Source organism: Limosilactobacillus frumenti DSM 13145 (genome assembly GCF_001436045.1).
Taxonomy (GTDB): Bacteria; Bacillota; Bacilli; order Lactobacillales; family Lactobacillaceae; genus Limosilactobacillus; species Limosilactobacillus frumenti.
Genome location: NZ_AZER01000024.1, coordinates 1 through 57,671 on the forward strand (window position 1 = coordinate 1; position 57,671 = coordinate 57,671).

Below are 57,671 nucleotides of genomic sequence, written 5' to 3' on the forward strand. Positions count from 1 at the left end.
GTTAGCATAGCGGTTAATTCAGAATGTGTAATTAGCCACAACAGCTCGTGGCATGTCGATGCTACATAAATACTACAATTGATACATCGATGAACTGTTACAACTTTTATAAACTATTTTATTCACTCAATAAAGTCAGCCTCCCCGCTGGCTTTTTTATTTTGCACCCTTCATAATAAATGCAAACAAAATCAAAGGAGCCTTCTAACATGAACGTCCTTATCATTGGCCACTTTCCTGACACAACTAAGCAATTGATCCATTCTGTCTTCTCAAACGACTGGCAGCTCCACATTGTTACGCCCGATCAAGCTCAACCATACTTAGCTACTGCCGAAGCGATCATCCCCGAACACGTCCCAGTCGACCAAACGGTTTTTGACCGAGCACCACAGCTTAAGATTATCCAAACTGGTGCCGGCTATGATAATGTTGACCTCGCTGCGGCAGTCGACCACCATGTCACTGTCTGCAACGCTGCTGGAGTGAATGCCAATGCTGTTGCTGAGCATGCCTTAGCCTTAATTCTTAGTTGGTACAAAAATATCCCGTACCTTGATCACTACATGAAGCACCCAACGACTACCGACAAGCTTGCCTATACCGGTGGGGAACTCCATGGTAAGACATTGGGGGTTATTGGCCTTGGTCACGTTGGTCAACAGTTGGCAACATTCGGCCAGGCTCTGGGGATGCACGTCATTGCTTTCAATCGCCATCCCCGGCAACTAGCAGGAGTACAAAACGTTGACTTATCAACCTTATATGCCAATAGTGACATCATCAGCTTACATATTGCTGCTACTCCAGCGACCTATCATATGATCAACGCTCAAACACTTGCTCAAATGAAATCTTCTGCTTTACTTGTTAATACCGCCCGGGGTGCATTGATTGACGAACCGGCGCTTGTTAGTGCGTTGCAATCACATACGATTGCTGGAGCATGCTTGGACGTTTTTGAACATGAACCGCTCGCATTAGATAGTCCGTTGCGTAAACTGCCTAACGTTATTTTGACACCACATACTGCGGGACTACCGGATGGGGTTAAGTTTCATGAGCAACGGTACGTTTTCTTTCGTGACAACTTAAAGCGGGTTGCTGATGGTGAAGAGCCATTGAATATTATTAATTAACCACCGTTTAATGACACCTGCTAGGCCAAATGATCATTGAAGACACTGGCGGCGCCAACGACCTGGAAGGATCAACTTTGGCTAGGTCAATGAAGAGGCACTTAACCAAGAACTGCCCAATTACTTTCATTTAGTGTAAATTGATATTTTGAAAATAATGACCTTCTAGAACTCGGTGCTTTAAATAAGTGTTAATTCTAGAGGGTGATTTTATGGGTGTTCATTTAATTTCCCAGGAAATAATTCTAAGAACATACTGTCGGGGTCATGACACATCTTTGGCGGGTTAATGTCGGCTCAATGACGTGGTTAATCTTAGCAAAGACGCGTATCCTTAATTCAAAGAGTAAATGAGGTGAGTCCAATGGTAAATAATAAGATCAAACAAATTCGGTTAGCAAAACACCTTTCCCAAGAGCAACTTGCCGAAAAGTCCAAGGTATCTGTACGAACAATTCAAAGACTAGAAGCTGGTGAAGATGCTAGTATTTCTACTCTTAATCTAGTTGCTGGTGCGTTAGGGGTAGAAGTAGGTGATTTATTTCCTAAAACTGATTCTGACCAGCAACAAGTAAAGATTCAGTCCGCAGATGAACAGCTACAGTATCAGCTTCACCAGCGGCGCGAAGAATATAGTACCTTCAATAAGCTTTACACTTCTTGCTTTGCTTTATTATAGTTATGCTGGTTTGGGGTTGTATTTTCCCACTAATTCAGGATAATGAGGTTTTGTCATCAATCGTGGGGATGCTTTGGATTGGTGCATGGATGATAATGGGGCCTTTGAAAAAGGGATTAACTTTTAAATTTATTACTCCCAAACTGGATAAGAAATACCCATTGACAATTAATCGAATTGATAAAAACAAAAAATAAAAGAGTTCTATTTAACCAGCACTTGTAAAAAGTAAGTATCATGCTATAATATTAAAAAATTCCAGGAGGACATGATAATGGAACTCGGCTTAAAAGGAAAAACTGCTTTAATTACTGGCTCTACAAAAGGGATTGGTAAGGCCATCGCCATCGAAATGGCTAAAGAGGGGACCAATGTTATTATTAACGGTCGTAAACAAGCAGCCGTCGATGCCGTCGTTGAAGAAATTCAGGCCCAATACCCCGCTACTAATCCGCAAGGGGCGGCCTATGATATTGCTGACGCTGACCAGCGCCAACAGTTATTTGAACAAGTACCTCAAGTAGATATCTTAGTGAATAACATGGGAATCTTTAAGCCTATGGAGTACTTTGATATCACTGAAGATGTTTGGCAACACTTTATTGATGTCAACTTCCACTCTGGCAATGCCCTTGCTAAGTTTTACCTACCTTATATGTTGGACCAGGATTTTGGCCGAATAATTTTTATCGCCAGCGAAGAAGCTATCATGCCATCTGGTGAAATGCCACAATACAGCCTGACGAAGACGATGAACTTATCGTTAGCTAAGAGCCTTTCCAAATTGACAAAGGGAACCCATGTGACTGTTAACACCATTATGCCTGGTTCGACCTTAACGGAAGGGGTTCAACAAATGTTGGTTGATATGTATAAAGACAGTGACCTTCCAGAGAGTGAATGGGAAAGTGACTTTATGAAACACCACCGGCCACTTTCACAAATTCAACGTCTGATTCGACCAGAAGAGGTTGGCCGCTTTACGACGTTTGTTGCCAGCCCATATTCTTCATCTTTCTCTGGCGAAGCATTACGGCTAGATGGTGGCCTGGTACCGACAATCTTTTAGTTAACTGCCGTCCATTTTAAATATAATTAGTTGCCTTGATTATTCTGTTATTCAGAATGGGCGAGGCCACTATTTGAATAATATTAGGGAGAAGACGATTGTGAAAACCATTATTGCAAAAAAAGTCTCCATGCTGGAGCTGTTCTATGATTTGATCTTTGTCTATGCTATTTCGAAGATTACGGCGATGATTCATCATCCCGTGGCGGGTGGGTTACCGATGGTGCCTTATCTAGAATTTATTATCGTGATCATCATCGTAATGCAGATATGGCTGTACCAAGCACTCTATATCAATCGGTTTGGGCGCAGTCGAACCATCGATACCATTGGACTCCTTATTAGCATGTTTGCAATGACTTACTTAGCCAACAATATCAATACGGATTGGTCAATTACCTTCCGGCCGTTTAATGAAGCGGTCCTCTTGATTGTTGCTAGTCTGCTGGGGCAATATTTGTTTGGCTCTGGCCAGCATCCCCTCCGCAATCCGGATTTATGCGCCTTTATGATTGCCTTAACGCTGGAATTTATCGCCGTCTTTGCTGGATTAATGGTTGGTTACAATTATGGTATTAATTTGTGTGTTCTTGGCGGACTGATTGGCTTCATCATGCCGCTAGCGGTTTACCATCAATTTCTTCCTGAACAGGTGAACTTTCCGCACTTAGTAGAGCGCCTCAGTTTAATTATTATCATTACTTTTGGTGAAACCCTTGTTAATGTGACCCGCTACTTTACGGGTCCATTGTGGAACCCTTTTTCAATTATCCTGTTCCTGTTTCTTGCGACTTTGTTTGGCACGTATGTTATTCAAAGTGATTTCCTAATTAACCATCATCAACGGAGCCGGGGCTTTGTATTAATGTATTCGCATGTCTTTATGATCATTGCGTTGTTATCATTAACGGCGGGTCTTGACTACTTGCCGATTTCATCCGTTTCCCGCCTATTTCTCTGGAGTTTTTTGTCATTGAGTTTAATTGTTTATGACGGTTGTTTGTTGGCCAATCAGGTTTATCACCACTCAGGGAAGTTAAGTAAAAGCAGTTACTTGTGGTTGGGGACGATTTTGATTCTTGGAATCATCATTGCATTTGTTTTGCGGGACAACAACCTGGGACTTATTAGCGGCTTAACGGTGGTTAGTGCAGGACAATGTGGATATCTGTTAAAGAAGGCCATTGTTCATTAGGGTCATTAACCATATGAAAAAGAGACGTAACGGTGACGAAAGTGTCATTCGTTGCGTCTCTTTTATAATTTCAAAGCAGTTTTGTCAATATCGATGACGATTAATCCACTGGACGACTTCTGAGTAGATATCCCATTTTCGTCGGGGCTCGTCAAAAATATTGTGCATCAGAGAAGAGTAGACGTGAAGTTCTTTATCATTAGAAGCAATCATTGCGTAAGCCTCTAATGAATCATGATAATCAATCAAACCGTCTTTTTGACCTTGTAAAAACAATAGTGGATCCTTAAAGTCAGTTAAGTGTTCCCGAAGGAAGTAAGCTCCCTTAATTTCATTCTGCAAAATTCCAACTGTCAAGTGATGCAGATTAGCAGGGTCATTTTGAATTCTATGAACTACTCGTGCGTCACTGTTAAGTCCGGTACTTAACACGTTAGGTAATTGTTTCTTAGGGTCGCCTGTTAATCCCTTACTCCAAGAATTTGGTGCTTTAACAATGGAAACTGGATCAGCTACCACGAATCCATCAACTGTTTGTGGATACTTTATGCCGTATAAGAGGACTGTTTCGCCACCCATGCTATGACCAATGACAAATAAGGGGAGGTTTGGATAAGCCGTTTTGGTCCTCTTAACTATTACATGTAAATTTTCATACAGGTCAGCTAAAGAATCCATATATCCCCGGGGTCCCTCTGACTTTCCATGACCAGGCTGATCGTAGCGAAAAACGTTGCAATCATGCTTAACAAGAAAACTAGCGAAGGGGTCATAACTTTTAGCATATGATGATAAGCCATGAACGATGATTACATTTGCTTGTGGAGTTTCAGCTAAGTTCGTGATTGTGTGCAAATGAATACCTGGAGTGGCTGATTCAACCATCCTTTCAGTTTGGTTGCCATAAAAACTCATTGTTAGATGCTTCCTTTTACATTAACGAATCGTTGCCCCAAGAACATTCTTGAAGTGTCCCATTGCCCACTTTGCTCCCAGTTCGGAGAAAGTAGCGACTGCCTTTTGGGGGATGACAATTTGATAATCACGATTATATGCACTAATTGCCGTGTGTAATACACAGATATCGGTACATACTCCACAGATCCAGACTTCGTTAATCCGCCGTTCCCGTAAATAATTGTCTAGATTAGTATTCTGGAAAGCGGAATAGCGGTTTTTATTAAATTTATAGACGTGGCGATCAGTCTGATTTTGTTGGAACCATTGGCCAACCTTGCCATACAATTCTTGTCCCTTAGTCCCAATAATGTTGTGGGGTGGGTATAGGCGATGTTCAGGATTGAAATGATCATCTTTCAAGTGACCATCAGTCGGCAGAATCACGTAATCCTTATTTTTAAGAAACTGGTTAGCTAAACTGATGATGGGTTGCTCTAACGCTTGGGCTGGTTTACCGACAGTTAGGGATCCCTTATCAGCGACAAAGTCATTTGTGTAGTCAATAATTAATAATGCTTTGGCCATTTTAATTCTCCTCAGCAAACTGGGCTTTGGTAATCAATTGTTCCTGGAGGTCAGCTAACTTAGCAGTTAAGTAAACTGGGTAGCGATCAGGGTTGACGAGCCGCTTACTTGCTTCTGGTAATTGAGCGAGCAATTGCCGGGAAGTTTGTTGAATCTTAAAGACATCCGTTTCCACTTTGGCTGGCTGGCCCGCTGTTAAGTAGGTCTTTAATAGTGGCTTAGCGGTAAAGTTGGCTAAGACTTGACTGGCATTAGTTGCGGTAGGGTTGGAGTTAACAACCTTGAGCGGTGCAGTGATGGATTCATCAGCCAGGGCAATGACATCGGCAATGGCCTTATTTGGCTGGTCATTACTGTAAATCCGGTAAACCTGCTTGTTGCCTGGAATAGTGACCTTTTCCCGACTATCACTGACCTTAATCGTCGGGATCCATTTACCATTAACTTCTTCTTCCGCTAATTTATAAACGCCGCTTAAGACCGGACTAGAAGAACTAGTAATCAAGCGCTCACCAATCCCAAAGTTATCAATTGGTGCTCCTTCGTCCAGCAGTGATTTCACAACGTGGGCGTCAAGCGCATTAGAAGCAGTGATTTTAGCCTTTGGGAAGCCCGCTTCATCAAGCATCTGGCGTGCTTTAATGGCAAGCTGAGAAATATCCCCGGAATCAATTCGAATCCCCACTGGTTCATGACCATTGGCCCGAGCCTGCTTAAAGACCCGAATAGCGTTTGGAACCCCTGATTTAAGGACATCATACGTATCAACCAGTAGGGAAATTTTATTTGGATAAACTTTTGCCCATGCTTGAAAGGCGCTGAGTTCGTCAGGGAAGCTTTCCACCCAGGCATGTGCCATTGTTCCCGCTGCGGGGATGTGGAATTGACTAGCTGCTTGCAAGTTTGAAGTACTGGTGCAACCACCAATCACGGCTGCCCGTGCACCATAAGTGGCCGCATCCGGTCCTTGCGCACGCCGGGCACCAAATTCCATAATTGGCCGTCCTTGCGCGGCATGGTTAATCTGCCATGACTTAGTGGCAATCAATGATTGGTGGTTAATAATGTTGAGGACGAAAGTTTCTAAGAGTTGGGCCTCAATTAATGGACCACTAATGGAGATAATTGGTTCTCGTGGGAATACTGGAGTACCTTCAGGGAGCGCTTGAATAGTGCAGCTGTTTTTAATTTTGCTGAGGTAGTCCAGAAAATCAGGACTGAACTCTTTTAATGATTTCAGGTATTCAATGTTTTCCTTAGAAAAATGCCAATTAGCAACTTGTTCAACTACTTGTTGGAGACCGGCCGCAATAACAAAGCTGCCGTTATCAGGAACCCGGCGGTAGAAAACGTCGAACCGGGCCTGACGATCATGGGGCAGGGTGGCGTAATAGCCATTTGCCATTGAGAATTCATAAAGGTCGGTTAACATTTGTAAATCCATATTATCCACACTTTCTTTTAAGTAAAAAAGTACTTTAATTATCGTAAAAATAAAAGTATCTTTGACTTTTATTTACGTCTAGTATAGATACTCTTTTTGAAAATGCAAGTTTATAAAATTAACAATTTAGCTTAAATAACTTTGGTGGCCGTCCTGAGTGTTGCAATGAGGCGGTGCCGACTTCCTTAAACAGGTGGTTATGGGTCTTCTTAAAATTGGAATTATCGATTTTATCGGGGGTGGTTCCTAAGAACGCTGCAAAGACTTCCCGGGCCTGACGCAGGGTAAAGGAATCACCGAGAATGTGGAGAATACCTGGTTGGTAATCGAGCTTATTTTTGATCCGGTTGATCGCGGTGTTGATAATTTGAACATGGTCAAACGCGAGGTCAGAAGGTGTCGTTAGGATGAATTGCTGCCGATCGTGACTGATTACATATTGGTGCTGATCAGCACTCAAGGTAAACCATTGGGCGTCAGTTGCCCCATAGCCCGGATGCAGCTTGGGCGTCGAAGGCAGGTAAGTCATGTAGGCTAATGATAAGGCCCGGCTACCAGCAACCCGGTTGGGATCAGTAAAAGTAGCCAATTGTTCAGTGGAACTCATCGGCACCTGGAGGCCAATCTTATCAGCAATCAAGCGAATGCACGCCGCATCAGCACTTTCATGACTACGCAACAGAGTTTCTGGCAATGCCCACTTGCCCTTTAATGGTTCATCGGCCCGTTTAATTAACAATAACTGTGGCCGGTGCAATTCTGTATTAAAACTCCAAATAACATTTGAGATGGTGACTAAGGGGCGGGCAACAATCTTACTATCCAATCTGGACTCCTCCTTTCCAGATAATTAACTTACTTCTATTTTAGCATTTACCTTTTGTGCTGTAATGATGCGATGTCATTTCTCAATCATATGTCGAACTGTGTAATTAGCGACCAACGCTTTATTACCACAATATCTTAAAAATTAATTACTAACCGGCCATAAAATAGTAGAATCTATTGTAAGAAGGTGATCTGATGGTTAATCAAGTTCTCGGTGCTCTTGACCAAGCGGCAGTTAAATACCAGGTAATTGATCATCCCCCGGTATATACAGCTGAAGAAGCAGACAAATACGTCCAGGGTTATGAATTTGCCCGGACCAAGAACCTCTTTCTGAAGAATAGCAATGGCTTTTATTTAGTCGTTATTGATGAAAATAAGCGTCTTGATATGAAGCAGTTACGGCAGATCGTCCATGGATCCCGGCTCAAGTTTGCTTCGGATGCTGATCTAACAAAGTACCTGGGTAGTTATGCTGGTGCCGTATCGCCGATGAACTTAATCAACGACCAGGATCATCAAGTTACCGTGATTTTTGATCAAGATGTTATTGACCATCATGATCAGATTGGGTGCCACCCGAATACGAACCGGCAAACCGTGATTTTACCTATTTTGGGTCTATTAAAATTGCTAAAACAGTGGGGCAACCCGGTTATTAAGGTTCAATTGTAATGGAGGAGTTAGTCATGGCTTACGATTTTAAGAAAGAACAAAAAGCACTTTATCGGCCGGGTAAGAGACCAGCTCGAATTGATGTTCCTCAAATGACTTATTTAGCCGTTCGTGGTAGTGGTGATCCGAACATGCCGGATAGTGAGTACCAGCATTCTATTCAGTTACTGTATTCATTGGCTTACACCATTAAAATGAGCAAAATGGGCGATTACCAACCAGCTAATTACTTTGACTTTGTGGTTCCACCGTTGGAAGGATTCTGGTGGCAGCCTGGAGTAAAAGGGGTTGACTATCAACATAAGGAGAAATTCCACTTTATTTCTTGCATTCGGATGCCCGACTTTGTCACCCCAGATGTTTTTCAATGGGCGGTTCATGAAGCAACCACTAAAAAACAACTCGATTTTTCACCGGTTGAATTATTACCAGTCAATGAAGGACAGTGTGTGCAGGTAATGCATTTTGGTCCATATGATGATGAACCGGCAACAATTGCCAAGATGTACCAGTTTGTCGAGCAACAAAGTCTTCAATTAGACTATTCTGCAACGCGGCATCACCATGAGATCTATTTGTCCGATCCACGACGTACGAAGCCAGCTAATCTGAAAACGGTTATTCGGATTCCTGTTAGGTCGGCGGATTGATTGCCAGGAAAGGAGTTCATTCATGAGTAAGTATAATCACCTGTGGGAAGCTATTGCCCAATCGCACCAAGAACACTTGGTTATTCCTTTTGCCAAAGTTACCAAGTTGGCGGGCGTTCCCTTAGACCATTCATTTCTCAATTACAAGCATGAACTGCTTGATTATGGGTACCAAGTTGATAAGATTTCACTGAAAAAGCAGGAGATCCTGATAAGTAAATGCCAGTAACATAATTTAGTAATGATGCTTAACAACTATTGAAAGCGTTGTATAATATTCGCATCATAGGTACTTGCAGGCGATTCCTAAAACAATATTTGCCGTTGACTGAAAGGATAATCATGAAAATATGTTTTATTCAGCATGAACCTTATGTTGCTCCTGGTTACTTCCTGGAATGGGCCCAGATGCACCATTACCAAACAGAGATAATTGATTGTCATCATCAGAAACCTACAGGAAACTTGGCGCAGACAGCAGATATGCTAGTAGTTTTAGGCGGACCACAAAATCCCCATACAACTATTGACCAGTGTTTCAGCTGAACGCGCGACTATTCGGGCGTTTATTAACCAGCAGCGCATGGTTGTGGGTGTTTGACTTGGTGCCCAGCTCATTGGTGAAGCTTTGGGAATTCCTTATGAACATAGTCCGCATAAAGAAGAAGGGGCGGTCCCCGTTTACTTAAATGCGGCTGGTAAATAAGACCCAATACTGCAAGGGTTCCAAGACGGAGCGCTTTTAGGAGAATGGCATAATGATATGCCAGGAGCTAATGATCATACCCCGGTTCTGGCAACAAGTGCCGGGTGTCCGCGGCAAATTGTTCGGTATGGTCAGCTAACTTATGGATTACAGTGTCACATGGAGATGTCCCCATCTGCATATCAACAATTAATCCAGCAGATGGGTGCTGATGTGCAGCATCATAACAGTACCAGTATGTGCAATCTGCTGACGAGATTGCTAATATTGATTGTGAGCCAATGCATCGAAATTGGACTAGCTTTTTGGACCGCCTGGTTGTCCGTTATCAACAGATGAAATAAACTAGTACGACCATTGTTCGTCATTTGGATGACCAATGGTCGTTTTTTATTAATCAGTATGACATTGGATGGAGAATGATAAAATGAACTTAAAGCATTAATTACGGGAGCGTAAATTATGGATGGCTTAAGTACTCAAGAAGTTCAACAGCGGATTAATGATGGCCAGGTCAATCATCACCAGACAAGCGGAGAGAAATCATTCCGCCAAATTGTTCATGACAATGTGATGACCTACTTTAACTTAATTTTCCTGATTGTGACGGTGCTGATTTTAATTGGTCACCATTATACGATTAGCGATTTTCTTTATTTGCCAGTGGTGATTGCGAACGCGGTAATTGGGATCTTTCAAGAGTGGCGTTCTCAGAAGACCCTGCGCAAACTAACGATTGTCAACGTGCTGCAAGTAACGGTGCGGCGTGATGGCCAAGATCATCATATTAAGGTGGACCAATTAGTCCGAGATGATTTACTTTATTTGCATGCTGGCGATCAGATTTCCGTTGATGGCCAATTGGTTGATGGTCACCTAACCACTGATGAGTCAATTCTGACCGGTGAAGCGGATGAAATTAGTAAAGGACAAGGTGATACTCTTTATTCGGGTTCATACGTTATCGCTGGGGATGGAATGCTCCGGGTTACCAAAGTTGGTGACGAAACGTATGCTGCCCAGTTGATTGCTAAGGCTAAACAAACTGACCGTAATGACCAGGGAGAAATGGTTCGTGCGATTGACCGGATCGTTAATTGGATTGGCATCTTGATTATTCCTTTAGGGATGGCAATGGTGTATCAATCAATGGTCACTAATCATCATTCGTTCTCGGTGGCTATCAGCGAAATGGTCGCGGCAGTTATTGGGATGATTCCCGAGGGCTTATACCTGCTGGTCACGGTTGCCTTAGCGACATCCGCTGTTCGCTTAGCCCACCATCGGGTCATGATTCATGATATGCATAGTATTGAGCAACTATCCCGTGTAGATACGTTGTGCATTGATAAAACCGGTACGATTACGGAACCAGACATGCAGGTCACCCAAGTGCTGCCCATGCACGCCATCCAAGAGACAGCCCTCAAAGAACTCATTGGGCAACAAGTTCACCAATTAGCGGCAGATAATGCGACCATGGCTGCTCTACAAAAGTATTTCCCGCAACCATCTACTATTCAACCGGCAGCGCGGATCATTCCATTTGAATCAGCAAATAAATATAGTGCGCTGGTTTATGACCATGCGGTTTATGCGATTGGTGCGCCGGAGAACCTGCTGAAAGATTCATTTGACCGATATGCTAAACAAATTCAACAAATTGCTGCCGGTGGGCAACGGGTATTAGCATTTGGTAAAACCGACCAGGCTATTGGAAGCAAGCTCCCTAAACCGATTGAGTTATTAGCATTAATTATTTTACAAAATCCGGTCCGAGCAAATGCCCCGGCAACTTTCGACTACTTTGCGCACCAAGATGTGGCGATTAAAGTGATTTCTGGTGATAACCCCGTTACCGTTAGTGCGGTTGCTAAGCAGGCTGATATCCAAGGCGCTGCTGATTACGTTGATGCCCGGCAATTAAAGACTGACCGGCAAATACAAGATGCTGCCCAGAAATACACGATTTTTGGTCGGGTCACCCCAGCTAAGAAGCAGCAACTGGTCCAGGCTTTACAGGCGCAACAGCACACTGTAGCGATGACTGGGGATGGGGTTAACGATATTTTGGCTTTGAAGACCGCTGATTGTTCAATTGCGATGGCGACCGGCGCTTCCGCCGCCATGAATGCCGCATCAATTGTGCTATTGGATTCCGACTTTTCAATGATGCCTCGGATTGTTGATGAGGGTCGGCAGACGGTCAATAATATTCAGCGTTCCGCCAGCCTCTTTTTGATTAAGAATATTTTCTCGTTCTTAATGGCCCTGATTACCATTTTTACTGCCATGTCCTATCCATTAAAGAGTGCCCAGATTTCGTTGATCTCCGCCTTTATGATTGGTATTCCTGGTTATCTGTTGACCTTTGAACCTGACCATACCCGGATCCATGATCACTTTACCCGGACCGTTATGTTGAATGCTTTGCCAGCTGCGTTAGTTGATGTTTTTGCAATTGGCCTCCTGATGACAGTGGGACAAGTGTTTGACATTGGCGATAGTGATATTTCGACGGTCTCCGCCTTGATTATGGCCTTTGTCGGTATCGCAATGTTAATTTACCTTTCCCAGCCGCTTACTTGGCTGCGGGGAATTATTATTGCGGTCTCTGCGGTTGGCTTCATCGTCGCTGTTACCATGATGGGCGACTTGTTTCGCTTTGCCCGGCCATCACTCTTAGTCCTGGCCTTAGGGATTGTTTTCCTGCTGGCGGCTGAAGCAGTGCTAATTAACTTCCGCTGGTTGTTTAACTGGTTCAATGGTTTATTTAGTCGTGGTCATGCTCGTTATCAAGCTGGTAAGCATGCTCGTCACCGTTAATTTAAAATGAATGAAGAAGCTGGAAATTAACCTTTTCAAGAGCCTGGTGGACTAACCTAGAACAATAAATGGTGATAGAATTACCAGAATTGTTTGTAGTTAGCCTCGAAGGCTCTGGTTAATTCCCGCGATTAGACTTGGTAAGTTCGATACTATTAGTAACATTGAAGAGGATGAGAAAAAGCAGGAATGTTTTTTTCATCCTCTTTTAATTTTCATTAAAGTTGAACGGTATCACCGGCTAAGAAGCTTTCGGCAAAGTGCTCGTTGTTACGCCGCAGGTATTTTTTACTAAATTCAAGAATCAACCCATGAAATTGCTGGGCTTCTTTAGCGGTAAAGTGGTGATCGAGGTGGCACACCCGTGCTAAATCTTGATAGCGGTGGAGGTCAGGAACGCCTAAGTGACTGAATAACCGCCGCGCATAGTTATCAGCAATCATTCGTGGCATATCAAAAACAAATGTTAAGAGAACATCAGCGGTTTCATTACCAATTCCGCGTAGAGCCAGCAGCTCAGTTCGGAGGTCATCCCCATAGTGGGCGGCCACTTGATCATAGTTAAATTCAAAGGGTGCCAGCCACTGGAGAATTGTTTGAATAGCTTTTGACTTATTACGATAGAAGCCTGCCGGCCGGATCAGTTCCTGAAGTTGCTGGTTATCGATTGCCATTAATTTTTGCGGGTCAAAATGCGTTAAGGGACGCAGATTGTCGAGGGCGTAGTCGACATTTGTCCAGTTAGTATTCTGAACTAGAATAGCGCCAATCAATATTTCGGTTTTGTTTTCACCAGGCCAATTCCCAACGGCCCCCATGTGGTTGAACATTTTCTGATAAAGTTCCCATACTGATAATTTCATCGCTAATCTCCTCATTCCAAGCTAATTTCAATATTAATGGATTAATCTGTGGTAAAATAATGCCATCTTAGGTACTTGCAGGCGATACCTAGCACAACATTGCCGTAGATAGAAAGGATATCTAATGAGAATCAATGTTTTGCAACACACGCCAAACGAAGGCCCCGGCGCAATTCAGAGTTGGTCACACGATCGTCACCATGAAATGTATATTTACCATCCTTATCAATTTGGTAATTTGCCAACCGCTGACGAGACAGATATGCTGATTATCCTGGGTGGACCAATGAGTCCTAACGATGACCTGCCGTGGATTAAACAAGAACGGGTCCTCATCCAGCAATTATTGGACCACCATAAGCCAATCTTTGGCGCTTGCTTTGGCGGTCAGCAGATTGCCAAGACTCTGGGCTACCAGATCGGTAAGGCCCCTCACAAGGAAGTCGGTTGGGCACCAGTTTATCGTCAAACTGATGCGATCCCGGGAATTCCGGAACAAGTAATCGCTCTGCATTGGCACGAAGAGATGTTTGCCATTCCAGATCAGGCCCAACTACTCTTTTCCAGTGACTTAGTGAAGAACCAAGGCTTCCTGCTGGGTGATAATGTGATTGGCTTACAATTTCACTTTGAGCCCTTAGCGGACAATGTTCGTGAGATGGCAGTCAATGACAATACTTATCCGCTCGACCATAATGACCTTCACCAAACTCCGGCAGAGATTATTGCGCATGGCGTTCCGGCTGAAAACAAGCAGGTAATGTACACACTGCTTGATTACATTGCTAATCATTAAGACGACCAAGGCGACAAGTGTAATAGCTTGTCGCCATTTTATTTAATTAATTTTTAAGCACCTGTCGATATTTGGCGGCTGCTTTGGCTAAGTCGGCATCACTAATGTTAAAAGTATCAAAGATAACGAATGGCTTCAGTACTTTCATTCCGGTATATTTTCCAGTCTGCATTAAAGGAGACAAGTACTCATCAATGGTGTGGCTTTGACGGCGCCCAGGTTGATAATCGGCTTCTTGACCACCAACAGTGACTGCTAGTTGTAATTCCTTACCGTGCAAGGCATCACCGTGGGGACCATACGCCCAGCCATATGCGAGTACTTGGTCTTCCCACTTTTTCAAGAGGGATGGACAGCTGTACCAGTATAAGGGGAACTGCCACACAACCCGGTCAGTATTTTTTAAGACGGCTTGTTCAGCTGAAACATCAATATCACCATGTGGATACAGGGCATATTCATCCCGCACGTCTACTCCGGGATGATCAATTAAAGCTTGATTAATCCGCGATTGCTGCATATCGGGATGGAATAAAAAGATTGTTGTTTTCATTGGTCATTCCTCCTAACATCTTTATTATAAAATAAAAGTCAATCACGCTAAATCAATTCGATGGGGAGGTAAGCCTAATGACATTTCTCAAAATCCGTCAGGCCATCATTGATGATCCTGCAAATCAGCAATTTACCCGAGAAGGGATTAATCCTTTATATTCAGCAATGGCTACTGCGCGGATCAACCTCATTGCTCAGGCGCCTAGTCGGCAAGCCCAAGCACAACAAATGGTTTGGGATGATCGTAGTGGCGACCGTCTTCGTAATTGGTTAGGCCTTACGAGGGATGAGTTCTATCATTCTGGCAAGGTGGCTATCATGCCTATGGATTTTTATTTCCCGGGAAAAGGTCGTCATGGTGATTTACCACCACGACCAGAATTTGCCCCTAAATGGCATCCTCAACTACTGAAACTCATGCCCCATTTGCAATTAACAGTTCTAATTGGGACATATGCTAGTCATGCTTACCTGCATTTGCCACGCTCGGTGAAAGAAACGACAATTGTTAAGAATTATCGACGGTATTTACCCCAATATTTTCCAATTATCCATCCTTCGGCACGAAATCAAATATGGTTAAAAAGGAATCCGTGGTTTGCACAACAGGTATTGCCTGACCTGCGGCAGCGGGTTCGCCAAATAATAGATGAATAATTCATGAGCAAATTACTTTTATTCTTACTAAAAGTGAGTAAACTGAAAGTATCAAATCGTTAAGGGGGAATTGAGGATGAAGACATTAACTGTAACGGATGCTGCATTAAACCGAATTAAGAAGTATCTGAGCCCTGATAAGCAAATTGTGCTGGACTTTGATGATGGCGTGGGGCCATTTTCAGCTATTGGCAATTGCAATTTGGAGGCTAATTATCGTTTAATCTTTGTGAATAAAGATGTTGACTTGCCAGACTTTGATGAGAAAGTTAGTTCTAACATTGGTGATATCTATATTAAGAGTGAACTGTATGCCAATATTCAATTTGAAGATCAGATGGAAATCCGCTTTGACCCTCGACACTTCACTATGCCATTAGTTAGTCCGACTAAGACACTGACTGATAATATTGAAGTAGTGGATATTAGCGAACCAGTAAAAACTGAATACAGTGGAACACATGATTGCTAATCACTAAATGGCTGGGGTATCTCAGCCATTTTTATTTTAGAATTGCAATATACCTGATCATTGCTGTAAGATCAACCATAATATAGGAAGGACAATTACATGGATAATCATTTTTTAACTCACTTACAGCACGAAAAGGACCTTTCAACTACTGCTGTGCAGACTTTACAACGAGACTTAACTAACTTTGGTGATCGGCAGTCAGAAATTATTCCACTATTAAAACGATTCAGCCAGTTGCCTGGTAACGATGTTCAGTATAGTGTTCACCATACGCCAACCAAACCATCGCCACTTGCCGGAAAGCACATTGCCTTTCTCGGCAGTTCGGTTACTGCTGGCTTTGGGGGCTTAGGGGAATCGTTTGTCGATTATTTAGCTAAGCAGGATAGCATTATTCCCTTTAAGGAGACCTTATCTGGCACTACGTTAGTCGACCGTGGGGTGTTTACCCCGCATGATTCATATGTATCGCGTTTGCAAAATATTCCGGCAAATGCTCCATTAGATGCCTTCGTCTTACAACTATCAACAAATGATGCGAAAGGCACTGCTGGACCATTAGGCACCATTAGCATTAGTCATCATTATGATCCTTATACGATTACAGGAGCTATTGAAACAATTTTAGCGACGGTCCGGCAACGTTGGGACGTTCCTATTTTGGTATATACAAACCCGCGTTACCATAATGAATTATATCGGCAAATGGTTGAACGGCTTTTAACTCTTCAAGACAAATGGTCATTCGCAACGGTGGACTTATATCACTCGCCGTCATTTGACTTGACGGCTGATCAATTTGCTTTATACATGGCCGATTTTATTCATCCGACACGGGCTGGCTACCAACAAAAATGGTTACCAGTGTTTGAAAAAGCATTAGAGACGGCTTGTTGCTAGGATATTCATAAAAAGAGGTAGATTGCGATGGAGTGGCTTGATAAAACCTTTGATGAATTGACAACCCGCGAGCTGTTTGACATTTATTATTTACGAACGCAAGTCTTTAATGGTGAACAGCATAGTACGTATCCTGATCCGGATCAGCAGGACTTAACCGCCCACCATGTTTTGGCAATGGATGGTCAGCAATTAGTAGCCTATGCCCGTTATTTTCCAGTGGATGATGAGAATGCGGCTTTTGGTCGGGTTGTAGTGGACGTGCGAAAGCGACGAGTTGGTGTAGGAACACAGCTAATAAACCACGTTGTCACTGCTATCCAGCATACGTATCCGGATAAGCAAATTAAGATTCACGCTCAGCAATACGTTGAAAAATGGTATGCCAAATTAGGCTTTAAACCTGTTGGCCAGCCATTTATGGAAGCGGAACGACGGCACATACAAATGGTCTATGGGGGCGAACAGTAAATAATGCAAGTGGCTTTACTATTTTTATTTGGACTATTAATTGGAACGGTGATCATTGCCCTTGGTGGAGGCGGTGGTGCCTTCTACCTCGGTGTTCTAACCGCAGTCTTCCAGCTTGATCCTGCGCAAGCCGCTGCAACATCGTTAGTAACGGCCATCCCGTCAATCCTGATTGGGGTGATTGGCTACTGGCGAGGGCATAAAATTGATTTTCATTTGGGTAACCAAATGTTAATTGCGGCTTTACCGGCTGTTATTATTGGGGCACTGATTTCGCCATATATTCCGAAGCCCTTGTATAAATGGATCATTGGTATTATTTTAACCTGGTTGGGCTGCCGGATTTTTATTAAACATAGCAAGAAGCAGACTCATGATGGTAAGTGGGCGGCCCGTCTATACGGTATTTTAGCGGGATTAATGGTTGGGGTTGCTGGTCTTAGTGGTGGCGGTCCCATTCTGGCGGGCTTATTAATTCTAGGCGAAGACCTTTTCCGGGCCACTGCCACATCTGCTTATGTTCTGTCTGGGATGTGCCTATTAGGGGCTATTTTACATACGACTAGTGGTCAGGTTAACTGGCCGGTTGGGATTCCCTTAATGCTAGGAGCGATCATTGGGGCAATTTTGGCGCCACGATTAATGGATTTGCTGTCCAAGAAGCCCCAGTCTGGTAAATATATCCAAACTTTTATTGCCATTCTCTTGATTGTGATGGGGGTTAAAACAGTCTTATGATGGATGAAAATAAGTTCCGTCAACAGGCCCCGTGGGCAATTCCCAGCAATGCTCAATTTAGTGAAGACCACCGTGTTGGCTATCGGCAAATTAGTTTTCACTGGGAAGACGCTGGTTGGCAGTATAATGCACGGTGGCACCAACAATTGCCGACCGCCACTCTGATCACATATCCGAGTTGGCAGTTATCTCGTGTCTTACCCGGTAAGGGCTTTGGACCTGCTGCTCATCAGCGGCGGGAGGAAGTGCTGGTTGGTGATCAATGGCTACCAATGCGGCAAATTCGCTACTGTGCTTTGAGATTGGCGAAGGGTGTAGCTACTAGTCAGGAGCTGATGTTGCTCAAGCGTGCCCATGTGCGGGCAAGTTTTTAGAGACAAGGAGTAGTTAGTGGAATGGTTAAGTTAGATGAACAAATGATGCATGATATTCTGGAAGTTGTTGACCAAATTCCTGCTGGCTGTGTGGCAACTTATGGTCAGATTGCTCGATTAATTGGTCGGCCTCGGAATGCCCGTTTGGTCGGCAAAGCACTGGGTCATTCTGGACGTTATGGCAAACATCCCTGCCATCGGGTGGTGACGGTTAATGGACGGTTAGTCCCCGGCTGGATTGACCAAGGTCCCATGCTGAAAGCTGAACACATTCCATTTAAAGATGATGCCCACGTTGCGATCAATCGCTGCCAGTGGCAAAAGGGTAACAAAACATTAATTAGTCGTCGTTGATTATTAAAGTCAGCGGCGGCTTTTAATTTACTTGTAAACCAGTGAAGTATTGAACAGTTAAGCGCTTTCATGTTACGATGAAGTTGTAGTAAGTGAATGGATTTATCAGAGAAGGTGTTTTTATGGCATTCAAAAATGTAATGATTGCAGGGACCGGCGTCCTGGGCAGCCAGATTGCTTACCAGACCGCATTAAATGGCTTCCATGTTATTGCATATAACGATAACGTTGACTCAGCTAAGAAGCGGTTAGCTGCTTTACAGCCAGCATATGAAGCTGATCTGGGCCTGAGCAAGGCTGATTTTGATCAGACGCTTGCTCAAATTGTAGTCACTGATGACCTTAAGACTGCTGTGCAAGATGTCGATTATGTAATTGAGGCCTTGCCAGAAAATATTAAGATCAAGGAAGAATTTTATAAGCAGCTGTCACAACTGGCGCTAGCCAAGACCATTTTCGCAAGTAATTCTTCGACAATGGTACCAAGTCAACTGGTTAAATTTGTTGACCGTCCACAGAAGTTTCTCCACATGCACTTTGCTAACCGGATTTGGAAATGCAATGTTGCGGAAATTATGGGGACTGATCAGACGGATCCAGCTGTTTTCGAAGAAGTAATTGATTTTGCCCACCAAATTAAGATGGTCCCAATTCCAATTCATAAAGAACAGCCGGGCTATGTTTTGAATTCGCTATTGATTCCGTTCTTAGTTTCTGCAATGCTCCTCTGGGTGAAGGGGGTTGCTGATCCAGAAACGGTGGATAAAGACTGGATGATTTCTACCGGTGCACCAGTTGGACCATTTATGATGCTCGATGATGTGGGCTTGCGGACCACTTATCAGATTATGATGGGCCTTTACCAAACGCGGGGTAATGACTACTTCAAGACCATTGCTGACAAGTTGAAAGTCATGATCGATGCTGGTAAGAACGGTCGTGAATCTGGTCAAGGATTCTACTCCTATCCGCACCCAGCATTTGAAGATCCAGATTTCTTGAAGAAGTAGGGAGGCCCAATCATGACATTTAAAAATATTACCGTTGCTGGTGCCGGTGTTTTAGGTAGCCAGATTGCCTATCAAATTGCTTTGAAGGGCTTCAAAGTCACGGTTTATAACCACCATATCGACACAGCTGAAAAACGTCTTCATGCCCTCAAGGCAGATTATCAACACGATTTACATTTGACTGATGAGGAGTTTCAGGCCGGCCTAGATAACATTGTTAATATTACTACCGACCTCAAAGCGGCAGTTGCTGACGCCGATTATGTGATTGAAGCTTTACCTGAATCATTAGACCTGAAGGAAAAGTTCTACACTGAGTTGTCCGAAGTTGCCCCAGCTAAGACCGTCTTTGCAAGCAACTCATCATCCTTCATCCCTGGTCAATTAGTTAAATATGTTGACCGTCCTAATAAGTACTTACACATGCACTTTGCTAATAAGATCTGGCGCTTCAATGTTGCCGAAATAATGGGTACCAATCAGACTGATCCAGCTGTTTACCAAGAAGTGGTGGACTTTGCACGGGCGATTGGCATGGTGCCAATTGAACTCCATAAGGAACAACACGGTTATGTCTTAAATGCAGTGTTGATTCCACTGCTGGGTTCGGCAATGCAACTATGGGCAAATGGTGTTTCTGATCCGCAAACAATTGATAAGGATTGGATGATTTCCACCAGTTCACCAATGGGACCATTCATGATTATCGACATGGTTGGTCTGCGGACACCATATCAAATGGAAATTAATACTTACCAAACTACAAAGGACCCCATTCATCAAACAATTGCTGATAAACTAAAATCGATGATTGATGCTGGTCATACTGGTCAAGAATCAGGGCAAGGGTTCTACCACTATCCAAATCCTGAGTTTGAGGATCCAGAGTTTTTGAAGAAGTAAAGTATCGTAATGAGCGGTGCCATTCGACTATCGAATGGTACCGCTTTTATTTATTGCAAACTTGCTGTTGCTAACTAGTGAACAAAAGTGTTACAGTTTAGGGTATGAGATTAAGTGTATTGGGGTGAATACTATGACTGATCGTTATTCAGCAATCCGGGAAGCTTTTCATGAACCGGAAATTAATGCACAATTATTTAATTCGCAGTTTGGCTTGGAAGCGAAGAAGCACCGGGTCCTGACTAACGGCCGGGCAAGTCGTTACCCATACCCAGCTGCGTTACGATCCAGAAAGCACAATTTATATTTGAACTCCGGCTTTACTGACAATATGATCGATTTTGAAACTGAACCAGTGGTTGGTTCCAAAGCGGCAGTTCGTCAATTGAAGATGCTGGAACAGATTATGATTTCCCAGTTGCATGAGGATGAACGGCTGTGGCCATTGAGCTTGGCGCCAGCACCGGTCTATCAGCATGACTTGGATTACTTGATTACTGATAATAGTAAGACTTGGGATCAAGCTAACCACGATTACTTAGGGAAGAAGTATGGTATTACCCAGGAAATAATGGGAGATGTCCACGTTAACTACAGTTTGGACCCTCAATTAGTTCAAACTCTTTACCGTCGTTTTTACACTGACCAATATGACAATTTAGTGGACTTCCAAAACCACCTTTACTTTAAGCTCGCGCAATCCTTTGTCCTTTACCAATGGTTGTTTACATACCTTTATGGTGCTTCACCGGTGTCCGAAGATATGAAATTGCCAGAAAAGCTAGATCTGCCAGTTCGAAGTCTTCGTTCGAGTGACTATGGTGATGATAACTTACCAGATGAACAGATTGGCTATGATTCGCTAGAAAGCCACTTTGCCCAACTACAACAATATTTGGATGATGGGACTTACTACAGCTTGAAGGAATTCTTTGGCCCTGTTCGTTGCCGTCGTCATAACCAGGATAATAAAGATCTGCAGGGAATGTTGGATCACGGAATTAACTATTTGGAATTCCGTTCATTCGACTTGGATCCATTATCGAGAACCGGGGTTAGCGATGATACGATCAACTTCCTGGAACTGTTAATGCTTGATAGTATTATCTCTCCATTACCAGATAACTTGAGCGAACGTCTGCAAGCAGCACGGAAGCTTAATAACGAAGTTGCTCTGCAACAACCAAAGGAACAAACGCCAGAAATGCGAGCGGCAGCTGACAAGCTGATTGATAAGCTCCAAAAACTGGTTGATGAGTTTAATGCACCGAAGGAATACCGGATGGCATTGAAGTTTGTTCAACGGCGGGTTGATGATCCGTCATTGACCATCTCTGGGCAGCTAGCAGACCAGATCGAAAATGGCAACCTGTTGTCATTTGGGTTGAAACTTGCTAACGACCGTTTCACTGCTAACATGAACCTTACACACCCATTGCAAGCGGTCAGTGAAACCTACTCAGATTCCGTTCAACAGATTTTACGGGCAGCAATTGAGCTTGGTGTAAACGTTAAGTTGGCTGATACCAACGTTACTCTGTCAGTGGCTGACCACCAAGAATCATATGGGGCAGCTGGTGAGTTTACCTTCCCAGATGGTCCGCGGGCCTTCGTCCTCAACGCCTTCCCTGAAGCCAAAGCCTTCCAGGAAGATTCGGATGAAGCTGACGCAGAATAATTAATGAATTTAACAAAAGGCTGGGGCATTGTCACAGCCTTTTCGTCTATCTAAGAGGGTGTAATTATGCGTTCTATTGGGATAATTGGCCTTGGTCATGTTGGTCGCCAACTTGCTACGCAACTGGTAACTGGCAGGCAGGTTGATCGTCTGACATTGATTGATCAAGATGATGACCTGGCTTTAGCAATTCAAACTGACTTAACAGACCTAGCCGGCATTCAAAATACTTATCCAGAAATTATTATTCAGGACTGGGCTGCTCTGGCCAATAGCGAAATCGTTGTAACGGCATTTGGTAAAAGCAAGTTACAAACTCAGACTACCGACGCGGAACTGACTTTTAACCAACAAGCTGCTTGTCAGGTTGCTGACCAACTGAAAAGCCAGCAATTTGCGGGAATCTTAATTAATGTGGCTGACCCGAATGAAGCGGTAACTGCATACCTGCAAGAGAAAGCAGCTTTGCCACCAAAGCACGTGCTTGGTGTTGGTACTAGTCTGGAAACAATTCATATGCGCAGAGCGGTTGCCCATGCGGTCCAGCTTTCTCCGGCTAACGTGAGTGGCTTTGTATATGGTCAGCATAATGGCCAACAGGTTTTTGCCTGGTCAACAGTAAAGGTGAATGGCCAGTCGTTAGATCAGTCCTTGAATGGCCATCACGTTGATTTAAACCAGGCAAAAGTTCGGGCTGACATGAACAACTGGTACACATTACATGGGATGCATTATAATGCGGCTGGCATTGCGGGAGTGGTTGTTCAAATTATCCAAGCAATTTTGGAAAATCAGAATCTAGCTTTGCCATTGGCAATATATCAGCCCCAGTACAATACTTATGTCAGTTTCCCAACCTTAATTAATCGTCAGGGGCAGGGGAATCTATTGTTATTAAAGTTATACCCAGTAGAAGAAAATGCCGTGAAGGTTGCGGCAACGGCGGTTCAATCGCAACTCGCAAGTTTACGAAAATTAGAAGGTGAACATGATGATTAAACGGATGGCAGTGTTCTGCGGAGCACGGAAGGGAAACCAAGAAAAATATATTAAACAAGCAGATGCCTTGGGCAAATACATGGCGGACCATGATATTGAATTAGTTTATGGTGGGGGCCAGTTTGGTTTAATGGGCGCCCTGGCGGATGCTGTTCTCGATAACGGTGGTGAGGTCCACGGGGTTATTACGGAATCTTTGGCAGAACGTGGTGTTGCCAATCCCCGGGTCAAGGATATGCGAACCGTTGCGGGGATGAATCTCCGGAAGGAAAAGATGATGGAAAAGGCTGATGGGATGTTAGCCTTGCCTGGTGGGGTTGGCACCTTGGAAGAAATCAGTCAGTGTACATCCTGGATGACAATCGGTGAGAATCCAAAGCCCGTTGCTTTCTATAACCTGGATGGTTTCTATGACCACCTTCGTGAATTATTTGTCGAAATGAATAAGGATGGCTTCCTTGAGCAACGCTTCTTGGATGCAATATGCTTCTCTGAAAACTTCGATGAGATTTTGAGCTTTATGAATAATTACAAGACACCAGAGTATCGTAAATATCGAAACTGAGTGTAAGCTAGATCAGAAAGATGTCTGGCTAACCTAGTGCAGCTACTAGTCATTCTCGGTGAGTACGTTACGACGCAGTAGAATAAAAACAGGAGGCTGCTTGCGCAACCTCCTGTTTTAATGATGAAATGTTTTAATTGTTTTATTGCATTGGTTGAATCGAATAAACTTGGTCGTCTGCTTCATCGATCAAGGATACCGGACGCTGTTCATTGGCTTGAATGGTGATGTGATAACCAAACTTATCGAGGTAAACTAACTTATCTTCACGAACCTGTTGAACTGTTGCTGGCATCTCATGATTGTCGATTCCTAACTTTAATTCTGGAGAGATGGTGATTATATGCGAACGGTCTCGTTCCTTATCGTAGTAACGCCAGGTACCAGCATAAAAAATAGGTAATGAAGTTTTACCCTTAACATTTTTGTGACCGTGGCTGAACCCCAGTGAACTGGAAAGCCCAGCCATTAAACCCGCACCGAAAAGTAACAAGCCCTTTTTCCGCATATTCCATCATTCTCCTCAATAGTGTGATAAGTAATTAATTCACTGTTTATTATACACACATTTCTTTGATTGGTAGATTTCATTTCTGTTAAAAACAAGGAATAATTGTTAAACTTATTGTAATGAACTAAATATCTGATAAGGGAGTTGTCACGATGCTGAAATTAGGAATTATTGGAACCCATATTATCACGGACCAAATGTTGGACGCCGCAAAGACGACGGGTAAGTATCAATTAACCGCGGTTTATTCTCGGACGATGGATCGTGCTAAGGAATTCGGTCAACCATACGGGGCCACTGAATTTTACGATGACATCCAGCGCTTCTTTGAAAATGGTGACTTTGACGTGGTTTACATTGCATCACCAAACAGTTGCCACTATCAACAAGCACGTTTAGCCATTGAAAATGACAAGTTCGTAATTGTTGAAAAGCCATCATTTGTTAACCCAGAAGAATTTTCTGCCATTGAATCACTGTTGGCTGCCCATCCAAAGGCACGGTTAGTTGAAGCTGCTCGTCATATTCACACACCATTGTATGAAGCTGCTTTGGATAAAGTTAATGAAATGAAGAAGAGTCATATTCAAGGGGCCACGATCACCGTCATGAAGTACTCTTCTCGTTATGATAAGGTCTTAGCTGATGACAAGCCATATCCAAACATCTTCACATTGGACTTTGCCGGTGGGGCATTGATGGACTTAGGTGTCTATGCGGTATACGGTGCTGTCACCATGTTTGGTGAACCAGCATCTGTTGTTTACTTCCCAACCTTAGCTAAGACGGGCGTTGACGCTAAGGGAGTTGCCATTCTGAATTATGATAAATTCTCCGTTACCTTGAACTTTGGTAAGACAGCCAATTCCCACTTGCCATCTGAAGTTTACGGCTTGAAGGACACCCTGGTTTACGACAGTATCTTTAACACCAAGAAAGTTACTTACTATGATGCTGACCAGAATGCGCACCCATTTGACCAGCCAGTCGAAAAGAACTCCATGACTGATGAAATGAACGACTTCGCTGACTTGTTTAACAATCCTGATGATAAGGACGAACAAGCTAAGTATCAACGGTGGCTTGACCTGGCCCACACTGTTAACTCCGTGATGTATTCACTTCGTCAATCAGCACAATTAAAATTCCCTGCAGATCAGAAACAAGAATAGGATGATCATACTTGATTGAACAATTTCAGCAAAAATTTGAACAAGAGTTTAAGCAGCCGACAGAAATCCAACGGGCAGTGGCGGATGCCCTAACGAACGATAAGTCGGTCTTGGGAATTGCCCCGACTGGTTCCGGGAAGACATTGGCCTTTACACTGCCACTGTTGCCAAAAATTAGTCCTGGGGATGGTACCCAATTATTGGTCCTGGCACCATCGCAGGAATTGGCAATGCAAACGACCCATGTCATGCGTGAATGGGCTAACTTGATTGGGGTTAAAGTTCAGTCACTGACTGGTGGCGCTAACTTACGTCGACAGGTGATGAAGCTCCACAGTCACCCTGACGTTGTTGTTGGTACGCCCGGGCGGGTTCTCCACATGCTGGATAACCGCCACCTTAAATTGGGTCACCTGCAAACAATGATGATTGATGAAGCGGACGACCTGCTGCGTGATGACACGCTGGCGGTAGTGGAAGATATCGAACGTGCAACCCCATTGAGTGCTCAGCTGGCATTTTTCTCTGCTACCATGTCACCGGTATTTAAGGAATTATCAGTGATGTTTGGTCGCGACATCGTTACTTATGATGTTCGTGATCAAGATCATAGTCGTGGGCCAGTTCGTCATGGCTTTATGTATGCCCGGACGAATGCACAGAAGACTGCTACACTACGCCGCTTTACTAGTATTAAGGATTTTCGGGGATTAGTATTCTTTAACAGCACGCGGACATTACACTATGCCGCTAGTCGTCTTCGTCATGAACATATGCCAGTCGGGACGTTAGGTGGCCGGCAAAAGCAAACGCAACGGGAAAAGGCTCTCCGGATGTTCAGAAAGCGGCAGTTGAAACTGTTACTGACGACGGACGTGGCGGCCCGGGGAATTGATATCCCGAAGTTACCTGCAGTAATTAACTTTGACTTGCCAAAAGAGGTCAATACTTACATTCACCGTTCTGGTCGGACTGGCCGCCAGGGTGAACCAGGGTTAGTGGTTAACTTAGGTGATGATCATGATATCCGTGACTTGAAGCATTTACTGACGGATACTGATTACAAGTTTGAACATCTTTACGTTGACCATGACCAAATTACCGATCAGAAGCCTGAAAAGGGTCAACGAGTGGTTTCCGTCAGAAAGAAGAACGCGCGGAAACTGCAGAAAGAACAGTGGTCAGCCGAAGGAACTGTCGAAAAGTCGATTCACCGCACTTTGGGCAAACTGAAGCCGAAAAAGAAGAAACGTCATAAGAAGAATCGTAAGAATAAGGGAATTCGGTTGAAGCACCGGCGCGAGCATGCCCAGAAATAATTTTCAAAAGAGGATTAGCGCTTTACGTCTTTGCTGGTAAATGCGATAATACTCTTTGGTTTGGTCCCATAGTATAACTGGATAGTACATCCGCCTCCTAAGCGGTCGATTCCGGTTCGATTCCGGATGGGATCATATGAAAAATGAGCGTGAAGCCGTTAAAATCTCCCGGAAGGCTAACGATTTCTCCAACGAACGACGACTTGTCGTCGGAGGAGGAGGAGGTCGTTAGCTATAGGGAGATTAGGCTGAACGCGTTACGACATAGTAGCATTAGAAAACAGCCGGCGAGCGCGTTACGACTATGTAATAGTAGAACATTAGGCTGAACGCGTTACGACTGTGTCGCATTACAACTAACCAAGTTAATATAATTTGCAACTCCAAAATTAATCATTTTGGAGTTTTGTTGTCTTTCAACTACGAGATCAATTGTTGTACAATAAATTAAGTATGTTTGAAAGGAGGGATCATCATCCGCGGACCATTTAAAATTATGTTGTTGTTTGGTACTCGGGCTGAAGCACTGAAATTAGCGCCGATTATTGAGCAAATGAAAAAGGATCCAACAACTTGGCAACCATCAATTGTTGTGGCTGCTCAAGAAAGACGATCCCTTTTGCAACAAACCATGAAGTTTTTAAATGTAAAATCTGACTTTGACCTGGATACCAGTGAAATTAGTCATGTCAACGCTGCTGAAAAGCTCAGTCAGTTGCTGCATAATTTCAATAATGTCATCAATGCAAGTCAACCAGATATGATGTTGGTAGTGGGGGATGCAGCCACTAGTTTGGCAGCTAGCTTAGTATCCTTCTATCACCATTTGCCATTGGGTCACGTTGAAGCCGGCTTGCGGACCTACGATAAGTTCTCACCATTTCCGGATGAAATGCACCGGCGTTTAACGGATGATTTGGCAGACTTATATTTTGCACCGACGACGGGTGCTCGGGATAACTTGTTATCTGAGCATCACCCGGCTGAACAAATCTATGTGACTGGGAATACTTCAATTGATGCGGTTCGGGAACGGTTAACTGCTGATTTCCATAATGAAGTGCTTGATCAGATTCCTGATGACCACCGCTTGATCATTTTGACCATGCAACGACCGGAAAGTATTGGGGCTCCCATGGAACGGGTCTTCCACACAATGAAGGATGTCGTGGAAACCAACCCCGATGTTGATGTAATTTATCCAGTTTACCCGAACTCTGAAGTTATTAGTATGGCTGATGATGTGCTAAGTAACCAAGATCGAGTTCATTTGATCGAGCCGCTGAACCATTCTGATTTCTTGAACCTGGTAGCGCGTTCTGATTTTCTAATTACTGATTCAGGTAGTATTCAAGAAGAAGCGCCGGCATTACATAAGCCTGTCCTTCTCTTGCGTGAAAAGACAGAACGGCAAGAAGCAGTTGAAGAGGGTTCTGTTAAAATCGTTGGGACGAACCCAACGAGCATCCAACAAGCCGTTTTTGAATTGCTCCACAAGCCAAAGATTTATCGTAAGATGGCAGAAGCCCCGAACCCATTTGGGGATGGTCATGCCAGCGAAAAGATTTTACAGATCATTCAAGATTATCTAACCCATAAATAACACAAAAAGACAGCGTTTGAAGTTTTTTGTTCTAAACGCTGTCTTTTAAATTATCCAATTTTTATTTCAAATCTTCACTGTGCGCCTTATCTTGCATTAAGAATGTCAGGAGGATACCGATCACAACCAATACGATCGTGAAGTAAATTCCCCAGTGAACACCGTTAGTAAACTTAGTAGCTAAATTGCCAGTACCAGCCATTCGACCTAATTCAAGGAATGAGGTGGCTAAAGCAGTTGCTAAAGCACCAACGATCTGTTGCATAGTGTTCAGGATGGTTGAACCATCGGCAGATTGCATTCCGCTCAATGAGTTCAAAGCACTGGTCTGGGATGGTGACATTGCTAGTGGACAACCAATCATTAAGATCACGTGGGCTGCAATGACATAGGCAACGGACGAGTGAGGCGTTGTACATGCCAACATGATGGCGCCAACTAATGCAATCACAAAGCCGATCATGGCAGGCTTTTTAGCACCAACTTGATCATACATCCGACCAGCAAAAGCGGAGGTCAAGGCATTGATAATTCCCCCTGGCAGCATGATGATCCCGGTCAAAGCTACTGGTAAGAGCAGACCATTTTGAATGTACATTGGTAATAGGTACATTGCGGATAAGATAATCCCAAAGTCTAGCATCACTAGGGTTGAACCGATAGCAAAGGACTTGTTAGCAAACACCTTCAAGTTGAGGATTGGGGCATCCAAGTGCAGTTGCCGGTGAATGTATAATGCTAAAACAACAACACCAACGATCAGCGCAATCATGACGGGCATTGATAGCCAACCATCACGGGAAGATAGGCTGGCACCAATCACCAGTCCGGAACAGCCAACCGCTGACTCGAGAATGGATAAGATATCGACGTGGGGACGGGTCAAGTGACCGACGTTTTCCAATGAAGTAATCGCAAAAATCAGGGCGATTGCCAAGAAGGGAACGAATGCCCAGAAAATCCAGTTCCAGGACAACTTAGCTAAGATTAACCCAGTTAACGTTGGTCCAATTGCTGGGGCAAACATAATGACGAGGGCACAAACACCCATTACCGCCCCAATTTTCTGAGGAGGAAAGATCTGCATTACCACGGCGAACATTAGTGGTAGGATCAACCCGGTTCCGATCCCTTGAATCATCCGACCAATGAGGACCACCATAAAGCTTGAACCTAATGCGGAGATGACTGAACCAACGATAAAGTCAGCGAGGGCGAAGATAATGATTTGCCGGGTGGTAAACCACTTCGAAATTAATGAAGATAATGGCAAAATAATCCCAATCACTAACATGTATCCAGTAACTAACCACTGGATCGTTGAAGTATTAACATGCAGGGCCCGGATTAAGTTTGGTAAGGCAATATTCAATGATGTTTCTGAGAACATCCCGACGAAAGCACCAAGCAGCATGGAGACCATCGCTAGTTTGGGATGACGAACATGTTGTCTTGCTTGAGGTTTCGTATTCATATTTATAATCACTCCTTTAATCAATTCTGAATCACACACGATTGGTTACTTTACCAGAATTGAATTAAATTCGTAAGCTTTCGGGACTTTTCTTTTAAAAATTAAGCAAATATCTTATTTAAATTAAGTTTGAACTTCTTAACATGAAAAATTCCCGGCCACTAGTTACCTAGTCAACCGGGAGCTTTTAATGAGATATTTTAATGTGGCTGAGTCGAAATGTACTTTTCTAATGCTACACAGTCAAAACGTGGGCAGTAGCTGATTGGACATTCACACCGATAAATCGGGTGTGACTATCTTAATCAGCCTTGCGGGGGCTCACATACGAAAACAGTTTTCTGGTTCGCTCCCTCGCCCTAAGCCCTTAGTGTCTAGCTACGTAAGGTTCCTTGATGCGCTTTCAAGCCTCAAGAACCTTACTATGCTAGCCATACAGGGCTTTTAACGGGCTTTTGTGCTATCTTTCTATTCCGCGATTATTACGGAATATCAACCACTTTGAAAAGATGTAGTTAGCAATCACTACAATCACGTTATCAATAAACTTAACAATAAATTGTTGTAGCGGTGAATCAAACTTGAGCATTTTAATACCAACGTAAGTGATCACAATATCGATGATTAAGGTCACGCCACGGTAGAAGAAAAAGCGCAGCATTTCTACTAACGTATCCATCACTGTTGTGTAGTGAGATCCAAAGACCCACACCTTGTTGGTAAAGTAGGCAACGAGCACTGCGGCTACCCATGCCAGGACGGTCGATAAAATAACCCCCCAGTGGAGACCGGGACTCAAGATTTGAAAGACAACTAAGTTTACGATCGTCGTTACCACGCCCCAGAATAGGTAGGCGATGATTGCCTTATACTTATTCCATAAGTGCTTAACCATTACTTACCTGCCTTGTCAACGAGCTGCTTAGCAAAAGCATCTAGCTTCTTGATGTCATCTTCATCCGGTGCCAGGTTAATATGAACATTTTCGGCACCCTTAGTAGCACCAGCTTTATCAAATGCTTTGCCGAATTCATCAACAGCCACACAGAAGTCATCGGCGTAGTAGGTATCACCAGAGCCGGCTACACCATAAACCTTGCCAGATAAGTCCGCTTCCTTTAGGTCATCGTAGAAGTCTAACCCTTCTTCAGGCAAGGCGCCTTCGTCGTAAGTGTATGGGCAAACCACACAAATATCGACATCATCAAAATCAGCGACATCCGCCATCGTAATTTCTGTTTCATCGACTTCGACACCTTGGTCCTCCAAGGCTTCGGTAATTACGTCCGCAACATCCTCGTTATTTCCAGTAATTGTGGCGTAAACAACCATTGCTTTAGCCATTATTATTCCCCCGTTCAAATTATTCGCTTAATAGTATAGCATGCTTCAGCGTCATGATGGACACAAGTGTTATACTAGGTAACGTAAAAATCAAAGAAGGGGAACAATTAATGATTACTTTAAAATCACCACGCGAAATTAATGCGATGGAAAAGGCCGGTGCTGCACTGGCAGGGATGCATATTGGGATCCGTCAATTCATCCGGCCAGGCATCTCCAGTTGGGAAATTGAAAAGTTTGCCCGGGAATACTTCAAGAAGATTGGTGCCAAGGCTGAACAAATCGGCTTCGAAGGTTACAAGTACGCTACCTGTGTCTCCGTTAACGATGAAATTTGCCACGGCTTTCCACGGCGTAAGCTGATGCTGAAGGATGGTGACCTGGTTAAGGTTGATACTGTTCTTTCAATTGATGGTTTCTTCGCGGATTCCTGCTGGTCATATGGTGTGGGTGAAGTTAAGCCTGAAATTCAAAAGTTGATGGATGTTACTAAGAAGTCACTCTTCATGGGAATCGATCAATGTATCCCTGGTAACCGGATTGGTGATATTGGTGCTGTTATCCAACACTACACCGAAGACGAAAACGGTTATGGGGATGTTCGTGAATTTGTTGGTCACGGTATTCAACCAACAATGCACGAAGATCCAATGGTGCCACACTATGGTGAACATGGACAAGGCCTTCGTCTGAAGAACGGGATGACGATCACCGTTGAACCAATGATTAATACCGGAACTTGGAAGGCAGATACGTCTGATCCAAGTGGCTGGCTTGCTAAGACTGCTGATGGTGGTTGGTCTTGCCAATACGAACACACCTTAGTTGTTACTGACAAGGGTCCGAAGATTTTGACTTCACAAGATCCAGAAGCTGATGCGGACTACATGTACGATGACGACTATGTTAAGTACTTTGACCACTACAGCAAGATTGCCAAGGAAGTTGCCCAATCTTACAAATAATGATCAAAAAAGTTTTGTTTGTCTTTTAAATTTATAAAAATAAGTTAACCAGATGAATATTCAACACGAAAACGGTGACAGCTCACAAAAATCAGCTGCCACCGTTTTTAATAATGCGTTCCTGAAGGGCAATTCGCGCCCCCTCTATCTTGGAACCGCTTTACAGAAGTGGATCATGCATAAAAATGGATATTAACTTGAAATCAATATAAATATACACGGATTTAATCTGAAATTGCATAAAACCTATAAGACGTTTTTATTTAAATGTATCAACGGCCTGTCATTTTGTCTAAAAAGTATTATACTTAAATTATTAAAGGATTTCTTATTGTTATTTAAGAATGCAATTGTTTAGGAGGAATTTGAATTGGATGAGCAAAGTAGTAATAAAAAGATGATTACTACCTTTGGCCTTGTGACGATGATCATTACCGCTATCTTTGGTTTTGGTAATGTTTCCAACGCCTATCTGCAAATGGGTTACGGTAGTATTATCTGGTATGCCTTAGCGGGGATTTGTTTCTTCTTCCCGTGCGGCTTAATGATGGCCGAATATGGATCTGCCTTCAAAGATGCCAAGGGTGGTATTTATTCTTGGCTGGCCGGATCAATCGGTGAACGGATGGCCTTTATCGGGACCTTCGTTTGGTTAGCTTCTTGGATTGTGTGGATGGTTTCCACTGCTTCCCGGATTTGGATTACGTTCTCTGCCTTAATCTTTGGTAAGGATACGACCCAACAATGGAAGTTTATGGGCCTTTCTTCAACCGAAGTGATTGGGATTCTTGGAATCCTGTTAATGATCGCATGTACCTACTTCAGTTCTCGTGGGATGACCGCGATTGCGAAGGTTGGTTCCCTTGGTGGGATCTTCACCGTGGTTGTTAACATTATTTATGTAATTGCCGCAATCGTTGTTTTGATTATCAATAAGGGTGCCTTAGCACAGCCATTCCATGGTGCATCTAGTTTAGTGATGTCACCAAATACGCAGTTCCAGACACCAATTGCTATTATTTCATTCGTTGTTTATGCCATCTTCGCCTACGGGGGGATGGAATCACTGGGTTCCGTTACTGATTCAATGAAGAATCCAGAAAAGACCTTCCCACGTGGCTTGATCATTGCTTCAATCTTTACGATTGGTGCTTACGTTATCATGATCCTGATGGCTGGTTGGTTTGCTAACTACAAGCATGACTTTGCTGTTTCTACTACTAACCTGGGTAACGCTACTTATGTCCTCTTTAATATCTTAGGGGTTAAGTTAGGAACGGCTCTGGGCTTCTCCCACGCCGCAGCTCTTGAATGGGGAGCAGCAATGACCCGGATCGTGGCCTTCTCACAGGCCCTTGGGTTCTTAGGTGCCCTCTTTGTTCTGATGTACTCACCAATCAAGGCCTTCATCTTGGGTTCTAACCCTGAATTATGGCCAAAGAAGCTGACTAAGCTGAACAAGGCGGGGATGCCTGCTAATGCAATGTGGCTCCAAGTTACGGTTGTTTCGATCATTATCTTCTTGGTTGCCTTTGGTGGTTCTGCCGCACAGAAGTTCTACACTATTCTGACCGACATGGCCAATGTTTCAACTTGTTTCCCATACTTGTTCTTAGTTGGAGCCTTCCCATTCTTTAAGAAGCGGACCGATATCGATCGTCCATTCGTCGTCTTCAAGAACAAGGCATTAACGAACACAATTGTTTGGTTCGTTGAAATTATTTTGATTGTCGGGATCCTGTTTACCTTCATTCAACCAATGCTGGATCATGACTGGCAAACAGCCTTCTGGACAATCGCTGGTCCAATTTTCTTCGCGGGTGTTGCATGGGCATTCTACCAAGCTTCAGCCAAGAAGCATCATATTAAGCAAAATTAGTCGTTTTAGGTTAACACTCTTACTGCGACTACTTCAAAGCAAGAATGATCATCATTCTTGCTTTTTTTGTACAATGAATCGAGGCTTTCTATAATGAGTCACTTGTTGGGACTGGATACCCCTGGTTGGGAACCGCGTTATAAGCGGAACGTCATTGTTTATCTTTGGGTGTACGGTATTCTTGGTGGTGTTACCGGGATTACCAATAATGCTTTGCTATCGTACTTGGATATTGTCGCTCCTAAAGTGGTTACTGGGTTAAATACTTTCTCTGCCATTTCGACTCTGCTGATGTCGCTGACCATTTTGTTGGTCCACAGCATGGGGTATAAGAAGATTTTGTTAGCGGCAGCGCCAGTTACGATTATTGGTTTGCTAGGAACGATTGTAACCAAGAACCCGATGCTAATTGTGGTTGGTTACGTTATTTCACAGACAACCATTGGCCTGTATGATTATATGTATCCAATTATGTTTTCAGTATATGTGCCCAAGAAAGTGCGGACGCGGTTATTCACCATCGTGATGTCCGATAACCTAATCTTCCAGACGGTCGTGACCTTTTTCGGTGGGAAGCTGGTTGTCTGGTTCTTCAGCCTATTTCAAGGATTAACCTATAACCAAGCTTCAACTTGGTCCGCTCACCAAGATGCCATGAAGTCAATGATGCTTGCCAACTATGCCAATTCTTATAAGGTCATTATTTTTGTGGCAATCATCATGAACGTTATTGCTTTTTTGATTACTTTTGGTTTCAAAGAACAACCAAGCGATTACAAGACGACGGCTGCGGAAGCCAAGGCCAAGGGTAAGAAGAAGTTTAACTGGTCTTCTTATAAGAAATTATGTACTAAGCCAGTGATCGTCTTTACGATTTACATTGCTATTTGCCAGGCGGGGGCACTATTGATTACTCCATACCTGCCAATTTATCTGAACAATTACTTGCACATTCCACGGGGGATTACATCAACGATTAATACTATTCAGACTGCTGCTATGTTCCTCGGTTACTTCTGTTCACCATTTATGGAAAAGAAGATGGGGACGGTGGTCGCTGTCGCTGGCTCAACGATCGCATGTATCCCATTGATGCTGATCATGGGGATAGGGCATGCCTTAGGTACTGGTATGACGTTGATTGTGGTTGTCACCATTACCTACTTCTTACGGTCTGGAATTGCCAACGCTGCTATGCCAGTCCAAAATACTTTGCAAATGTTCTTGGTTAACAAGGACTTGCGGCCAGCCTTTACCTCACTGACGACCTTAGTGATTGCCGGTGTAGGAATTCTAGATGGCTTCTTTACCGAATTCTACCTATTGAAGACAATGCAAGGATACGCCACGGCTTACTTTGTGGCTTCTGGACTGTACCTGGTTGGTTCGTTGATTCTGATTATCTACCTGAAGAAGGATTACAACCGGATTGATAAATAAAAGCATTTAAAATTATGAAGGCCACCTAGCTGAAGATTAGCTAGGTGGCCTTTGTATGTGTTATGAATCAAATATTTATTTTATCCCAGCGTTCATGAACTTGGTCCAGTCAAATTGGTAGTCATCATTATAAATGAGATCGCCAATCATTCTAAATTGCCACGTGAATTTCAGCGCATTATTGCATTATTATATGGATCCCATCATTGATCTTTATCATTAGTGAAAGCATATATTCCATATTTGAGATCGTTAGCAACATAATTTGGCTGTGTTTTTACTTTAAATCCCTTCTCGGCAATTGCTTGATACTTTTTTAGCGTAGTGCCGTTCTTCTGACTTTACATCCTTTCAAACGGCTCTGTTATATATAAACGTAAAATAGTCGGCTTTTACATTTGCCAAAATTGCTCAAAGAAAATAAGGTATAATAGTCTTATTGATTTAGAAGGAGGGCATCATGCGCGCTGAGAACAAGCTAAAATTAAAAACGTTTTTTGCCATGCTGGTTAAGCACTTTACCTTGGCTCAGCTTTCAAGCTCAGCGGCGACTCTGGCATACTACACGTTGCTATCAGTTTTCCCGGCCCTCCTGGTAGTAGGGAACTTGTTGCCAATGATCGGGCTGGATGCTAACACTATTTTAGGATACCTGCAGACGATTGTGCCGGCAACGGTCTATTCTTTTACTAAACCCCTCGTTCAAGACTTCTTACAACGGGGAAGTGGTGGCATCCTGACAACCGGGGCCTTGATTGCGCTGTGGTCCACTAGTCAGGGGATCGCTGCCTTTCAGCGGTCAGTTAACCATGCATACGGAATTGCCGAAAACCAAAACCCGATCAGTAACCGGGTGATTTCATTCATTTGGATGATTGTGGTTTTAATCGCCATCTTCCTGGTTGTTTTCCTGTACGGTGTTGGTGAACAATTTCTGAAGTGGCTCCAGCCAATCTTCCACTTCAACATGAAGTACATTACCTTGTTCTCCAGCTTGAAGTGGCCAATTACCTTTTTGATTCTATTCTTGGCGTTGACAATGCTGTATTACTTCGTACCGAATGCCAAAGTTGGTCTGCGCTTTGCCGTTATTGGGGCTTTCTTAGCGTCTATCTTTTGGATGTGGCTATCGCGCATTTTTGCCCTCTACACGGTGATCTTTTCACGAGGGGTAATCGGATACAAAACGATTGGGGCCTTCATTGCGATGATGGTATGGCTGGATTTCTCTGGTTATATCATCATGATGGGGGCGGCGTTGAATGCAGCCCTCCAGGAAGCTCATGATGGTGAATTGCATGAGAAGGAACACTTCTGGAAACTAATTCGGACGGAACATAAGAAAGCACGAAAGTCGATCGTCAAATGATAACTTAAAAGGGGCTGGGTGCTACAACCCAGCCCCTTTAGGGGAGAATATTATTGAGGGAGATTAAGCGGCTGCTTTATCCTTTTTACTATCATTGAAGATAACGGTTGAAACTGTATCAACATACTTAGCGGATAATGGCTCAGCGTAAATGTCTTCGTCCTTGCTGTTAAACATGTGCGTCTGCGCAATTTCTTGCATTGCTTGACGCACCACCGCTTCGGACAAGTCTTGTTTAGCGTAGGCAAGCTTGAGTAAGTGCTTCTTGCCGAGGGAACCCTTAAAAGTTAAGTTTAAAGTCTTCATATATTAGTAAACTTCCTTTCTATTAAGCAAAAGTTACTTGGTCATTATTGATGATGTTGGCACCAGAGAATTGTTCACCTGACAATGCTTCGATGGCGTGACCTAACGTCGTGATTTGTTCTTCCTCCACGTCAGCAATCACGTTATTAAAGGTGCGCTTGATTCCTTTAGGATGCGCTTCGCTGACCATTGTGAGTTGAATCTTACCTGACTTAAATTGACGAACCATGTTCATGTGGGAAACTCCTTTGAATAAGTGATATTTGATAAGTAGTGGCCACTGCTTACACCTATAACAACGAATGAAAAATGGATTTGTAAAGGGTGAATTTTAAAAAATGGCAAAAATTACCAAAATTGAGGCTCAAAAACGTCAGGGTCGCTATAATGTCTACTTGGATGGCAAGTATGCTTTTCCAGTGGCGGAAAGTGTCCTGATTAAGTTCCGGTTAATGAAGGGGATGGAACTGGATAAGCCAGCGATTGCCAAAATTACAACTGCTGACCAGATTGCTAAAGCCTACTCCCGGATGTTGGACTACTTGTCTCATCAGTTACGGACGGAGAGTGATGTAGTTAAAAAGCTGCGTGACCAAGAGACACCGGAAGAATTCATTGAGCCGGTATTGCAAAAGCTCCGCGCACAGCAGTTGGTCGATGACCACGAATACGCCGCTGCTTACGTGCGAACAGAAATGAATACCGATCTGAAAGGGCCGGGCGTGATCCGGCAGAAACTGCGGGCTAAGAAGGTTGTCGAAAATGACATTGACGACGCCTTAGCGCAATTTACTTTGGTAAAGCAACAGGAGAATGCCACTAAGTTAGCGCAAAAATTGTTTCGGCGTTATCGGTCACAGCCACTGCGCCGCCAAATTGAGAAAGTCCGGCAGGGGTTAATGACGAAAGGATACGCTTCGACAATCTATGATCAGATTAAAGGCCAAGTGACCCCGCAGGATGATCCAGAACGTCAAGACGAGTTACTGAATCGGGAGGCCGCTAAGATGTGGCGTCGCTACTCCCGGCGGGCGACTGGCTATGAATTGACGATGAAGTTTAAGCAGGGGATGTACCGCAAAGGCTTCGATATGGATGCCGTTCAGTCATGGCTTGACCACCATGAAGAAGCTGAATAAGCTTTTCAGAGGCGGTAAATACTGGTAAAATGTGTAGGATAAGTCTACATATGAAAAAGAGAAAAATCATGAAAAATATCAAAGTTGATGAACAAAAATTAAATCATCAGTATGGTTATCGCACCATTAAACGGATATTTGACTTTGTTGCAGCACTTCTGGCTGTGGTGATTTTAAGTCCAACTTTCTTAATTATTGCGATTGCCATTAAAATTAATGATCCGCATGGCCCCGTGTTCTATACTCAGGAGCGGGTTGGTAAGGACGGGCGTCGTTTTCGAATGTTTAAGTTTCGTTCGATGGTTACCAATGCCGATGAACTCCTCGAAAAGCTTAAGGAGCAAAATGAAATTAAGGGTGCAATGTTTAAAATGAAAAACGATCCGCGGATTACATCGGTTGGTCGTTTTATCCGTAAATATAGTTTAGATGAATTACCACAATTGCTGAATGTGGTTGGTGGTTCGATGTCCATCGTTGGTCCTCGACCACCACTGCCATATGAGGTAGATCAGTATACTGATTATGATAAACAACGGTTGATGGTCAAACCCGGTGCTACAGGTATGTGGCAAGTGGGAGGACGAAATGCCCTTAACTTTGATCAAATGGTTGAACTTGACTTAACGTATATCAATGAACGTAGTATTTGGCTGGATTTGAAGATCATGTTTGAAACTGTCAAAGTAATGATTAAGCCGAATGCAGCTTATTAATATTGAGAGGAATTATTGTGAAAGTAAAAGTATTAGTTGCAGCTCATAAGAATTACAAAATGCCAACTGATCCACTATATTTACCGGTTTTTGTTGGTAAGGAGATTCACCCAGACGTTAATCATACCTTTCAGGGTGACAACACTGGTGATAATATTTCTTCCAAGAATCCGACTTACAATGAATTGACCGCAATTTATTGGGGATGGAAGAATTTAGATGTGGACGCAATGGGATTAGTGCATTATCGTCGTTACCTAAGCCTAAACCATCGTAAATCGTTAGACTCAGTTTTAACAGAAAAGCAGGTTCAACAATTACTGTCCAATAATGACATCATTTTGCCGCCAAAGCGTCGTTACTATATCGAAACAAATGAGTCTCACTATCTTCATGCTCACCATCATGAGCCATTTAATGTTATGCGGCAAGTGATTGCAGAAAAGTATCCTGAGTATGTATCATCATTTAACAAGGTGATGAAAAGGACTTGGGCGCACATGTTTAACATGTTTATTATGAAGAAACAGCCATTGGACGAGTATTGTACTTGGATGTTTGATGTCTTATCAGAAGTTGAAAAGAGAATTGATATCAGCACTTATTCTACCTATGAAAAGCGTGTATACGGATTCCTTAGTGAATTGCTGTTGGACGTGTGGTTGGATCAACATTCTCAATACCAGACTGTTGAGGTCAAATACGTATTTATGGAACATACAAATTGGTTTAAGAAGGGCGGCAAATTTGTCCTTCGTAAGTTTACAGGACATGCCTAAATAAAGAGGAGAATACTGTGAGTTTGTTATCCATCGTGGTTCCTTGTTATAACGAAGAGGAATCTATTCCATTATTCTTTGATGCTGTTGAGAAAGTTGTCCATCAAATGGAACCAACGATTGAATATTGGTTTATTAATGATGGGTCTCGTGATCGGTCGTTATCAGAGATGAGAAAAATACATTCTCAAAATTCAGACAGGGTGCACTATGTTTCCTTCTCTCGTAATTTTGGTAAAGAAGCAGCCTTGTATGCTGGTTTGCGTTCTGCCAATGGTGATTACGTGGTTGTGATGGATGCGGACTTGCAGGATCCACCAGAGTATTTACCAGAAATGTATAAATTAATAATTTCTGGTGAATATGATTGTGTTGGTACGCGACGGACCGATCGTAAAGGTGAAGCTAAGTTAAAGTCTTTCCTGAGTGATAAGTTTTATGATGTTATCAACAAAATTTCTGACGTTAAAATTGTTAATGGTGCTCGCGATTACCGAATGATGACACGACAAATGGTAAACGCTGTTTTGTCTTTAACTGAATATAACCGCTTTTCGAAAGGTATTTTTAACTGGGTTGGCTTTAAAACTAAGTATATCCCTTATAAAAATGTGGAACGAGTTGCAGGAACAACCGATTGGTCAACATGGAAATTGTTTAAGTATGCTTTCAACGGAATTATAGATTTTTCGGAGGCTCCACTCTCAATTGCTACTTGGTTTGGTGGTTTCTCAGCTTTTGTGTCAATTATTGGATTGATTGTTGTGATTATCCGTCATTTTGTTGAACCAGGAAGCAGTGCATTCGGATGGGCTTCTTTGGTCTGCATCATGTTGTTACTTGGTGGAATCCAATTAATGTGTTTGGGGATCGTTGGTCGTTATGTGGGAAAAATATACATGCAATCCAAACATAGACCGGTGTATATTGTGAAAGAAAAAAAGTAAAGGAGCCGTAGGAAGTGCTAGGACAAGTTAAAAAAATTGAAAATTGGCCTCTTGATGGTTCGAGAATTTATGAAGTTGCGTTTTCAATATACTTCATTATTACTTTTTTTCTGACTTCTACGTATACAGACTATATCCCCAGTCATTCTTTACATGAACTATCCTTCATTCCGTTGGTAATGGTGCTATTTAAGATCATTATCTTGGATTTTAATGAACATAAACGCTGGTGTATTAATATACTACTTTTAGCGTTATTAGTGATTTGCTGGCGTAAATCAGGGGAGTTTATCCTTTTCCCAATGGGTATATTTGTTTTAGGTGCGCATGGTGTGAGTATGAGAAGAATTATTTATTTATATTTCGTACTTGGTACAGTCATGTTATCCTTTGCTTTCTTTACTTCATTATTGGGATTAACTAAGAACTTAATTTTTTATCGCGGCGGATCTCACTCCATAAGACAGTCATTCGGAATTATCTATCCAACTGACTTTGCTGCTCACGTTCTATTTTTAGTTTTAGCATATTGTTACCTTCACTTTGGCCGAATTGGCTGGGTGGATAACATTGCGTTTTTGGCCTTAGCGGTTGGTGTAGAAAGGTTCTGTGATGCGCGATTAGGTGCTGGAGCAATCATTTTAACTGTTCCAATAATATGGATTGGTCAACTGGCTAGACAGCATCATCTATGGGCACGTACTATTGCTATCTTTTATTGGATATTGCCTATCATCGCTGGTTATATTACTGTTTTAACAGCTTATCTCTATCATCCAAATAATGCTTCAATGGAGAAATTAAACAGCCTTTTGTCTGGTCGCTTATACTTTGGTCACCTTGCATTTATTAAGTATCATCTAACCTTATTTGGCCAAAAGGTTGTTGAAAACGGGTTTGGTGGTAATGCAGGTCATCATTTGGCCAATAGTAATGATAGTAGCAGTTATTTTTACATTGACTCGTCCTTTTTAAGAATTATCATTTTGTACGGTATTATTATGTTTATATTGATTTTACTAGCGTTGTCTGCCATATCTTGGCTGTCTATTAGGCAGGAAGACTTTGCGTTAGCTAGTATTCTAGTTATTGTAACAATTAGTGCTGTAGTCGAGCAACGGTTGATTGACATTACGTATAATCCGTTTTTACTAGCATTATTTGCCCAGTGTTATTATCAAATTAAAAATAAGATTGGAGAAACATCATGAAGCATTATACATTTGGTACCTATGTTAAGAAGTACAGTAAGGAAATTATAATCGTAGTTGTTTGTGCGTTAGTTGGAGGAGCGCTAATGGGTTACTCAGCCAAAAAACGTAAAGTAACGACTTATACTGCTAATCGCGATGTAGTTATTTCTCACAATATCGAAAGATACCAAGCCAATAATGAAAATGGCACAAACTCTGTGGTAAATAATGACATCAACATGATGCCAACTTATAAAGATATTGTGGAGAATGACATTATTGCAAAGCAGGCGCGTAAGAACTTGCCGAAGAAGTTACGTGCGAAGTACTCAACTAGCGATATCCAAGACGTAGTCAGTGCTAAGGTTAGTCAACAATCGTTAGTGATGGATGTTAAGGTTGAGACAAAGTCTCCTAAAGATTCGGTTCAAATTGTTAACGCGGTTTCTCAGTCATTCAAACAACAATTGCCAAAATTACAACCGGGATCCGGTCAGGTTACTTTACTTGCAAGGGCCAATAAAAATAACGTTAATAGTACGACTAAGCCAAGTGCAAAGAAATATGCGATTGTTGGTTTAGCATTAGGTGGACTATTGGGATTGATCATTAGCCTTGTTATAGCTACTGTTAGAACTTTTGGGAAATAGGGGTACCTCAAATGAGTAAAGTGATCTTTACAGTTGATGAACATAACGAAAACAATAATGCTGGTCCAAAGGCTAAGGTTGATTTTGACTACTTTATGAGTAAAGAAGGGTATCAAATTGTCCATCAACATTTTGACGTTCATTCTAAATTTAAAAAGTTCCTTTATGGGTCCTTTATCATTCCTAATTTGTTTCACCATGATTACTATGATGAAATGATATTTCAATACCCGACATATTCCTCTTATATAATGAAACGAATGATTCCAAAAATGCGTGAACATAGTAAGAAACTCTATTTTTTAATTCATGATGTGGAATCACTCAGGTTATCTGTTGGAAATGATGAATACTTAGCATCAGAAAGGGAACTTTTCAACTTGGCCGATGGTTTAATTGTTCATAATTCTCAGATGCGTCACTGGCTATCTGTCCACGGTATCTCAGTACCAATGGTAGATTTAGATATATTTGATTACCAAAATCCACAACCTGTTCAATCAGACGGAGAATATCAATACAGCATCTGTTTTGCTGGTAATTTAGCTAAGTCGGATTTTCTTAATAAGTTATCCTTAAATAAGGCTAAGTTAGATATTTATGGCCCACATCCTAGCAGTCAATATCAGCATGGTGTGGTTTATAAGGGGATCTATTCACCGAATGAACTACCTAAACATTTATCGGAAAATTTTGGATTAGTATGGGATGGATCATCGGTGGATACGTGTGATGGTAAATATGGTAATTATTTACGTTACAATGCTCCTCATAAAACTTCTCTTTATTTGAGTACTGGCATTCCAGTAATTATCTGGAAGAAAGCGGCTTTGGCTGACTTTATCGTTGAACACTGTGTTGGAATGACTGTAGACAGTCTTGAAGAATTAGATGATGTGTTAACTAATATAACTGCTGATGATTACAAGAAAATGAAGCTTAATGCAATTAAGTTAGCAAGACAGATTCGCAGTGGTTACTATTCGACACAAGCAGTTAAAGCAATTGAACAATACTAAAAAAGCATTTCCAAAACTGGAAATGCTTTTTTACTTAATTACGGTTAATTTGAGCGTTACTTGGTAGAGGCCCTGACCAATCTGCATAGTTTACTTGAGAACTACCAGCGATTGTCTGGCGATCCATTCCATCACTATCAACGTGGTGAGTAACACCATTACTATCAGTCCATGTAGCAGTATCACCTAAGCCTAATTGACGTTGTTTACTTGTGGTACTACTAGATGAAGAACTGACGCTACTTGAATTTTCAGTTGTTACAGCTGAACTGTTGGAAGCAGAACTACTACTTTTTGTTGCTGCTTGTTTCTTTTTGGTAGTTGTTTTCTTTTTGACAACTTTACTTGTCTTATCTTTAGAAGATGAAGAGCTAGTATTATGATTAGTGTTATTACCACAACCAGCTAATCCTAAAGCTAAGACGGATAATAAAATTCCGGAAACAGTCAGTTGTTTAAACTTTTTCATGTAACTTCTCTCCTATAAATTGAAAGTTAAATTAATCTGGATATTAATAGTAGACTAGCATTATAATTATATCATTGATAAACTTAATAAGTCTATGACAATTAATCTAAACATATCCGCATTGTACAATGTTGATAAAAGAACGTCAAACTATTAAAATAGTCGAAAATTAATATTATATCAAAGGTGAACAGATAATGAGTGATTATGATTATTTAGTTGTTGGAGCCGGTTTGTTCGGTGCAACTTTTGCTTATGAGGCCGCCAAGCGTGGCAAGCATGTTATGGTGATTGAAAAGCGTGACCATATTGCAGGCAACGTTTATACAGAAGAAGTGGATGGCATTCAAGTCCACAAATATGGTGCCCATATTTTTCATACTTCTAACAAACATATTTGGCAATATGTAAACCAATTTGCTGAGTTTAATCGCTATACTAATAGTCCAATCGCTAACTATAAAGGCCAAATCTACAACTTGCCTTTCAATATGAATACTTTTAATGAAATGTGGGGTACTCACACGCCGGAAGAAGCGCGAGCCAAGATTGACGAACAACGTCGAGAAATGGCTGGAAAACAACCTCAAAATCTCGAAGAACAGGCTATTTCTCTCATTGGGCGTGATATCTATGAAAAACTCATTAAGGGCTACACTGAGAAGCAATGGGGGCAAAAGGCAACCGCATTGCCTGCTTTCATCATTCGCCGTCTGCCAGTTCGATTAACTTATAATAACAACTATTTTAACGATGACTATCAGGGCATTCCAATTGGTGGTTACACCCAGATCGTTGAGAAAATGTTAGCCAGTGATTTGATTGACGTTGAAACTGGCGTTGACTTCTTTGATCATAAACAGGACTATCTTTCAAAATATCCTAGGATTTTATTTACTGGAACGATTGACCAGTTCTTCGGTTATCAGTTGGGTGAACTACAATATCGCAGCCTTCGCTTTGATACTAAAGAACTAAATACTGGTAATTACCAAGGTAACGCGGTTGTTAACTACACCGATGCAGAAACACCATATACGCGGATTATTGAACATAAACATTTTGAATTTGGTAAAGGTGATAAGGATAAGACAATTATCACTCGTGAATACCCGGCTGATTGGCACCGTGGAGATGAACCGTATTACCCAGTAAACAATCAGCGCAATAATACTTTGTATACTAAATATCAAGAGCTAGCCAAGAAACAACCACAAGTTATATTTGGTGGTCGTTTAGGTCAATACCGCTACTACAACATGGATCAAGTTATTGCAGCGGCATTAAAGACTGTTGATAAGGAGTTTGACAATTAGTAATGAAGGTAATTAAAAATTATCTCTATAATGCCGGCTATCAGATTCTAAACATGTTGTTACCGTTAATTACGGTTCCATATATTGCTCGTGTGTTAGGAGCACATAATGTTGGTATTAATGAATATACTAATAGCTGGGTTACATTCTTTTACTTGATGGGACAAATGGGGATCACCCTCTATGGAAATCGAGAAATTGCCTATCATCGAGATGACATTTTTCAACGATCAAAAACCTTTTGGGAAATTGAGTCGTTACAAGTATTAACAATTAGTCTGTCCCTTATTGCTTATTTAACGGCTGTTCTTCTGTTTAGTACTACTTTTAAGTATTACTTCTTAATGCAAGGCTTGTGGATTATCGCTACGGGAGTCGATGTTTCTTGGTATTTCATGGGACTGGAAAACTTTAAGGTAACAGTAGTCCGGAATGCTCTTGTTAAGCTAGCTTCAGTTGTTTTAATTTTTACCTTTGTTAAATCCACTGCGGATTTGAGTATCTATATTTTGATCTTGGGAGGATCACAATTAATTGGTAATTTGACTCTTTGGCCATACCTTAGGGGAAATATAACCTGGGTACCTATTCATCAGTGGCGACCATTTAAGCACTTTTACCCATCGCTCCTGTTGTTTATTCCAACGATTACAACGCAGGTATACCTAGTATTAAATCGGATTATGCTGGGACATATGGCCACCCAAGCTGATTTAGGTAACTTTGGTCAGTCAGATAAGATTGTTAAGTTCGTGCTAGCGATTGTTACTGCAACTGGGACAGTCATGTTACCGCACGTTGCTAATCAATTTGCTAAAGGAGACGTTAAGGGGGTACGAAATAGTCTCTATGCCTCGTTTGACTTTGTGTCGTCAATTTCTATTCCGATGATGTTTGGTTTAATGGCCATCTCTCACCAATTTGCTCCTTGGTTTCTAGGATCAGGATTTCAGATGTCTGGTGATATCATGTTTATTGAATCTCCAGTAATCGTCTTCATTGCTTGGAGTAATGTTACCGGGACTCAGTATTTGATGCCTGTTAATCGTGTTAAAGAGTTTACGACTTCCGTTACTATTGGTGCGGTTAGCAATATTGTTTTTAATATTTTCTTGATTTCGGCTTGGGGTGCCAACGGTGCTGCTCTTGCCACAGTCGGTTCTGAGTTTCTAGTTACTGCTGCTCAGATGGTAATGATTCGTAAAACTATTAGTCGACGCAAAATGTTTCGTGAAACCTGGAAATATCTAGTCGCAGGTATGATTATGTTCTTAGTCGTGTACAGAATTAATGAAACTATCCAGATGACTATTTCAAATTTAATCCTAGAGGTCGCCGTCGGCGTATTTATGTACTTGACAATGCTCTTTGTTTTGCGTGCTAGTATTCTAGCCAAGGCAAAGCAAATGTTAAATAAGAATAAGTCTTAATGAGCTGTATTACAGTTGTGTGACGTTGCTTTTACATTTTGATAATAAACGTATGAATCCAGTTGAGGGAACAGTATGGTTCTCTTATACTGGATTTTGTATTCAATTAGATTAATATTTAATAGAAATTTAAATCTAACACTCGTCCCAAATTTTTAGGAGGAATCAAATCGTTTTGAGTAGTCAGAGTAAAAGATTCAAATTGTATAAGTCAGGGAAACAATGGGTAACTGCCGTGATTGCTTCAATTGCAATCTTTACAGGTATCCAAATGACCTCAGCACATGCTGATACTACTGATAACAACTCAATTAACACAACACAGCTGGTAGATAACAACAATAATGAGAAGACGGTTAATAACCAAAAACAATTTGTATCAAGCCAAAACCAGCTCACCAATGTAGATACTGAAAATGATCAGCATTTAGTTGATACGAGTAACTTCGTTAATGGGATTAATAATGTAAACAATAGTACGTATTACTATGACTCATCTAACCATAAATTATTTAATGATGGTTGGAAACAAGATAACAGTAACTGGTATTATTTTAACCAGGATGGTAAGGCTCAGACCGGTTGGTTTAAATCACAGGCGGGATTGTGGTATTACTTTAATCAAGATGGAGCTGCTCAAAAAGGATGGTATCAGTCACCGTCATCAAACTTCTGGTACTATTTTGATAATGATAATGCGTGGGCATTAACAGGTTGGCAAAGTATAAACAACCAATGGTACCATTTTGATGAATCAAACGCTTGGGCAAATACCGGTTGGTTTAAGTCACAGGTGGGATTGTGGTACCTTTTTGATTCGCATGGGGCAGCGCAGACCGGTTGGTACCAATCACCAACGTCTGATTTTTGGTACTATTTTGACCCAATTAATGCTTGGGCAGATACTGGATGGCAAAATATTAATAACCATTGGTATCACTTTGACCCAACTAATGCGTGGGCAAATACAGGATGGTACCACTCAGAGGCAGGGCGTTGGTATTACTTCGACTCAACTAATGCTGATGCTCTAACTGGTTGGTACCAGTCACCTAACTCTGGACTTTGGTATCACTTTGACGAATTAAATGCTTGGGCGGATACTGGTTGGTACCAATCACCAACGTCTGGTTTTTGGTACTATTTTGATTCTACGAATGCTTGGGCGGATACTAGATGGCAACGTATCAATGGTCGTTGGTACTATTTTGATCCTACGAATGCTTGGATGTTAACGGGTACACAAACCATTAATGGTAAGGCTTACACATTTAATGAAAATGGTGCCTGGGCAGATGAATGGGCATGGCCATTCCCACAAGATGGGGAAGGATCCTTTAGTGGAGCACAATTATTTGGTGTTCATCCTGGTGGTGAATTTCGAATGAATGGATTCCATGATGGACTAGACTTTGGTTCATATGACCATCCTGGCTCAGAAGTTCGCGCAATTCATGGTGGCACAGTTAAGATTGTTGGTTACACTGCTGGATTAGATTGGTATTGCGTTGTGGATACTGGTGAATATTTGGTTGTTTATCAGGAAGCCTTTGCTAACCGCAGCAACATTTATGTTCAAGAAGGACAACATATTAATACTGGTGACGTCATTGGTGTTCGTAACACATCTCACGTTCACATTGGTATTACTCGTCAACATAACTTCAATATTGCTTTAGCAAACTCGTTCAACAACAATGGGACTTGGCTTGATCCACTGCAAATTATTAAAAACGGTATGAATTAATAAAAGGGGTTCGTGGAACTACATTCACGTACCCTTTTTAAATGAGGAAAATACATAAAAAAAAGACGATTTTATTATATAGATATTTTAAATTGTATGGCAATTTTTTTTGTCTTACTTATGCATGCCGCCCAATTAGCTCATTTTGGTGATAAAACTAACTCATATTTTTTAGCAACCAATTTGGTACAGACAATTTGTATTCCTGCTGTGTATATATTCTTTATGAACTCAGGTGCAACTTTATTAGACTATCGAGAAAGTAAGACAACTAAATCTTTTTTCATACATAGATTTAAAAGAGTTGTAGTACCTTTTGCTTTTTGGACACTTCTGTACTACATATATGATACAAGATATACTGCATTCCCTGGTCCATCATTTCATTCTCATCCTGGGATACATGATTTTATTTATGCATTTTCTCATAATCAGATAAATAATATTTTTTGGTTTTTCTATGCCATTATTGCACTATATCTGGCAACACCAATTTTCTCAACGCTAATTCATGAACATAAGGCTCTTCTGGCTTCAGTAGTCGTTATTTGGTTTGTCTTTAATGATGGAATTAGTTATGTGGAAGGTCTTACACACTTATCATTATATACAGAGTATATCAATCAACCATTACTGGCTTCTTCGTACTTAGGATACTTTATTGCTGGTTATTTAATTAGGATAAACTATTTTTCGCACAAGACTGAGAATATTTTGATTCTCGTGGGCGTGTTAACATTGTTAATGGGAATTATTAACACATTAATCCAGGGGAAACTTGCATTGTTTAGGAATATAGGTCCATTTTTTTATTCAGTTGCAATAGTTTTATTAATTAAGCGCCTAGGGAATCAGATAAAATCAGAATCAGTCTTACATTGCTTTACTGTTTTATCAGGAGCCAGCCTAGGTATTTACATTTTGCATCCTTTATTTTATGCTGTTTGTGATAAATTAGTATTTCATGCTAGTGTTAAAGGATGGGATCAATACCTGAGAGTACTTAATAACCCTATTCATATTTTTGTTTTACCAATTTTTGCATATATAGTAATGGCTACTGCTATTTTGATATTAAAACGGTCGAAAATAGTTAGGACAATACTTCCGTAATCAATCATATAGAGGATGAGTGAATTTGATAGAACTAACTCATAAAGAGATAAAAGAACGACTATTAAACATATTGATCAATTATCAAGAATTTTGTGATGATCATAATCTAAAAATGTATCTTTGTGCTGGAACATTGTTGGGCGCAGTACGACACCACGGATTTATTCCCTGGGATGATGATATTGATGTATGTATGGATCGTGACAGCTATAATAAAGTAATGAATATTGCAAAAAAACACAGTGTGTTCAATGGGCATTACAAGATAACAGATTTTCAATTTCATGATTCAAGCTATCCGTTCATTAAAGTAGTTGATTTACAAACAAAAATGAGTCAGCAATTTGAGAATGATGAAGCCGATTACTTGTGGATTGATGTTTTCCCAATGGATGGCTTACCGGCAGACAAACAACAACAAAAGACTTTGTATCGTAAAATAGCAGTTGTCAGAGAGCTCCAAATGTTAAGCTTTGCTAAGGTAGGACAAGGAAGATCAATTGCAAAAAAGATCTTAAAACCATTAGTAATACCTTTTGCTAAAATTTATGGTCTAAAACGGGCTAATCGAACTTTGAATAGGCTTTCTCAAACCTACGATTTCCATGAAACTGGTTGGATAGGAGACGTAATGTGGGGTGATTATGATAAGGAAACTCTAACTACTGATGACTATTTTCAAAGTACGAAAGTTTCTTTTGAAGGGCATGAGTTTGATACCATGAAGTGTTGGGATAAATATCTTACCGATCTTTATGGAGATGATTATATGGATGTTCCACCAAAAAGTAAGCAAGTTAATCATTGCCTTAAGGCATGGTTAAGGTAAAAGTTTGAGGATACAAAAATGCAGGCAGTTTTAATTATTGCTCATAAAGACGTTGATCAAGTCATTGCATTATCAAAAAAGTTAAGTGGAAAATTTAAAGTAATTATTCATTTCGATAAAAAGACCAGTGTGAGTCAACTACAAAGGAAGATGCTTAATAATCTTGATGTTGACTACTTTTCTAAAGTAAATGTGAACTGGGGCAGTTGGTCTATTGGTCAAGTTGCGGTTGAACTAATGAATCATGCGATGGCATATCCAGATATCACTTATGTACATTTGATTTCGGGTCAAGATTGGCCTTTAAAACCGGTTGATCAAATCTTTAATTTTTATGAAAATAATGACAAGATTTATTTGAGGTATTACAAAGCGAAGGGTTGTCGTAAGGGACATGATGATATTATATATTGGCAACAATTTTATTATCCCTTTGATGTAATCAATAGGAGATCATTTTTTGGTAAAGTTTATAATCGCTTAAGTATCTGGGCTCAGCACTTATTAAGAATTAATAAGTTCAAACGATTAGGTATTGATCTGGAAATTTATAGTGGTGCTAATTGGTGTGACTTGCCACGTGATGCAGTTCAATATTGCCTACAATATTTTAATAATCATTCCAATTTTCGTAAAATGTTGAAGACTGGTTCTTTCTCAGATGAGTTTTGGGTACAAACTATATTATGTAATTCTCCAAAATTTATACCTCGTTTAGACTATGACTATCATCGCTTTATCAAATGGGAGCATGTTCATAATAGCTTTCCGGCAATCTTGGATGAGCGTGATTATGAAAATATTGAAAAGAGCAATGCAATGTTTGGTCGTAAATTTGAGAGCCCATATTCTGATAAATTGCGCAAGATGTTGCCTTAATAGTAAGGAGAAGCCAAATGAAACGTGTATTAGTTGTCGGGGACTTTATTAGTGGAAGTGGCCTTACTCAGGTTATATATAATGTTTTTAAACATTTTCCCATAAGTGGATACCAAATTGAAGCTGTTGCGTATGGTAAGGATCCTACCGATTTTACTGATAAACAATGTGCAAAACTAGGATGGAAATTATACCGTGTTGTTCCTGTTACGAATAAACCAATTATACATTGGAAATGGTGGAGAAATTTTTTCAAAGTTCATCATTACGATATTGTATACTTTAATTACTCTTCTTCATGGAACTATTTGCCATTGGTTTATGCGAGAAAATATGGTCATTCAGGAAAAATTGTTTGCCACTCCCATAATTCATACTATAGTCACGTTTTCTCTAATCCTATTATGATGAAAGCATTAAATGTGCTAAATAATCATGGTAAGACAGTATTTAATAAAAATGCGGATGTGAAAATTGCAACATCCATTCAAGCAGGTAAGTGGATGTTTGGTGATAATGCTAATAATGTTCATGTAGTTACAAATGGAATGGATCTGGCAAAGTTTGCCTTTTCAAAAGAACAGCGATTTATAATAAGACATAAATTAGACTTGTCAGAAGATGATCAATTAATCGGATTTGTAGGGGTACTACAGGAACGTAAAAATCCATTATTTGCATTGGATGTTTTTCATGAATATCACAAAAAATATCCCAACAGTAAATTTGTTATGTTAGGGAAGGGGCCGTTAAAACAAGAACTTCATAAAAAGATAAGTCTATACAAGTTAGACCAATGTGTGATTCAAAAAGATTTTGTTCCTGATATTTATTATTGGTATTCAGCAATGGATGCTCTTTTGTTTACAAGTAAGTATGAGGGCTTTGGATTAGTAGCTTTAGAGGCACAAATTAGTAAATTACCAGTATTTGCTTCTAATACTAATATTACTAAGATCTTTGCTACTGATTATATATTCAAGATGAATGATTTGAATGCTAAACACTGGTCAGACAGATTAGATAGAACACTATCAATTGGTATTTATGATAGAAGAGGAATCGACCCTGCATTACGGGAATTCAGTATTGATAGGCAAGCTAAAACTATTCAAAGGTTAATAAATTAAATTAAAAAAGAGATCAGATAGGTTGCATGACGCTTATCTGATCTCTTTTCAATTGGTTTAATATTCTTTTATTAGTTGTCCATCAGAGCTAAATTCGTAAAGATGTCCTTCAATGTATTGATCCTCGGTAACAGCTTTACCTGTATTATCAAAATAGTAACGATGACCGTTAATATTCTGCCAACCAGTCTTCATTGCCCCATAAAATCCATCATGGGTAGTTTGAAAGTTATAATAGTTTCCATTAATTTTCTGGAGCCCAGCCAACATCCAAGCGTTATTAGGATCAAAATAGTAGCTATGATTATTAATAGTTTGCCAACCAGTTTGAGCGGCACCATCTTGATTAAAGTAGTACCAATATCCTGATGCAGGCGATTGGAACCATCCGGTTCTTGCAGTTCCGTTATTATCAAAGAAATACCAATTATCATTAATATTCTGCCATCCAGTAGCATTTTGACCGTTTACTTCATACTGCCAACCATTATTATATTTCCAAGTACTAATTGATCCAAAAAGTCCATGGTAGTCTACTGAAATATCTAGATCTCCATTGTATCCAGCAATGCGGCCATGTGAATTGAATTGCCAAGCACCATAATTTTGATTTGTCGAATACGTTGGATTATAGAGATATTGGGCAATCCAGGTGCGGTTACGACCAACAGTGGAACTTACGTTATAGGTAGCGTCGTAACTAGTTGAGGCATAGACACCATGGTTAGTAAATCCACGATTATTTAGTTGTTGCCAAAAGCCATTTAAATTATTGGCTATCCCCACATATTTAGTGGAGTTGTCTTCCATATCAGCATAGATCATTGTATTACTGCTAAGTCCAAGATGATTCATTTCATTAGCAAGATAGTTAGCTTCAGAAACTGCCGCATTCCATGAATTGAACTTGGCGTAATGGTAAACTTGTACGTTTAATCCAGCATTTCGGGCATTAGTAACTTGCTGACCATCATATGGATTGGTGTAATAGGTGCCTTCTGTCAACTTTACAATCGCAGTTTTGACGCCCGCATTTTTTAAGCTAACAAAGTTATTGTAAGTTAACCCAGCTTGAAATCCTGAAACGTCAACAGCATCTACTCGTGGATAATTTGAATTGCCAATAGGAATTATAGGTGTGCCATCATAAGCTCTTGACACTGCAGATGCAGATTGGGTCGTGGCAGTTGCACTAGTAGTGTTTGAGTTATTAACTAGTACATTATTTGTATTGATGGTATTTGTAGAATTATTTTGCTGAGTTGTAACAGTATTATAATCAGCGTCAGCTTTGGCATTATTATTAATGAATAGCGCTGTAGACAAAGACAGTAATGCTAAAGTTGAAGCAAAGTAAATATGATTTTTGTAACTCAAAATTGTCCCCCTAGAAAATGATCTAACTGATTATTATACTATTTGATCGTTATTACTTAATTTCACTAATGTTAAATTATAATGACAATCAGGCAGTTTTCTTGTCTTGACTTTCGTGATATATTAAGGAGGTTATAAATTACTATATGGGGAAGGAAGAACATGAAAAAGCATTTTAAACTTTATAAAGCTGGTAAATTATGGCTAACAGCGGCTATTGTTGCTTTTGGAGTGGGTACAGTTACTGTTACCGCTAATGCATCAGATGAATTAAGCACCTCAGATACTAATACTACTGAACAAGTATCGGATGCTTCGACCGGCAATAGCACTACAAGTCAGTTACCTGATAGTGTTAATGATTATAACCGTCAGGATAACAACACATATCAAAATACCAAGGGGCAAACTGCAAATAACTGGCAGACTCAGGGAAATGATTGGTACCATTTCAATAATGGTTCAATCAATACTGGGTGGAATTCCATTGATAATAATTGGTATTACATGAATCAAGATAGTGCCAAAATGGAAACTGGTTTACAAAAAATTAATAATAATACTTATTATTTAAATGATCAGCATGATGGCACTTATGGCGCCATGAAAACTGGTTGGCAAAATGTTAATAATAATTGGTACTATTTCCAAAATTCAGGGGCTGCGACAACTGGGTGGTATAAGTCAGCTGCAGGACTGTGGTATTACTTTAATCAAGATGGTGCTGCTCAGACTGGGTGGTTCAAATCTCCTACATCTGGTTTTAATTATTACTTTGATCCAGCCAATGCATGGGCTTTAACTAGTTGGCAAAGACTGGATAACAGTTGGTTTTATTTTGATCCAACCAATGCATGGTCTGACTCAGGTTGGCTACATACTCCGGCAGATAACTGGTATTATCTGAGTGATAAAGGACAAGTTCAAACTGGATGGTATCAGGTAAATAATCATTGGTATTATGGAGACTCCAGCAATGGGAATACGTTGCGAGGTTGGCAATTACTCAAAGATGGTTGGCATTACTTCGATACTGTTCAGACATGGACTGATTTGGGTTGGCAGAATATTGGTAATAACTGGTATTTCTTTGACACTAACAATCATGGATTAATGTTAACCGGGTTTCATAAAATAAATGGTCAAACTTATTTCCTCAATGAATCTCACGATGGGAATTTTGGAGCAATGAAGACCGGTTGGCAATGGATTAATAATGGTTGGTATTATTTCCAAAGTAATGAAGCACAATCATTAGGTTGGCAAAACGTTAATGGTAATACTTACTACCTAGATCCATCTTCCGGTAAGATGGTAACAGGGAATAACCTAATAGACGGTAACAGATATTACTTTGACCCTAGTTCAGGACACCAGATTAAAGGATTATTTCTTGATAGCAATGGATTATTGGTATACTACGATAATCAAACTGGTGCTCAAAAAGATAGTTTAGGTTCATTCACTTTTAATCCCACTACCGGAGAAATCGTAACTTCAAATTTAAACAATGGATTAAATGTTATAAACGATGATACTTACTACTTTGATAAGAATAGTAACAAATTTGTGTACAATGACTGGCGATTAGTAAATAATCATTGGTATCACTTCTCAAATAATGGATCAGCCCATACTGGATGGTATCAATCAGCAATTGGTGCATGGTATTATCTAAACCATGATGGAGCTGCTCAAACTGGATGGTATCAGTCAGCAGTAGGTGCATGGTACTATTTTGATTTAGCTAATGCCTATGCTAAGACGGGGTGGCAATATATCAATAACTATTGGTATTACTTTGATCCGTCTAATGCTTATGCCTATGTCGGATACCATGTTATCAATGGCGTTGAATATTTCTTTGACTTGAAAAATGCTTATATGTACCAAAACCACTGGGTTAATGTGAATGGCTGGACTTATCACGCGGACAATAGTGGCCGTTTATGGTTCCCACAGTGGTACTCACAGTTTTCTTCGCCATATGCGGCTGAAGGATGTTCAGTTTTTGCTACGGCAATTATGTTAAGTCCTAAGGAGTATATTAATATTCCCTATGCATTGTCATTACTACAACAACGTCAAGCTGGTAATATTTATTCTGGCGCTGGATTTAGCGTTGTAATTCAACCTAACTCATTGGTAGACTTGGCTAGACATTTTGATGGATCAGTGACTAATATTTCTGGGAGCAGTGTACAGGATATTATTAATACGGTTAATTCTGGTCGTCCTGTTTTATATTATGGTTACTCTAGGTATGAGAATTTGTATTGGAATCATAATCACTGTAAAGTAATTGTCGGCTATCAAAATGGTTGGTTTAGAGTTTATGATTGTTGCTATAACTATGCCTCTCAAGGATCAACTGGTTGGAATGCCTATGATTATGGTGCTAAAGGCTGGATTACGACTTCCCAATTTACTCGTGAATATGCCGGACAGGCTATTACAGTAAACTAACAAAAAGAAATCTAAAAGTCTGGTGTTGATATAGAACAAATTGATTTCTATACCAATACCAGACTTTTTGAGTTTAAAGTGCAAAAAGAAATTAACCCTCTGATATAATGCAATCGCTAGATCACACATAAAAAAAGATAACACCCATGGATCATGGTACAAGAACTCACTTCTTTTTGCAGGCACTCATCTTTGTTTCCAGCAAAACTGGCTTAAGTATATTGTAGTTAACAGGATCATCTAGCTTAGATTAATTGCACACCCTCACATAACCCGCGAGTTTGCCCCAATGTGGATGGCTTAACCGGGGGGATGGTTTTTTTTATTCATCTAAACATAAACATGGTCAGTTCCAAGTGCAATCATTAACTTTGGTGGTTCAGACCCAGCGCTTCTACTGCTTCGATTTGCCATAAATCCTTTAACGTTAATAGCTATCTTTTTGAAGATAAATGTATGATCAGTATAGGCCTGAAAAGTGAGATTGTTTTGCAATTGAGCCGCATTCAAAATATTAAAAATGTTGCGACCTATTTGTCAGTGAGGCTTCGGTCTAACAAGTCCTACTAGACTTTGACGTCCGGTTTCAACCCGATTAAATTATTTACTACGAACCCTTTGTATTGATGAGTTTAAATCGATGTGCAGTGCAAAAATAAGTTTTATTGCCGTTAATAGTGACCAACGGTATTTACTAGAACTGTTAGAAAGTTGCCAACTTAATAGTCTTCTTAAGCATTGTCAACATATGCACGTTGTCGCGTCAAATAAAACATGAACATTGCCTATGATTAGTTTATTAAGAAGGCTCTTACGCATGCCAAAATTATTAACGATCGCTTTCATATTGGTAAACACATCATACTGCTTAAATCTAGAGTTTACTTAATTTTTGGTCATCAGATCTAATCCAAATAAAAAGGATCACCATATCGGATGACTGAACCAGATCAATTTCATTGGTACAGATTAATACTTGCCTGTTAACACTGGTTGATGAAGAGCTAAAAAGTAGGGTGTAATTACCCTACTTTTTTATTACAATGAATATGT

General features: G+C 41.1%; 59 protein-coding genes, 1 tRNA gene and 2 pseudogenes. 48 read left to right on the top strand and 14 right to left on the bottom strand.

Features of this window, described 5'->3' with window-relative positions; genetic code table 11:
- Window positions 1-209: 209 nt before the first annotated feature.
- The 4 genes from FD27_RS07460 (at window position 210) to FD27_RS07475 (ending at window position 4,082) form a co-directional block, all read left to right on the top strand.
- Window positions 210-1,139, top strand: coding sequence for an NAD(P)-dependent oxidoreductase (locus FD27_RS07460; protein WP_057752125.1), 930 nt, complete (start codon window positions 210-212; stop codon window positions 1,137-1,139).
- A 364-nt stretch (window positions 1,140-1,503) separates the two neighbouring features.
- Window positions 1,504-1,818: a helix-turn-helix transcriptional regulator gene (locus FD27_RS08965; protein ID WP_235803031.1), complete on the top strand. Its 315-nt coding sequence runs from the start codon at window positions 1,504-1,506 to the stop codon at window positions 1,816-1,818.
- Window positions 1,819-2,092: 274 nt separating this feature from the next.
- Window positions 2,093-2,887 carry an SDR family NAD(P)-dependent oxidoreductase gene (locus FD27_RS07470; protein WP_057752128.1) on the top strand — a complete coding sequence of 265 codons (795 nt, stop codon included), beginning with the start codon at window positions 2,093-2,095 and terminating at the stop codon, window positions 2,885-2,887.
- A 100-nt stretch (window positions 2,888-2,987) separates the two neighbouring features.
- Window positions 2,988-4,082, top strand: a complete 1,095-nt coding sequence (locus FD27_RS07475) for a low temperature requirement protein A (RefSeq protein WP_235803032.1) — start codon at window positions 2,988-2,990, stop codon at window positions 4,080-4,082.
- Between the two features lie 84 nt (window positions 4,083-4,166).
- Here FD27_RS07475 and FD27_RS07480 read toward each other — a convergent pair whose 3' ends face one another.
- The 4 genes from FD27_RS07480 to FD27_RS07495 all read right to left on the bottom strand — a co-directional run bounded on the left by FD27_RS07480 (window position 4,167) and on the right by FD27_RS07495 (window position 7,837).
- A complete protein-coding gene (locus FD27_RS07480) occupies window positions 4,167-4,997 on the bottom strand; it encodes an alpha/beta fold hydrolase (protein WP_057752131.1) in 831 nt (276 codons plus the stop codon).
- 21 nt (window positions 4,998-5,018) lie between these two features.
- On the bottom strand, window positions 5,019-5,567 hold the full coding sequence (locus FD27_RS07485) for a cysteine hydrolase family protein (RefSeq protein ID WP_057752134.1): 549 nt from the start codon (window positions 5,565-5,567) through the stop codon (window positions 5,019-5,021).
- 1 nt (window position 5,568) lies between these two features.
- Entirely contained in the window at window positions 5,569-7,011 is a 1,443-nt protein-coding gene (locus FD27_RS07490) for a nicotinate phosphoribosyltransferase (RefSeq protein ID WP_057752138.1), read from the bottom strand.
- 118 nt (window positions 7,012-7,129) lie between these two features.
- On the bottom strand, window positions 7,130-7,837 hold the full coding sequence (locus tag FD27_RS07495) for an NUDIX hydrolase (protein ID WP_057752141.1): 708 nt from the start codon (window positions 7,835-7,837) through the stop codon (window positions 7,130-7,132).
- 197 nt (window positions 7,838-8,034) lie between these two features.
- On the opposite strand from FD27_RS07495, the gene FD27_RS07500 reads away from it, so the two are divergent.
- The 6 genes from FD27_RS07500 to FD27_RS07525 all read left to right on the top strand — a co-directional run bounded on the left by FD27_RS07500 (window position 8,035) and on the right by FD27_RS07525 (window position 12,696).
- Complete coding sequence (locus FD27_RS07500) at window positions 8,035-8,514, top strand: prolyl-tRNA synthetase associated domain-containing protein (protein WP_057752144.1); 480 nt, start codon at window positions 8,035-8,037, stop codon at window positions 8,512-8,514.
- 14 nt (window positions 8,515-8,528) lie between these two features.
- The gene (locus FD27_RS07505) at window positions 8,529-9,164 is read left to right on the top strand and encodes a GyrI-like domain-containing protein (protein WP_057752147.1); all 636 of its coding nucleotides are present in this window, start codon (window positions 8,529-8,531) and stop codon (window positions 9,162-9,164) included.
- Between the two features lie 22 nt (window positions 9,165-9,186).
- On the top strand, window positions 9,187-9,393 hold the full coding sequence (locus FD27_RS07510; RefSeq protein WP_057752149.1) for a hypothetical protein: 207 nt from the start codon (window positions 9,187-9,189) through the stop codon (window positions 9,391-9,393).
- 113 nt (window positions 9,394-9,506) lie between these two features.
- Entirely contained in the window at window positions 9,507-9,710 is a 204-nt protein-coding gene (locus FD27_RS07515; RefSeq protein WP_057752152.1) for a hypothetical protein, read from the top strand.
- Between the two features lie 217 nt (window positions 9,711-9,927).
- Entirely contained in the window at window positions 9,928-10,209 is a 282-nt protein-coding gene (locus FD27_RS07520) for a hypothetical protein (RefSeq protein WP_057752155.1), read from the top strand.
- 123 nt (window positions 10,210-10,332) lie between these two features.
- Window positions 10,333-12,696, top strand: a complete 2,364-nt coding sequence (locus FD27_RS07525) for an HAD-IC family P-type ATPase (RefSeq protein ID WP_057752157.1) — start codon at window positions 10,333-10,335, stop codon at window positions 12,694-12,696.
- 218 nt (window positions 12,697-12,914) lie between these two features.
- On the opposite strand, the gene FD27_RS07530 is transcribed toward FD27_RS07525, so the two are convergent.
- Window positions 12,915-13,559, bottom strand: a complete 645-nt coding sequence (locus FD27_RS07530; RefSeq protein WP_057752160.1) for an endonuclease III domain-containing protein — start codon at window positions 13,557-13,559, stop codon at window positions 12,915-12,917.
- A 124-nt stretch (window positions 13,560-13,683) separates the two neighbouring features.
- On the opposite strand from FD27_RS07530, the gene FD27_RS07535 reads away from it, so the two are divergent.
- Window positions 13,684-14,355, top strand: coding sequence for a type 1 glutamine amidotransferase (locus FD27_RS07535; protein ID WP_057752163.1), 672 nt, complete (start codon window positions 13,684-13,686; stop codon window positions 14,353-14,355).
- A 46-nt stretch (window positions 14,356-14,401) separates the two neighbouring features.
- Here the strand turns inward: FD27_RS07535 and FD27_RS07540 are convergent, their stop codons facing one another.
- Window positions 14,402-14,908 (bottom strand): NAD(P)H-dependent oxidoreductase, encoded by a 507-nt coding sequence (locus FD27_RS07540; protein ID WP_057752166.1) that lies wholly within the window; start codon window positions 14,906-14,908, stop codon window positions 14,402-14,404.
- A gap of 77 nt (window positions 14,909-14,985) precedes the next feature.
- Between FD27_RS07540 and FD27_RS07545 the strand changes: the two genes are divergently transcribed.
- The 12 genes from FD27_RS07545 to FD27_RS07600 all read left to right on the top strand — a co-directional run bounded on the left by FD27_RS07545 (window position 14,986) and on the right by FD27_RS07600 (window position 24,034).
- Window positions 14,986-15,567 (top strand): uracil-DNA glycosylase family protein, encoded by a 582-nt coding sequence (locus FD27_RS07545; RefSeq protein WP_057752168.1) that lies wholly within the window; start codon window positions 14,986-14,988, stop codon window positions 15,565-15,567.
- A 76-nt stretch (window positions 15,568-15,643) separates the two neighbouring features.
- A complete protein-coding gene (locus FD27_RS07550) occupies window positions 15,644-16,039 on the top strand; it encodes an iron-sulfur cluster biosynthesis family protein (protein ID WP_057752171.1) in 396 nt (131 codons plus the stop codon).
- A 99-nt stretch (window positions 16,040-16,138) separates the two neighbouring features.
- The gene (locus FD27_RS07555; protein WP_057752174.1) at window positions 16,139-16,942 is read left to right on the top strand and encodes an SGNH/GDSL hydrolase family protein; all 804 of its coding nucleotides are present in this window, start codon (window positions 16,139-16,141) and stop codon (window positions 16,940-16,942) included.
- A 27-nt stretch (window positions 16,943-16,969) separates the two neighbouring features.
- Window positions 16,970-17,413, top strand: a complete 444-nt coding sequence (locus FD27_RS07560) for a GNAT family N-acetyltransferase (protein ID WP_057752177.1) — start codon at window positions 16,970-16,972, stop codon at window positions 17,411-17,413.
- Window positions 17,414-17,416: 3 nt separating this feature from the next.
- Entirely contained in the window at window positions 17,417-18,151 is a 735-nt protein-coding gene (locus FD27_RS07565; RefSeq protein WP_057752181.1) for a sulfite exporter TauE/SafE family protein, read from the top strand.
- Window positions 18,148-18,525 (top strand): hypothetical protein, encoded by a 378-nt coding sequence (locus FD27_RS07570; RefSeq protein ID WP_057752183.1) that lies wholly within the window; start codon window positions 18,148-18,150, stop codon window positions 18,523-18,525. The genes FD27_RS07565 and FD27_RS07570 overlap by 4 nt, the downstream gene beginning before the upstream one ends.
- A gap of 21 nt (window positions 18,526-18,546) precedes the next feature.
- Entirely contained in the window at window positions 18,547-18,879 is a 333-nt protein-coding gene (locus FD27_RS07575; RefSeq protein WP_057752186.1) for an MGMT family protein, read from the top strand.
- 122 nt (window positions 18,880-19,001) lie between these two features.
- Window positions 19,002-19,889, top strand: coding sequence for a 3-hydroxyacyl-CoA dehydrogenase (locus tag FD27_RS07580; protein ID WP_057752189.1), 888 nt, complete (start codon window positions 19,002-19,004; stop codon window positions 19,887-19,889).
- Between the two features lie 12 nt (window positions 19,890-19,901).
- Window positions 19,902-20,792, top strand: coding sequence for a 3-hydroxyacyl-CoA dehydrogenase (locus tag FD27_RS07585; RefSeq protein WP_057752191.1), 891 nt, complete (start codon window positions 19,902-19,904; stop codon window positions 20,790-20,792).
- A 133-nt stretch (window positions 20,793-20,925) separates the two neighbouring features.
- Window positions 20,926-22,470 carry a glutamate--cysteine ligase gene (locus FD27_RS07590; RefSeq protein ID WP_057752194.1) on the top strand — a complete coding sequence of 515 codons (1,545 nt, stop codon included), beginning with the start codon at window positions 20,926-20,928 and terminating at the stop codon, window positions 22,468-22,470.
- Window positions 22,471-22,536: 66 nt separating this feature from the next.
- Window positions 22,537-23,469 carry a lactate/malate family dehydrogenase gene (locus FD27_RS07595; RefSeq protein WP_057752196.1) on the top strand — a complete coding sequence of 311 codons (933 nt, stop codon included), beginning with the start codon at window positions 22,537-22,539 and terminating at the stop codon, window positions 23,467-23,469.
- Window positions 23,462-24,034 carry an LOG family protein gene (locus FD27_RS07600; protein ID WP_057752199.1) on the top strand — a complete coding sequence of 191 codons (573 nt, stop codon included), beginning with the start codon at window positions 23,462-23,464 and terminating at the stop codon, window positions 24,032-24,034. The genes FD27_RS07595 and FD27_RS07600 overlap by 8 nt, the downstream gene beginning before the upstream one ends.
- A gap of 142 nt (window positions 24,035-24,176) precedes the next feature.
- Here the strand turns inward: FD27_RS07600 and FD27_RS07605 are convergent, their stop codons facing one another.
- Window positions 24,177-24,542, bottom strand: coding sequence for a DUF4828 domain-containing protein (locus tag FD27_RS07605; protein WP_057752202.1), 366 nt, complete (start codon window positions 24,540-24,542; stop codon window positions 24,177-24,179).
- 155 nt (window positions 24,543-24,697) lie between these two features.
- On the opposite strand from FD27_RS07605, the gene FD27_RS07610 reads away from it, so the two are divergent.
- From FD27_RS07610 to wecB, 4 genes are all read left to right on the top strand, one after another.
- Window positions 24,698-25,717: a Gfo/Idh/MocA family protein gene (locus tag FD27_RS07610; RefSeq protein WP_057752205.1), complete on the top strand. Its 1,020-nt coding sequence runs from the start codon at window positions 24,698-24,700 to the stop codon at window positions 25,715-25,717.
- Between the two features lie 11 nt (window positions 25,718-25,728).
- Window positions 25,729-27,036, top strand: coding sequence for a DEAD/DEAH box helicase (locus FD27_RS07615; RefSeq protein ID WP_057752208.1), 1,308 nt, complete (start codon window positions 25,729-25,731; stop codon window positions 27,034-27,036).
- A gap of 62 nt (window positions 27,037-27,098) precedes the next feature.
- Window positions 27,099-27,171, top strand: a tRNA-Arg gene (locus tag FD27_RS07620).
- A gap of 340 nt (window positions 27,172-27,511) precedes the next feature.
- Window positions 27,512-28,639, top strand: coding sequence for a non-hydrolyzing UDP-N-acetylglucosamine 2-epimerase (gene wecB / locus FD27_RS07625; protein ID WP_057752360.1), 1,128 nt, complete (start codon window positions 27,512-27,514; stop codon window positions 28,637-28,639).
- 61 nt (window positions 28,640-28,700) lie between these two features.
- On the opposite strand, the gene FD27_RS07630 is transcribed toward wecB, so the two are convergent.
- The 3 genes from FD27_RS07630 to FD27_RS07640 form a co-directional block, all read right to left on the bottom strand.
- On the bottom strand, window positions 28,701-30,113 hold the full coding sequence (locus tag FD27_RS07630) for a DHA2 family efflux MFS transporter permease subunit (RefSeq protein ID WP_057752211.1): 1,413 nt from the start codon (window positions 30,111-30,113) through the stop codon (window positions 28,701-28,703).
- 460 nt (window positions 30,114-30,573) lie between these two features.
- On the bottom strand, window positions 30,574-31,008 hold the full coding sequence (locus FD27_RS07635; RefSeq protein WP_057752214.1) for a GtrA family protein: 435 nt from the start codon (window positions 31,006-31,008) through the stop codon (window positions 30,574-30,576).
- The gene (locus FD27_RS07640) at window positions 31,008-31,457 is read right to left on the bottom strand and encodes a flavodoxin (RefSeq protein WP_057752217.1); all 450 of its coding nucleotides are present in this window, start codon (window positions 31,455-31,457) and stop codon (window positions 31,008-31,010) included. The genes FD27_RS07635 and FD27_RS07640 overlap by 1 nt, the downstream gene beginning before the upstream one ends.
- A gap of 110 nt (window positions 31,458-31,567) precedes the next feature.
- On the opposite strand from FD27_RS07640, the gene map reads away from it, so the two are divergent.
- The 5 genes from map to FD27_RS07660 all read left to right on the top strand — a co-directional run bounded on the left by map (window position 31,568) and on the right by FD27_RS07660 (window position 37,110).
- On the top strand, window positions 31,568-32,422 hold the full coding sequence (gene map, locus FD27_RS07645; protein ID WP_057752220.1) for a type I methionyl aminopeptidase: 855 nt from the start codon (window positions 31,568-31,570) through the stop codon (window positions 32,420-32,422).
- A gap of 52 nt (window positions 32,423-32,474) precedes the next feature.
- Window positions 32,475-32,618 (top strand): hypothetical protein, encoded by a 144-nt coding sequence (locus FD27_RS08745; RefSeq protein ID WP_157055094.1) that lies wholly within the window; start codon window positions 32,475-32,477, stop codon window positions 32,616-32,618.
- A 174-nt stretch (window positions 32,619-32,792) separates the two neighbouring features.
- The gene (gene yjeM, locus FD27_RS07650; protein ID WP_057752222.1) at window positions 32,793-34,301 is read left to right on the top strand and encodes a glutamate/gamma-aminobutyrate family transporter YjeM; all 1,509 of its coding nucleotides are present in this window, start codon (window positions 32,793-32,795) and stop codon (window positions 34,299-34,301) included.
- A 93-nt stretch (window positions 34,302-34,394) separates the two neighbouring features.
- Complete coding sequence (locus FD27_RS07655; RefSeq protein WP_057752226.1) at window positions 34,395-35,741, top strand: MFS transporter; 1,347 nt, start codon at window positions 34,395-34,397, stop codon at window positions 35,739-35,741.
- 460 nt (window positions 35,742-36,201) lie between these two features.
- Window positions 36,202-37,110: a YihY/virulence factor BrkB family protein gene (locus FD27_RS07660; protein ID WP_057752228.1), complete on the top strand. Its 909-nt coding sequence runs from the start codon at window positions 36,202-36,204 to the stop codon at window positions 37,108-37,110.
- 63 nt (window positions 37,111-37,173) lie between these two features.
- On the opposite strand, the gene FD27_RS07665 is transcribed toward FD27_RS07660, so the two are convergent.
- Window positions 37,174-37,416, bottom strand: a complete 243-nt coding sequence (locus tag FD27_RS07665) for a DUF2922 domain-containing protein (RefSeq protein WP_057752231.1) — start codon at window positions 37,414-37,416, stop codon at window positions 37,174-37,176.
- A gap of 22 nt (window positions 37,417-37,438) precedes the next feature.
- Complete coding sequence (locus FD27_RS07670) at window positions 37,439-37,651, bottom strand: DUF1659 domain-containing protein (RefSeq protein ID WP_057752234.1); 213 nt, start codon at window positions 37,649-37,651, stop codon at window positions 37,439-37,441.
- Between the two features lie 103 nt (window positions 37,652-37,754).
- Here FD27_RS07670 and recX point away from each other — a divergent pair, with 103 nt between their 5' ends.
- From recX to FD27_RS07705, 7 genes are read left to right on the top strand one after another with little or no spacing between them, the layout of a single operon-like run.
- Window positions 37,755-38,555 carry a recombination regulator RecX gene (recX, locus tag FD27_RS07675; protein WP_057752237.1) on the top strand — a complete coding sequence of 267 codons (801 nt, stop codon included), beginning with the start codon at window positions 37,755-37,757 and terminating at the stop codon, window positions 38,553-38,555.
- 50 nt (window positions 38,556-38,605) lie between these two features.
- Window positions 38,606-39,271 carry a sugar transferase gene (locus tag FD27_RS07680; protein ID WP_235803033.1) on the top strand — a complete coding sequence of 222 codons (666 nt, stop codon included), beginning with the start codon at window positions 38,606-38,608 and terminating at the stop codon, window positions 39,269-39,271.
- A gap of 17 nt (window positions 39,272-39,288) precedes the next feature.
- Window positions 39,289-40,050: a DUF4422 domain-containing protein gene (locus FD27_RS07685; RefSeq protein WP_057752243.1), complete on the top strand. Its 762-nt coding sequence runs from the start codon at window positions 39,289-39,291 to the stop codon at window positions 40,048-40,050.
- 17 nt (window positions 40,051-40,067) lie between these two features.
- Window positions 40,068-40,997 (top strand): glycosyltransferase family 2 protein, encoded by a 930-nt coding sequence (locus tag FD27_RS07690; RefSeq protein ID WP_057752246.1) that lies wholly within the window; start codon window positions 40,068-40,070, stop codon window positions 40,995-40,997.
- 14 nt (window positions 40,998-41,011) lie between these two features.
- Window positions 41,012-42,208 (top strand): hypothetical protein, encoded by a 1,197-nt coding sequence (locus FD27_RS07695; protein WP_057752249.1) that lies wholly within the window; start codon window positions 41,012-41,014, stop codon window positions 42,206-42,208.
- Entirely contained in the window at window positions 42,205-42,840 is a 636-nt protein-coding gene (locus FD27_RS07700) for a YveK family protein (RefSeq protein ID WP_057752252.1), read from the top strand. Before FD27_RS07695 ends, FD27_RS07700 begins: the two co-directional genes overlap by 4 nt.
- Before the next feature lie 11 nt (window positions 42,841-42,851).
- The gene (locus tag FD27_RS07705; RefSeq protein WP_057752255.1) at window positions 42,852-43,859 is read left to right on the top strand and encodes a glycosyltransferase; all 1,008 of its coding nucleotides are present in this window, start codon (window positions 42,852-42,854) and stop codon (window positions 43,857-43,859) included.
- 34 nt (window positions 43,860-43,893) lie between these two features.
- Here the strand turns inward: FD27_RS07705 and FD27_RS07710 are convergent, their stop codons facing one another.
- Window positions 43,894-44,328 (bottom strand): hypothetical protein, encoded by a 435-nt coding sequence (locus tag FD27_RS07710; RefSeq protein ID WP_057752259.1) that lies wholly within the window; start codon window positions 44,326-44,328, stop codon window positions 43,894-43,896.
- 197 nt (window positions 44,329-44,525) lie between these two features.
- On the opposite strand from FD27_RS07710, the gene glf reads away from it, so the two are divergent.
- From glf to FD27_RS07745, 8 genes and pseudogenes are all read left to right on the top strand, one after another.
- Window positions 44,526-45,644: a UDP-galactopyranose mutase gene (gene glf, locus FD27_RS07715; protein WP_057752263.1), complete on the top strand. Its 1,119-nt coding sequence runs from the start codon at window positions 44,526-44,528 to the stop codon at window positions 45,642-45,644.
- 2 nt (window positions 45,645-45,646) lie between these two features.
- Window positions 45,647-47,074, top strand: a complete 1,428-nt coding sequence (locus FD27_RS07720) for an oligosaccharide flippase family protein (protein WP_057752266.1) — start codon at window positions 45,647-45,649, stop codon at window positions 47,072-47,074.
- Between the two features lie 175 nt (window positions 47,075-47,249).
- Window positions 47,250-48,083 (top strand): annotated as a pseudogene (locus tag FD27_RS09070) (KxYKxGKxW signal peptide domain-containing protein); the annotation flags it as partial.
- A 117-nt stretch (window positions 48,084-48,200) separates the two neighbouring features.
- Window positions 48,201-48,821 (top strand): annotated as a pseudogene (locus FD27_RS09075) (peptidoglycan DD-metalloendopeptidase family protein); the annotation flags it as partial.
- Window positions 48,822-48,905: 84 nt separating this feature from the next.
- Entirely contained in the window at window positions 48,906-49,934 is a 1,029-nt protein-coding gene (locus FD27_RS07730; RefSeq protein ID WP_268872920.1) for an acyltransferase, read from the top strand.
- 25 nt (window positions 49,935-49,959) lie between these two features.
- The gene (locus tag FD27_RS07735) at window positions 49,960-50,766 is read left to right on the top strand and encodes a LicD family protein (protein WP_057752275.1); all 807 of its coding nucleotides are present in this window, start codon (window positions 49,960-49,962) and stop codon (window positions 50,764-50,766) included.
- Window positions 50,767-50,784: 18 nt separating this feature from the next.
- Complete coding sequence (locus FD27_RS07740) at window positions 50,785-51,645, top strand: beta-1,6-N-acetylglucosaminyltransferase (RefSeq protein WP_057752278.1); 861 nt, start codon at window positions 50,785-50,787, stop codon at window positions 51,643-51,645.
- Between the two features lie 17 nt (window positions 51,646-51,662).
- Entirely contained in the window at window positions 51,663-52,775 is a 1,113-nt protein-coding gene (locus tag FD27_RS07745; protein WP_057752281.1) for a glycosyltransferase, read from the top strand.
- A 57-nt stretch (window positions 52,776-52,832) separates the two neighbouring features.
- On the opposite strand, the gene FD27_RS07750 is transcribed toward FD27_RS07745, so the two are convergent.
- A complete protein-coding gene (locus tag FD27_RS07750) occupies window positions 52,833-54,152 on the bottom strand; it encodes a GH25 family lysozyme (RefSeq protein ID WP_057752284.1) in 1,320 nt (439 codons plus the stop codon).
- A gap of 162 nt (window positions 54,153-54,314) precedes the next feature.
- Between FD27_RS07750 and FD27_RS07755 the strand changes: the two genes are divergently transcribed.
- A complete protein-coding gene (locus tag FD27_RS07755; protein ID WP_057752287.1) occupies window positions 54,315-56,618 on the top strand; it encodes a KxYKxGKxW signal peptide domain-containing protein in 2,304 nt (767 codons plus the stop codon).
- The last annotated feature ends 1,053 nt before the right edge of the window (window positions 56,619-57,671 follow it).

What these genes read in the sequence shown, in the direction of transcription:
- FD27_RS07630 (WP_057752211.1), bottom strand. Translation starts at nt 30,113, where the DNA reads ATGAATACGAAACCTCAAGCAAGACAACATGTTCGTCATCCCAAACTA.
- FD27_RS07530 (WP_057752160.1), bottom strand. Translation starts at nt 13,559, where the DNA reads ATGAAATTATCAGTATGGGAACTTTATCAGAAAATGTTCAACCACATG.
- FD27_RS07580 (WP_057752189.1), top strand. Translation starts at nt 19,002, where the DNA reads ATGGCATTCAAAAATGTAATGATTGCAGGGACCGGCGTCCTGGGCAGC.
- FD27_RS07705 (WP_057752255.1), top strand. Translation starts at nt 42,852, where the DNA reads ATGAGTAAAGTGATCTTTACAGTTGATGAACATAACGAAAACAATAAT.
- FD27_RS07570 (WP_057752183.1), top strand. Translation starts at nt 18,148, where the DNA reads ATGATGGATGAAAATAAGTTCCGTCAACAGGCCCCGTGGGCAATTCCC.
- FD27_RS07600 (WP_057752199.1), top strand. Translation starts at nt 23,462, where the DNA reads ATGATTAAACGGATGGCAGTGTTCTGCGGAGCACGGAAGGGAAACCAA.
- FD27_RS07490 (WP_057752138.1), bottom strand. Translation starts at nt 7,011, where the DNA reads ATGGATTTACAAATGTTAACCGACCTTTATGAATTCTCAATGGCAAAT.
- FD27_RS07565 (WP_057752181.1), top strand. Translation starts at nt 17,417, where the DNA reads ATGCAAGTGGCTTTACTATTTTTATTTGGACTATTAATTGGAACGGTG.
- FD27_RS07665 (WP_057752231.1), bottom strand. Translation starts at nt 37,416, where the DNA reads ATGAAGACTTTAAACTTAACTTTTAAGGGTTCCCTCGGCAAGAAGCAC.
- FD27_RS07640 (WP_057752217.1), bottom strand. Translation starts at nt 31,457, where the DNA reads ATGGCTAAAGCAATGGTTGTTTACGCCACAATTACTGGAAATAACGAG.
- FD27_RS07500 (WP_057752144.1), top strand. Translation starts at nt 8,035, where the DNA reads ATGGTTAATCAAGTTCTCGGTGCTCTTGACCAAGCGGCAGTTAAATAC.
- FD27_RS07745 (WP_057752281.1), top strand. Translation starts at nt 51,663, where the DNA reads ATGAAACGTGTATTAGTTGTCGGGGACTTTATTAGTGGAAGTGGCCTT.
- FD27_RS07535 (WP_057752163.1), top strand. Translation starts at nt 13,684, where the DNA reads ATGAGAATCAATGTTTTGCAACACACGCCAAACGAAGGCCCCGGCGCA.
- FD27_RS07720 (WP_057752266.1), top strand. Translation starts at nt 45,647, where the DNA reads ATGAAGGTAATTAAAAATTATCTCTATAATGCCGGCTATCAGATTCTA.
- FD27_RS08745 (WP_157055094.1), top strand. Translation starts at nt 32,475, where the DNA reads ATGAATATTCAACACGAAAACGGTGACAGCTCACAAAAATCAGCTGCC.
- FD27_RS07710 (WP_057752259.1), bottom strand. Translation starts at nt 44,328, where the DNA reads ATGAAAAAGTTTAAACAACTGACTGTTTCCGGAATTTTATTATCCGTC.
- FD27_RS07485 (WP_057752134.1), bottom strand. Translation starts at nt 5,567, where the DNA reads ATGGCCAAAGCATTATTAATTATTGACTACACAAATGACTTTGTCGCT.
- recX (WP_057752237.1), top strand. Translation starts at nt 37,755, where the DNA reads ATGGCAAAAATTACCAAAATTGAGGCTCAAAAACGTCAGGGTCGCTAT.
- FD27_RS07520 (WP_057752155.1), top strand. Translation starts at nt 9,928, where the DNA reads ATGCCAGGAGCTAATGATCATACCCCGGTTCTGGCAACAAGTGCCGGG.
- FD27_RS07555 (WP_057752174.1), top strand. Translation starts at nt 16,139, where the DNA reads ATGGATAATCATTTTTTAACTCACTTACAGCACGAAAAGGACCTTTCA.
- FD27_RS07515 (WP_057752152.1), top strand. Translation starts at nt 9,507, where the DNA reads ATGAAAATATGTTTTATTCAGCATGAACCTTATGTTGCTCCTGGTTAC.
- FD27_RS07660 (WP_057752228.1), top strand. Translation starts at nt 36,202, where the DNA reads ATGCGCGCTGAGAACAAGCTAAAATTAAAAACGTTTTTTGCCATGCTG.
- FD27_RS07545 (WP_057752168.1), top strand. Translation starts at nt 14,986, where the DNA reads ATGACATTTCTCAAAATCCGTCAGGCCATCATTGATGATCCTGCAAAT.
- FD27_RS07470 (WP_057752128.1), top strand. Translation starts at nt 2,093, where the DNA reads ATGGAACTCGGCTTAAAAGGAAAAACTGCTTTAATTACTGGCTCTACA.
- FD27_RS08965 (WP_235803031.1), top strand. Translation starts at nt 1,504, where the DNA reads ATGGTAAATAATAAGATCAAACAAATTCGGTTAGCAAAACACCTTTCC.
- map (WP_057752220.1), top strand. Translation starts at nt 31,568, where the DNA reads ATGATTACTTTAAAATCACCACGCGAAATTAATGCGATGGAAAAGGCC.
- FD27_RS07480 (WP_057752131.1), bottom strand. Translation starts at nt 4,997, where the DNA reads ATGAGTTTTTATGGCAACCAAACTGAAAGGATGGTTGAATCAGCCACT.
- FD27_RS07635 (WP_057752214.1), bottom strand. Translation starts at nt 31,008, where the DNA reads ATGGTTAAGCACTTATGGAATAAGTATAAGGCAATCATCGCCTACCTA.
- FD27_RS07550 (WP_057752171.1), top strand. Translation starts at nt 15,644, where the DNA reads ATGAAGACATTAACTGTAACGGATGCTGCATTAAACCGAATTAAGAAG.
- FD27_RS07740 (WP_057752278.1), top strand. Translation starts at nt 50,785, where the DNA reads ATGCAGGCAGTTTTAATTATTGCTCATAAAGACGTTGATCAAGTCATT.
- FD27_RS07700 (WP_057752252.1), top strand. Translation starts at nt 42,205, where the DNA reads ATGAAGCATTATACATTTGGTACCTATGTTAAGAAGTACAGTAAGGAA.
- FD27_RS07595 (WP_057752196.1), top strand. Translation starts at nt 22,537, where the DNA reads ATGCGTTCTATTGGGATAATTGGCCTTGGTCATGTTGGTCGCCAACTT.
- glf (WP_057752263.1), top strand. Translation starts at nt 44,526, where the DNA reads ATGAGTGATTATGATTATTTAGTTGTTGGAGCCGGTTTGTTCGGTGCA.
- FD27_RS07605 (WP_057752202.1), bottom strand. Translation starts at nt 24,542, where the DNA reads ATGCGGAAAAAGGGCTTGTTACTTTTCGGTGCGGGTTTAATGGCTGGG.
- FD27_RS07680 (WP_235803033.1), top strand. Translation starts at nt 38,606, where the DNA reads ATGAAAAAGAGAAAAATCATGAAAAATATCAAAGTTGATGAACAAAAA.
- FD27_RS07590 (WP_057752194.1), top strand. Translation starts at nt 20,926, where the DNA reads ATGACTGATCGTTATTCAGCAATCCGGGAAGCTTTTCATGAACCGGAA.
- FD27_RS07510 (WP_057752149.1), top strand. Translation starts at nt 9,187, where the DNA reads ATGAGTAAGTATAATCACCTGTGGGAAGCTATTGCCCAATCGCACCAA.
- FD27_RS07525 (WP_057752157.1), top strand. Translation starts at nt 10,333, where the DNA reads ATGGATGGCTTAAGTACTCAAGAAGTTCAACAGCGGATTAATGATGGC.
- FD27_RS07610 (WP_057752205.1), top strand. Translation starts at nt 24,698, where the DNA reads ATGCTGAAATTAGGAATTATTGGAACCCATATTATCACGGACCAAATG.
- FD27_RS07505 (WP_057752147.1), top strand. Translation starts at nt 8,529, where the DNA reads ATGGCTTACGATTTTAAGAAAGAACAAAAAGCACTTTATCGGCCGGGT.
- FD27_RS07460 (WP_057752125.1), top strand. Translation starts at nt 210, where the DNA reads ATGAACGTCCTTATCATTGGCCACTTTCCTGACACAACTAAGCAATTG.
- FD27_RS07670 (WP_057752234.1), bottom strand. Translation starts at nt 37,651, where the DNA reads ATGAACATGGTTCGTCAATTTAAGTCAGGTAAGATTCAACTCACAATG.
- FD27_RS07585 (WP_057752191.1), top strand. Translation starts at nt 19,902, where the DNA reads ATGACATTTAAAAATATTACCGTTGCTGGTGCCGGTGTTTTAGGTAGC.
- FD27_RS07575 (WP_057752186.1), top strand. Translation starts at nt 18,547, where the DNA reads ATGGTTAAGTTAGATGAACAAATGATGCATGATATTCTGGAAGTTGTT.
- FD27_RS07540 (WP_057752166.1), bottom strand. Translation starts at nt 14,908, where the DNA reads ATGAAAACAACAATCTTTTTATTCCATCCCGATATGCAGCAATCGCGG.
- FD27_RS07655 (WP_057752226.1), top strand. Translation starts at nt 34,395, where the DNA reads ATGAGTCACTTGTTGGGACTGGATACCCCTGGTTGGGAACCGCGTTAT.
- FD27_RS07755 (WP_057752287.1), top strand. Translation starts at nt 54,315, where the DNA reads ATGAAAAAGCATTTTAAACTTTATAAAGCTGGTAAATTATGGCTAACA.
- FD27_RS07560 (WP_057752177.1), top strand. Translation starts at nt 16,970, where the DNA reads ATGGAGTGGCTTGATAAAACCTTTGATGAATTGACAACCCGCGAGCTG.